This is a genomic window from Achromobacter xylosoxidans (genome assembly GCF_002192695.1).
Classification (GTDB): domain Bacteria; phylum Pseudomonadota; class Gammaproteobacteria; order Burkholderiales; family Burkholderiaceae_B; genus Achromobacter; species Achromobacter xylosoxidans_C.
The window spans coordinates 1-55492 of sequence record NZ_MTLG01000054.1 but is presented as its reverse complement, the minus strand read 5'-3'; the positions used below and the strand labels follow the sequence as shown (position 1 = coordinate 55492).

Annotated in this window: 54 protein-coding genes and 2 tRNA genes; 19 read left to right on the top strand and 37 right to left on the bottom strand. The window is 66.3% G+C overall.

Annotated features, from left to right (window positions below; translation table 11 throughout):
* Positions 1-222 precede the first annotated feature (222 nt).
* From BRO63_RS08225 to BRO63_RS08215, 3 genes are all read right to left on the bottom strand, one after another.
* Positions 223-1128, bottom strand: a complete 906-nt coding sequence (locus BRO63_RS08225; protein WP_088139251.1) for a LysR family transcriptional regulator — start codon at positions 1126-1128, stop codon at positions 223-225.
* A 108-nt stretch (positions 1129-1236) separates the two neighbouring features.
* Positions 1237-2235, bottom strand: a complete 999-nt coding sequence (locus BRO63_RS08220; protein WP_088139250.1) for a CobW family GTP-binding protein — start codon at positions 2233-2235, stop codon at positions 1237-1239.
* A 78-nt stretch (positions 2236-2313) separates the two neighbouring features.
* Positions 2314-2389: transfer RNA gene (locus BRO63_RS08215), tRNA-Asn, on the bottom strand.
* Positions 2390-2588: 199 nt separating this feature from the next.
* Between BRO63_RS08215 and BRO63_RS08210 the strand changes: the two genes are divergently transcribed.
* The 4 genes from BRO63_RS08210 (at position 2589) to BRO63_RS08195 (ending at position 6284) form a co-directional block, all read left to right on the top strand.
* Positions 2589-2664: transfer RNA gene (locus BRO63_RS08210), tRNA-Thr, on the top strand.
* Positions 2665-2792: 128 nt separating this feature from the next.
* Complete coding sequence (locus BRO63_RS08205) at positions 2793-3452, top strand: response regulator (RefSeq protein WP_088139249.1); 660 nt, start codon at positions 2793-2795, stop codon at positions 3450-3452.
* Positions 3449-4777: an ATP-binding protein gene (locus BRO63_RS08200; RefSeq protein WP_088139248.1), complete on the top strand. Its 1329-nt coding sequence runs from the start codon at positions 3449-3451 to the stop codon at positions 4775-4777. The genes BRO63_RS08205 and BRO63_RS08200 overlap by 4 nt, the downstream gene beginning before the upstream one ends.
* 64 nt (positions 4778-4841) lie before the next feature.
* Positions 4842-6284: a DegQ family serine endoprotease gene (locus BRO63_RS08195; RefSeq protein ID WP_088139342.1), complete on the top strand. Its 1443-nt coding sequence runs from the start codon at positions 4842-4844 to the stop codon at positions 6282-6284.
* A 23-nt stretch (positions 6285-6307) separates the two neighbouring features.
* Here BRO63_RS08195 and maiA read toward each other — a convergent pair whose 3' ends face one another.
* The 3 genes from maiA to BRO63_RS08180 are packed head-to-tail and all read right to left on the bottom strand — an operon-like array spanning position 6308 to position 8459.
* Complete coding sequence (gene maiA, locus BRO63_RS08190; protein ID WP_088139247.1) at positions 6308-6952, bottom strand: maleylacetoacetate isomerase; 645 nt, start codon at positions 6950-6952, stop codon at positions 6308-6310.
* Between the two features lie 53 nt (positions 6953-7005).
* Positions 7006-7983 carry a 4-hydroxy-3-methylbut-2-enyl diphosphate reductase gene (gene ispH / locus BRO63_RS08185; RefSeq protein ID WP_088139246.1) on the bottom strand — a complete coding sequence of 326 codons (978 nt, stop codon included), beginning with the start codon at positions 7981-7983 and terminating at the stop codon, positions 7006-7008.
* Positions 7983-8459, bottom strand: a complete 477-nt coding sequence (locus tag BRO63_RS08180; protein ID WP_088139245.1) for an FKBP-type peptidyl-prolyl cis-trans isomerase — start codon at positions 8457-8459, stop codon at positions 7983-7985. The genes ispH and BRO63_RS08180 overlap by 1 nt, the downstream gene beginning before the upstream one ends.
* Positions 8460-8509: 50 nt before the next feature.
* Here BRO63_RS08180 and radC point away from each other — a divergent pair, with 50 nt between their 5' ends.
* The 6 genes from radC (at position 8510) to BRO63_RS08150 (ending at position 14705) form a co-directional block, all read left to right on the top strand.
* Positions 8510-9187: a RadC family protein gene (radC, locus tag BRO63_RS08175; protein WP_088139244.1), complete on the top strand. Its 678-nt coding sequence runs from the start codon at positions 8510-8512 to the stop codon at positions 9185-9187.
* Between the two features lie 85 nt (positions 9188-9272).
* Complete coding sequence (gene kynB, locus BRO63_RS08170; RefSeq protein ID WP_059379291.1) at positions 9273-9899, top strand: arylformamidase; 627 nt, start codon at positions 9273-9275, stop codon at positions 9897-9899.
* Between the two features lie 179 nt (positions 9900-10078).
* Entirely contained in the window at positions 10079-10927 is an 849-nt protein-coding gene (gene kynA, locus BRO63_RS08165; RefSeq protein ID WP_088139243.1) for a tryptophan 2,3-dioxygenase, read from the top strand.
* Between the two features lie 260 nt (positions 10928-11187).
* The gene (locus BRO63_RS08160) at positions 11188-11454 is read left to right on the top strand and encodes a type B 50S ribosomal protein L31 (RefSeq protein WP_025140210.1); all 267 of its coding nucleotides are present in this window, start codon (positions 11188-11190) and stop codon (positions 11452-11454) included.
* Between the two features lie 123 nt (positions 11455-11577).
* Positions 11578-13308 (top strand): ArnT family glycosyltransferase, encoded by a 1731-nt coding sequence (locus BRO63_RS08155; protein WP_088139242.1) that lies wholly within the window; start codon positions 11578-11580, stop codon positions 13306-13308.
* Complete coding sequence (locus BRO63_RS08150; RefSeq protein WP_088139241.1) at positions 13305-14705, top strand: MATE family efflux transporter; 1401 nt, start codon at positions 13305-13307, stop codon at positions 14703-14705. Before BRO63_RS08155 ends, BRO63_RS08150 begins: the two co-directional genes overlap by 4 nt.
* A gap of 98 nt (positions 14706-14803) precedes the next feature.
* Here the strand turns inward: BRO63_RS08150 and paaK are convergent, their stop codons facing one another.
* The 9 genes from paaK to paaA all read right to left on the bottom strand — a co-directional run bounded on the left by paaK (position 14804) and on the right by paaA (position 22960).
* A complete protein-coding gene (paaK, locus tag BRO63_RS08145; protein WP_088139240.1) occupies positions 14804-16117 on the bottom strand; it encodes a phenylacetate--CoA ligase PaaK in 1314 nt (437 codons plus the stop codon).
* Between the two features lie 111 nt (positions 16118-16228).
* A complete protein-coding gene (paaI, locus tag BRO63_RS08140; protein WP_088139239.1) occupies positions 16229-16699 on the bottom strand; it encodes a hydroxyphenylacetyl-CoA thioesterase PaaI in 471 nt (156 codons plus the stop codon).
* Between the two features lie 2 nt (positions 16700-16701).
* The gene (gene paaG, locus BRO63_RS08135) at positions 16702-17490 is read right to left on the bottom strand and encodes a 2-(1,2-epoxy-1,2-dihydrophenyl)acetyl-CoA isomerase PaaG (RefSeq protein WP_088139238.1); all 789 of its coding nucleotides are present in this window, start codon (positions 17488-17490) and stop codon (positions 16702-16704) included.
* A gap of 14 nt (positions 17491-17504) precedes the next feature.
* On the bottom strand, positions 17505-19169 hold the full coding sequence (gene paaN / locus BRO63_RS08130; RefSeq protein WP_059379298.1) for a phenylacetic acid degradation protein PaaN: 1665 nt from the start codon (positions 19167-19169) through the stop codon (positions 17505-17507).
* Positions 19170-19217: 48 nt separating this feature from the next.
* Complete coding sequence (gene paaE / locus BRO63_RS08125) at positions 19218-20306, bottom strand: 1,2-phenylacetyl-CoA epoxidase subunit PaaE (RefSeq protein WP_088139237.1); 1089 nt, start codon at positions 20304-20306, stop codon at positions 19218-19220.
* A 13-nt stretch (positions 20307-20319) separates the two neighbouring features.
* Complete coding sequence (paaD, locus tag BRO63_RS08120) at positions 20320-20826, bottom strand: 1,2-phenylacetyl-CoA epoxidase subunit PaaD (protein ID WP_088139236.1); 507 nt, start codon at positions 20824-20826, stop codon at positions 20320-20322.
* Positions 20823-21587, bottom strand: a complete 765-nt coding sequence (gene paaC / locus BRO63_RS08115) for a 1,2-phenylacetyl-CoA epoxidase subunit PaaC (RefSeq protein WP_088139235.1) — start codon at positions 21585-21587, stop codon at positions 20823-20825. Before paaC ends, paaD begins: the two co-directional genes overlap by 4 nt.
* Before the next feature lie 15 nt (positions 21588-21602).
* Complete coding sequence (gene paaB, locus BRO63_RS08110) at positions 21603-21887, bottom strand: 1,2-phenylacetyl-CoA epoxidase subunit PaaB (RefSeq protein ID WP_088139234.1); 285 nt, start codon at positions 21885-21887, stop codon at positions 21603-21605.
* Between the two features lie 83 nt (positions 21888-21970).
* The gene (paaA, locus tag BRO63_RS08105; protein ID WP_088139341.1) at positions 21971-22960 is read right to left on the bottom strand and encodes a 1,2-phenylacetyl-CoA epoxidase subunit PaaA; all 990 of its coding nucleotides are present in this window, start codon (positions 22958-22960) and stop codon (positions 21971-21973) included.
* Positions 22961-23133: 173 nt separating this feature from the next.
* Between paaA and paaX the strand changes: the two genes are divergently transcribed.
* The gene (paaX, locus tag BRO63_RS08100; protein ID WP_088139233.1) at positions 23134-24063 is read left to right on the top strand and encodes a phenylacetic acid degradation operon negative regulatory protein PaaX; all 930 of its coding nucleotides are present in this window, start codon (positions 23134-23136) and stop codon (positions 24061-24063) included.
* A gap of 28 nt (positions 24064-24091) precedes the next feature.
* Here the strand turns inward: paaX and BRO63_RS08095 are convergent, their stop codons facing one another.
* Positions 24092-24718 carry an NAD(P)H-hydrate epimerase gene (locus tag BRO63_RS08095; RefSeq protein ID WP_088139232.1) on the bottom strand — a complete coding sequence of 209 codons (627 nt, stop codon included), beginning with the start codon at positions 24716-24718 and terminating at the stop codon, positions 24092-24094.
* Between the two features lie 181 nt (positions 24719-24899).
* On the opposite strand from BRO63_RS08095, the gene BRO63_RS08090 reads away from it, so the two are divergent.
* The 3 genes from BRO63_RS08090 (at position 24900) to BRO63_RS08080 (ending at position 27622) form a co-directional block, all read left to right on the top strand.
* On the top strand, positions 24900-26261 hold the full coding sequence (locus tag BRO63_RS08090; RefSeq protein ID WP_088139231.1) for an acyclic terpene utilization AtuA family protein: 1362 nt from the start codon (positions 24900-24902) through the stop codon (positions 26259-26261).
* A gap of 12 nt (positions 26262-26273) precedes the next feature.
* A complete protein-coding gene (locus BRO63_RS08085) occupies positions 26274-26600 on the top strand; it encodes a DUF4387 domain-containing protein (RefSeq protein WP_088139230.1) in 327 nt (108 codons plus the stop codon).
* A gap of 71 nt (positions 26601-26671) precedes the next feature.
* Positions 26672-27622 (top strand): tripartite tricarboxylate transporter substrate-binding protein, encoded by a 951-nt coding sequence (locus BRO63_RS08080; RefSeq protein ID WP_256943260.1) that lies wholly within the window; start codon positions 26672-26674, stop codon positions 27620-27622.
* Between the two features lie 3 nt (positions 27623-27625).
* Here the strand turns inward: BRO63_RS08080 and BRO63_RS08075 are convergent, their stop codons facing one another.
* Positions 27626-28600 (bottom strand): sigma-54 interaction domain-containing protein, encoded by a 975-nt coding sequence (locus BRO63_RS08075; protein WP_088139228.1) that lies wholly within the window; start codon positions 28598-28600, stop codon positions 27626-27628.
* 13 nt (positions 28601-28613) lie between these two features.
* Positions 28614-29159 carry an oligoribonuclease gene (gene orn, locus BRO63_RS08070; protein WP_088139227.1) on the bottom strand — a complete coding sequence of 182 codons (546 nt, stop codon included), beginning with the start codon at positions 29157-29159 and terminating at the stop codon, positions 28614-28616.
* A gap of 137 nt (positions 29160-29296) precedes the next feature.
* Here orn and BRO63_RS08065 point away from each other — a divergent pair, with 137 nt between their 5' ends.
* Both BRO63_RS08065 and rsgA read left to right on the top strand, forming a co-directional pair.
* On the top strand, positions 29297-30547 hold the full coding sequence (locus BRO63_RS08065; protein WP_088139226.1) for a M48 family metallopeptidase: 1251 nt from the start codon (positions 29297-29299) through the stop codon (positions 30545-30547).
* Positions 30544-31458 carry a ribosome small subunit-dependent GTPase A gene (gene rsgA / locus BRO63_RS08060; RefSeq protein ID WP_088139225.1) on the top strand — a complete coding sequence of 305 codons (915 nt, stop codon included), beginning with the start codon at positions 30544-30546 and terminating at the stop codon, positions 31456-31458. Before BRO63_RS08065 ends, rsgA begins: the two co-directional genes overlap by 4 nt.
* Before the next feature lie 107 nt (positions 31459-31565).
* On the opposite strand, the gene BRO63_RS08055 is transcribed toward rsgA, so the two are convergent.
* Positions 31566-32297: a CoA pyrophosphatase gene (locus tag BRO63_RS08055; protein ID WP_088139224.1), complete on the bottom strand. Its 732-nt coding sequence runs from the start codon at positions 32295-32297 to the stop codon at positions 31566-31568.
* 135 nt (positions 32298-32432) lie between these two features.
* A complete protein-coding gene (gene rplS, locus BRO63_RS08050) occupies positions 32433-32813 on the bottom strand; it encodes a 50S ribosomal protein L19 (RefSeq protein ID WP_054423686.1) in 381 nt (126 codons plus the stop codon).
* 298 nt (positions 32814-33111) lie between these two features.
* On the opposite strand from rplS, the gene BRO63_RS08045 reads away from it, so the two are divergent.
* Entirely contained in the window at positions 33112-33984 is an 873-nt protein-coding gene (locus tag BRO63_RS08045) for a DMT family transporter (RefSeq protein WP_088139223.1), read from the top strand.
* 15 nt (positions 33985-33999) lie between these two features.
* Here BRO63_RS08045 and BRO63_RS08040 read toward each other — a convergent pair whose 3' ends face one another.
* Positions 34000-34437, bottom strand: a complete 438-nt coding sequence (locus BRO63_RS08040) for a hypothetical protein (protein WP_088139222.1) — start codon at positions 34435-34437, stop codon at positions 34000-34002.
* Between the two features lie 74 nt (positions 34438-34511).
* Entirely contained in the window at positions 34512-35858 is a 1347-nt protein-coding gene (locus tag BRO63_RS08035) for a PA0069 family radical SAM protein (protein WP_088139221.1), read from the bottom strand.
* Here BRO63_RS08035 and BRO63_RS34155 point away from each other — a divergent pair.
* Complete coding sequence (locus tag BRO63_RS34155) at positions 35857-36006, top strand: hypothetical protein (protein WP_179215055.1); 150 nt, start codon at positions 35857-35859, stop codon at positions 36004-36006. The genes BRO63_RS08035 and BRO63_RS34155 overlap by 2 nt on opposite strands.
* A 63-nt stretch (positions 36007-36069) precedes the next feature.
* Here the strand turns inward: BRO63_RS34155 and BRO63_RS08030 are convergent, their stop codons facing one another.
* From BRO63_RS08030 to BRO63_RS07975, 12 genes are all read right to left on the bottom strand, one after another.
* Positions 36070-37368 (bottom strand): sulfate adenylyltransferase subunit 1, encoded by a 1299-nt coding sequence (locus BRO63_RS08030; protein WP_088139220.1) that lies wholly within the window; start codon positions 37366-37368, stop codon positions 36070-36072.
* A gap of 41 nt (positions 37369-37409) precedes the next feature.
* A complete protein-coding gene (gene cysD / locus BRO63_RS08025; RefSeq protein WP_088139219.1) occupies positions 37410-38318 on the bottom strand; it encodes a sulfate adenylyltransferase subunit CysD in 909 nt (302 codons plus the stop codon).
* A 41-nt stretch (positions 38319-38359) separates the two neighbouring features.
* Positions 38360-39103, bottom strand: a complete 744-nt coding sequence (locus BRO63_RS08020) for a phosphoadenylyl-sulfate reductase (RefSeq protein ID WP_088139218.1) — start codon at positions 39101-39103, stop codon at positions 38360-38362.
* On the bottom strand, positions 39100-40164 hold the full coding sequence (locus BRO63_RS08015; protein WP_088139217.1) for a sulfate/molybdate ABC transporter ATP-binding protein: 1065 nt from the start codon (positions 40162-40164) through the stop codon (positions 39100-39102). The genes BRO63_RS08020 and BRO63_RS08015 overlap by 4 nt, the downstream gene beginning before the upstream one ends.
* Positions 40165-40189: 25 nt before the next feature.
* Positions 40190-41089, bottom strand: a complete 900-nt coding sequence (gene cysW / locus BRO63_RS08010) for a sulfate ABC transporter permease subunit CysW (protein ID WP_088139216.1) — start codon at positions 41087-41089, stop codon at positions 40190-40192.
* Positions 41086-41976 carry a sulfate ABC transporter permease subunit CysT gene (gene cysT, locus BRO63_RS08005; protein WP_088139215.1) on the bottom strand — a complete coding sequence of 297 codons (891 nt, stop codon included), beginning with the start codon at positions 41974-41976 and terminating at the stop codon, positions 41086-41088. The genes cysW and cysT overlap by 4 nt, the downstream gene beginning before the upstream one ends.
* Before the next feature lie 24 nt (positions 41977-42000).
* Entirely contained in the window at positions 42001-42981 is a 981-nt protein-coding gene (locus BRO63_RS08000; protein WP_256943008.1) for a sulfate ABC transporter substrate-binding protein, read from the bottom strand.
* Positions 42982-43253: 272 nt separating this feature from the next.
* A complete protein-coding gene (locus BRO63_RS07995; protein ID WP_042792543.1) occupies positions 43254-43895 on the bottom strand; it encodes a peroxiredoxin in 642 nt (213 codons plus the stop codon).
* A 148-nt stretch (positions 43896-44043) separates the two neighbouring features.
* The gene (locus tag BRO63_RS07990; protein ID WP_088139213.1) at positions 44044-45870 is read right to left on the bottom strand and encodes an acyl-CoA dehydrogenase; all 1827 of its coding nucleotides are present in this window, start codon (positions 45868-45870) and stop codon (positions 44044-44046) included.
* A 10-nt stretch (positions 45871-45880) separates the two neighbouring features.
* Positions 45881-46855: a tripartite tricarboxylate transporter substrate-binding protein gene (locus BRO63_RS07985; RefSeq protein ID WP_088139212.1), complete on the bottom strand. Its 975-nt coding sequence runs from the start codon at positions 46853-46855 to the stop codon at positions 45881-45883.
* 65 nt (positions 46856-46920) lie between these two features.
* Entirely contained in the window at positions 46921-47688 is a 768-nt protein-coding gene (locus BRO63_RS07980; protein WP_088139211.1) for an enoyl-CoA hydratase/isomerase family protein, read from the bottom strand.
* Positions 47685-48890 (bottom strand): CaiB/BaiF CoA transferase family protein, encoded by a 1206-nt coding sequence (locus BRO63_RS07975; protein ID WP_088139210.1) that lies wholly within the window; start codon positions 48888-48890, stop codon positions 47685-47687. Before BRO63_RS07975 ends, BRO63_RS07980 begins: the two co-directional genes overlap by 4 nt.
* A gap of 96 nt (positions 48891-48986) precedes the next feature.
* Here BRO63_RS07975 and BRO63_RS07970 point away from each other — a divergent pair, with 96 nt between their 5' ends.
* Complete coding sequence (locus BRO63_RS07970) at positions 48987-49922, top strand: LysR substrate-binding domain-containing protein (RefSeq protein ID WP_088139209.1); 936 nt, start codon at positions 48987-48989, stop codon at positions 49920-49922.
* Here the strand turns inward: BRO63_RS07970 and aspT (BRO63_RS07965) are convergent.
* The 3 genes from aspT (BRO63_RS07965) to aspT (BRO63_RS07955) form a co-directional block, all read right to left on the bottom strand.
* Positions 49919-51619 (bottom strand): aspartate-alanine antiporter, encoded by a 1701-nt coding sequence (gene aspT / locus BRO63_RS07965; protein ID WP_088139208.1) that lies wholly within the window; start codon positions 51617-51619, stop codon positions 49919-49921. The genes BRO63_RS07970 and aspT (BRO63_RS07965) overlap by 4 nt on opposite strands.
* A 37-nt stretch (positions 51620-51656) precedes the next feature.
* Positions 51657-53477, bottom strand: a complete 1821-nt coding sequence (locus BRO63_RS07960; protein WP_088139207.1) for a bifunctional aspartate transaminase/aspartate 4-decarboxylase — start codon at positions 53475-53477, stop codon at positions 51657-51659.
* 104 nt (positions 53478-53581) lie between these two features.
* Positions 53582-55273, bottom strand: a complete 1692-nt coding sequence (aspT, locus tag BRO63_RS07955; protein ID WP_088139206.1) for an aspartate-alanine antiporter — start codon at positions 55271-55273, stop codon at positions 53582-53584.
* Positions 55274-55492 lie beyond the last annotated feature (219 nt).

Here is a 55492-nt window from a genome sequence, read left to right as displayed (position 1 = left end):
CGCCGCAACCCACAAACCCGATACGTTTCCCCCGGCGCATGCGGAAACCGGTTCCGCGATGCCGCGACTCATTCGAGCCGCAACCACGATTCTTGGATGTTTTCTAAGACTACACGCTGACAGGCATAAGCCTACCGCGCCAAACATATTCAAGCAGTTGTTCAATTATACCGCCATATACCCCACCCTCAAGCCCGCACAACGCCGCAAGCGGCGCGAAAACTACGCAACAGGCCGGTCCCACGGCGTGGATTCCAGGCGGCTCACCAGAAAATCCAGCATGGACCGCAGGATCAGGGGCATCTGGCGGCGCGACACGTAAACACCGTAGATGCCCAGCTCCTGGGGCTTGCTTTGCGTCAGGATGGCCCGCAAGCGGCCCGATGCGATGTGGTCGGCCGCAAAGTAGGTGGGCAGCATGGCAATGCCCGCGCCCTCGAGCGCCGCGCACGACAGCACCGACACCTCGTTGGCGCTGATGTTGCCGCTGACAGGCACGTCCACTGGCTCGCCGTCGCGCTCGAAGCGCCACAGGCTCTTGCCGAAATACGAATGGGTCAGGCAGTTGCGCAAGGACAGGTCCTCGATGCGCGCCGGCACGCCCTCGCGCTGCAGGTACTCGGGCGAGGCGCACACCACCGAGCGGCAGACCGCCAGCTTGCGGGCAATGAGGTTGGGATCCAGGTCGTTGGTGATGCGCACAGCCAGGTCGACGCGCTCTTCCACCAGATTGACGGCGCGGTCCACCAGCATCAGATCCACCGAGGTGCCGGGATGCAGCTTGACGTAGTCGGTGATGGCGCTGGCCAGATGGCGGGAGCCGAATGACATGCTGGTGGTGATGCGCAGCAGGCCACGCGGCGTGTCGTCCGGGGTCGACACGGCATTGCGCAGATCCCCCACCATGTCCAGCATCTGCCGGCAGCGCGGCAGCGTTTCGGCGCCGGCGGGCGTCAGGCTCAGGCGCCGCGTCGTGCGGTGCAGCAGGCGCACCCCCACCCACTGCTCCATTTCCGCGAGATAGCGCGACACCATGGCGCGCGACATGTCCAGATGAATCGCCGCCGCCGACAGGCTCCCCCTGTCAGCGACTTCCACGAACACCTGCATGGCTTTCAAACGATCCATGATTGTCTCGATTCTTGCACCAGACTGCTCCGGTTATACCGTATTTCGGTGCAACACCGGCATCAAAATCAAGACTCGCCGTTTGCAGGGCCGATCTGACAGGGACATTCAAGGGACGGGCTGTCCGAGCGCGGCGCCGACGGCGGCACGAACCTCCGCCACCTCGAGCCCGCGCAGAATGCAGACCAGTTGCGACACCCTGTCGCCGTCCGGCCATTGGTCAAGCGGCATCACCGGATAAAGCTCTCCATGCACGCCATGCACCTCGCACGGCAGCGCCTCGCCCTCGAAGCACACCAGCCCCTTCATCCGCAGCAAGCCGGACCCATAGCGCTCGAGGATCCGCGACACGCCAGCAAGGAACGCCGCGCGCCCGACAGGCGCAACCAAAGCCAGGGAGAAGCTGCCCACATTGCCATGGCCGCCCGCCCGCGGCTGCGCGTACGGCCGCAGCCAGTTCGCCAAGGCGGCGCCATCGCGCCTGGCCCGCATATCGAGACCAACGCGCAGTGCGTCGGCCAGCGGCGCATCGGGCCATTGCACGCAACGCTGCGCACCCGGATTGATGGCGGCGACGGCCTGCCCCATACGCTCCAGGCGCACGGCGTCCGTCAGATCCGGTTTGCTGAACACCACCACGTCCGCCAGGGCCAGCTGGCGGGCCGCCTCGGGTTGCTTTTCCAGCTGGTCCAACCCGTTGCGCGCATCCGCCAGGACGATCGCTCCGTGGTACGCATAGCGCTCGGCCAGGAAGCGGTCGTGCTTGAGGGTGAACAGGATGGGCGCGGGATCGGCCAGCCCACTGGTTTCGATGAGCACGCGGCGAAAGGGCTTGATCTTGCGGCTGAGCGCCAGCATGAACAATTCGCGCAAGGCCTCGACCACCGCGCCGCTGACGACGCAGCACAGGCAGCCGCCCTCGACCAGGACGATGTTGTCACGCGCCTGGCGTACCAGGTGATGGTCCACACCGATCTCACCGTACTCATTGACGATGACGACGGCGTCAGCATATGCCGGATCCCGCAGCAGGCGGTTGAGCAGCGACGTCTTGCCGCTACCCAGGAAACCGGAAATCACCGTCACGCCTATGCGCTTGTCGTCCATACCCGATCTTCCATGCTCGCCATTCCGATGGAGCAAACCAAAAGGGCCACTCACTTGCGTGAATGGCCCCGAATTCTTTGGCTCCCCGAGCTGGGCTCGAACCAGCGACCTGCGGATTAACAGTCCGTCGCTCTACCGACTGAGCTATCGGGGAACTGCTAAGAAACGAGATTATGAACTAAAAATTCGAACTGTGCAAATCGCTGAATTTTTCGCCTGTTTGGCCTGCTTGGTTTCCCAACGCAAAAAAACTCTGATATGATCTCGGTCTTTCCAGATCGGACCCCATAAACAGGGTGACGGACCGGGAAAAACAAAGATGTTTTGCTTGCGGTTCAGAAGCAAATGGTCTTGCCGGCATAGCTCAGTTGGTAGAGCAGCGCATTCGTAATGCGAAGGTCGTAGGTTCGACTCCTATTGCCGGCACCAGATTCCAAAAAGCAGCCCTCTCGGGCTGCTTTTTTCATTTCCGCGCCCGTTCCACGCCGCCCTGCGCCCGGGAACTCCCGCCCGCCGCCGTGCGTCCAACCCGCTGGACCATCCCGGCGGACACGACCATGCGCATCCTTCTTGTCGAAGACGACCTCATGATAGGCGAGAGCGTGCTGGACTGCCTGCGCGCCGAAAACTATGCCGTTGACTGGGTCAAGGACGGCAATGCCGCGGAACTCGCGCTGCGCACCGACACCTACGACCTCATACTGCTGGACCTGGGCCTGCCCAAGCGCGACGGCCTGTCGCTGCTGCGCGACCTGCGCACGCGCAAGGACCGCACGCCGGTGCTGATCGCCACCGCCCGCGACGCGGTGAGCGACCGCATCGCGGGGCTGGACGCCGGCGCCGACGACTACGTGGTCAAACCCTACGACGTGGACGAACTGCTGGCCCGCATGCGCGCCCTGATCCGCCGCAGCGCGGGCCGCGCCGAGCCGGTGTTCGAACACGAAGGCATCACCATCGATCCCCAGTCCCACGCCGCCATGGTGGACGGCGCCCCCGTGACGCTGACCGCGCGCGAATGGGCGGTGCTGGAACCGTTGATCGCGCGCCCGGGAATGATTTTTTCGCGCGCCCAACTGGAAGAAAAACTGTACAGCTGGAAAGACAGCATCAGCAGCAACGCGGTTGAGGTTTATATTCATGGCCTGCGCAAGAAGCTGGGTCCGAACCTGATCCAGAACGTCAGAGGCGTCGGCTATGTCATCCCCAAAACATGAGCATTCCGCTTAGCTACTCACTGAGAGCCAGGCTGCTTTTCTTCCTGTTGGCCGCCATCGTGGTCGGCGCGCTGGTGCAAGGCGCCATCGCTTACCGCAGCACCTTGGCGCAGGCCGACGACATCTTCGATTCGCTGCTGCAGCGCACCGCCCTGTCGCTGGGCACGGGCGACGGGCTGCTCAGCACGGGCCCGGCGCACGCGCGCGGCGCGGGCTCGCCCGTGGCCGATGACCTGATCATCCAGATCTGGACGCCAGACGGCGTGCGCGTCTTCAATTCCCGTTCCCGCCGCCCGCTGCCGGACCAGATCATCCTCGGTTTTTCCGACGCGAAGATGGAGGGCGGCACCTATCGCGTGTATTCGCTGGCCACGCCCTTCCAGGTCATCCAGGTGGCCCAGGACATGACCGTGCGGACCAGCATGGCGCGCGCGCTGGCGCTACGCACCATCGCTCCCATCGCCGCCGCCGCGCCCCTGCTCATGCTGATCGTCTGGTGCGTGGTCAGCTGGTCGCTGCGGCCGGTGAAGCGGGCGCGCGCCCAGGTCGCGGCGCGCCAGCCCGAGGATCTTTCGCCTGTCAGCGTGGACGGCCTGCCCGATGAGATCCGGCCGCTGGTGCTGGAACTGAACCTGCTGCTGGAACGCATGCGCGGCGCTTTCGCGCAGCAGAAGCAATTCGTCGGCGATGCGGCGCATGAACTGCGCTCGCCTCTGACGGCCCTGCGCCTGCAATTGCAGGCCCTGCAACGCGCCAACGACACGGATGCGCGCCGGCAGGCCGAACAGCGTCTGGCCGCAGGCATCGACCGTGCCACGCGCCTGGTCGAACAGCTGCTATCCATGGCGCGCCACGAAAGCGCGGCCGGACAGGCGCCGGCCGTAGCCGTGGACCTGGCCGACGTGCTGCGCCAGGCACTCTCCGAGATGCTGCCCCAGGCCAATGCGAAATCGATCAGCATCGACCTGGACGGCGCGCCGCAAGCATCGGTGCGGGGGCACCGCGACGCGCTGACGCTGCTGGCGCGCAACCTGCTGGACAACGCCATCAAGTACACGCCCGCCGGCAAGCGCATCCACCTCCATCTGGAACAAGCGCCCGGAGAGACGACCCTGCTGATCGACGATGAGGGCCCCGGCATTGCGCCGGACGAGCGCGAACGCGTGTTCGATCGCTTCTACCGCGTCGAAGGCAATGCGCAGCACGGCAGCGGCCTGGGGCTGGCGATCGCACGCAGCATCGCCGACCAGCACGGCGCCACGATAGAACTGCAGGACACGCCGGTGGGCGCGGGCCTGCGCGTAAAGGTGGTTTTCCCGGCTTAAGGCTCGCCTAAGTGTCAGGCCCGAAGATAGCGCCATGTCCTTCAACATGAACGCAGGAGCCGACATGAAGACCACCCAAATGAAACCCTCGCGCCTGGTGCTGGCGCTGCTGGCAGCCGGCGCCATAGGCGGCGCGGGCGCAACCGCCTTCACCGGCGGCGTTTCGATGGCGGCCAACGCGCCGGCCGTCACCTCCCCCCTCCAGTCGCCGGGCACGTCCAGCCCGCCCAACTTCGCGCAGATCACGCGCGACTTCGGCCCGGCCGTGGTGAACATCAGCGTCAGCGGCACGCGCAAGGTGTCCGCCGACGAAGGCGATCCCTTCGCCCAATTCTTCGGGCAGATCCCCGGCGCGCGCGGCCAGCGGCCCGCGCGCGAAGTCCCCATGCGCGGCGAGGGCTCCGGCTTCATCGTCAGCGCCGACGGCATCATCCTGACCAATGCGCACGTGGTGCAGGACGCCAAGGAAGTCACGGTGAAGCTGACCGACCGCCGCGAATACAAGGCCCGCGTGCTGGGCTCGGATCCGCAGACCGACGTGGCCGTCCTCAAGATCGACGCCAAGAACCTGCCGGTGGTGAAGGTAGGCGACGTCAACCAGCTGCAGGTGGGCGAATGGGTGCTGGCCATCGGCTCGCCCTATGGCCTGGAAAACACCGCCACCGCCGGCATCGTCAGCGCCAAGGGCCGCTCGCTGCCCGACGACACCTCGGTGCCTTTCATCCAGACCGACGTGGCGGTCAACCCCGGCAACTCGGGCGGCCCGCTATTCAACGACCGCGGCGAAGTCGTGGGCATCAATTCGCAGATCTACAGCCGCACCGGCGGATTCCAGGGCCTGTCGTTCTCGATCCCGATCGACGTGGCCTACAAGATCAAGGACCAGATCCTCGAACACGGCAAGGTGCAGCACGCCAGACTGGGCGTGACGGTGCAGGAAGTGAACCAGGACCTGGCCAACTCCTTCAAGCTGGATACGCCCTCGGGCGCGCTGGTGTCCAGCGTGGAGAAAGGCAGCGCCGCCGACAAGGTCGGCCTGCAGCCGGGCGACGTGGTGCGCAAGATCGACGGCAAGACCATCGTGTCCTCGGGCGACCTGGCTTCCACCATCACGCTGGCAACGCCGGGCGAGAAGATCAAGCTGGACGTCTGGCGCAACGGTTCGCAGAAGGAACTGGTCGCCACCCTGGGCGGCGTGCCCAAGGACAAGACGCAGGCCGCGGCGGGAGATCAGGAGGTGCAGCGCGGCCAGCTCGGCCTGGCACTGCGGCCGCTGAGCCCGCAGGAGCAGCAGGCGGCCGGCGCCGAGGGCTTGCTGATCGAACGTTCGATCGGACCGGCCGCCAAGGCCGGGATCGAACCCGGAGACGTGCTGCTGTCGCTGAACGGCGTGCCGGTACGCAATGTCGCGCAGGTGAAGGATGCGCTGTCCAAGGCGGGCAAGACGGTCGCCCTGCTGGTACAGCGCGGCGAAGACAAGATCTTCGTGCCGGTGCAGATCGGCTGAGCCGATCCGCACCCGGACTGCCGCTACTCCGCGTCGGGCTGCTTGCCCGGCGCGGCCGCGTCGAACGCCGGCAGCGCGCGGCAGGCGGCATCGATGCGCACGACGTTGGGCATGGCCGACAGGTCGCAGTCGAAGCGCTGGGCATTCGCCACCTGGGGCACCAGGCACAGGTCGGCGATCGTGGGCGTGTCGCCGTGGCAAAAACGGCCGGTGGCGGAAGAGCCCGCCAGTTGCGCCTCCAGCGCCTCCAGGCCCTGATGCACCCAGTGCTTGTACCAGGCGGTCTTGGCCGCTTCGTCCACGCCCAGGGTGTGCTTCAGATACTTCAGCACGCGCAGATTGTTCAAGGGATGCGTGTCGCAGGCGATGCCCAGCGCCAGATCGCGCACCCGGGCGCGGCCGATGGCGTCCGCCGGCAGCAACGGCACTTCAGGATGCGTTTCTTCCAGGTATTCGATGATGGCCAGCGACTGGCCGATGACGGCGTCGCCATCGATCAGCGTGGGCACCAGCGCGGTCGGATTCAGCTTGCGGTAGTCCGCCGACAACTGCTGGCCGCCATCCTTCAGCAGATGCACGGGCAGGTATTCGTAGGGCAAGCCCTTGAGGTTCAGGGCGATGCGCACGCGGTACGCGGCCGAGCTGCGAAAGTAGCTGTACAACTGCATGAAGTCTCCTTGATGTTCTGATGCGGCGCCGCGCTCGCGTGGCGCCCGCCTGCTTATTCCAGCGATTCCGTCTGCGCCGACTTGCGGGACAGGCCCTTGGGCAGCGGGAACGCGACATTTTCTTCCAGGCCCGGCATGGTGCGCACCGACAGCGCGCCCAACTCCTTGACGCGGTCGATCACTTGCTGCACCAGGATCTCGGGCGCGGAAGCGCCCGCGGTCACGCCGATGCGCTTGCGGCCCACCAGCCAGGCCGGATCGATCGATTGCGCGCCGTCGATCAGATAGGACGCGACGCCCTTGCGCTCGGCCACTTCGCGCAGCCGGTTGGAGTTGGAACTATTGGGGCTGCCCACCACCAGCACCAGATCGCATTCCGGCGCCATGACCTTGACCGCGTCCTGGCGGTTCTGGGTGGCGTAGCAGATATCGCTTTTCTTGGGTTCGACGATATTGGGAAAGCGCGCTTTCAGCGCCCGCGACACGGCCGCCGCGTCATCCACCGACAAGGTGGTCTGCGTGACGTAGGCCAGGTTCTCGGGATCGGTCACCTGCAGGCTGGCGACGTCCTCGGCGGTCTCGACCAGGTACATGCCGCCCTGGGCCTGGCCCAGCGTGCCTTCGACCTCGGGATGGCCCTTGTGGCCGATCATGATGATCTCGCGGCCGGCGGCACGCATGCGGGCCACCTCGATATGGACCTTGGTGACCAGCGGGCAGGTGGCGTCGAACACGCGCAGCCCGCGCGATTCGGCCTCGGCCCGCACCGCCTTGGACACGCCGTGCGCCGAGAACACCACGATGGCGCCGGCGGGCGCGTCGTCCAGCTCGTCGATGAAGATGGCGCCCTTGGCGCGCAGGTCTTCCACCACGTAGCGGTTATGGACGATCTCGTGGCGCACGTAGATGGGCGCGCCGTGCAGCTCGAGCGCGCGCTCGACGATGTCGATGGCGCGATCCACGCCGGCACAGAAGCCGCGCGGCTGCGCCAGCAGGACCTCGGCGTCGGCGGCGGTGACAAGCTGGCTCATCAGAGGACTCCCAAGAGCGCCACGTCCACCCGCAAGCTGATGCCCGCGAGCGGGTGGTTGAAATCGAACAGGGCCGATTCGTCGTTGATTTCCTTCAGGACGCCCGAGTAGCGGCCGCCGTTGGGCGCGGCGAATTCCACCAGGTCGCCCGGCTCGAAGGTGGCGTCGGCGTCGGCATGCTCGGCCAGCATGGCGCGCGTGACGCGCTGGATCAGTTCGGGGTTGCGCTCGCCGTAGGCATCGGCGGGCTCCACCGTGACGCTGAAGCGCTCCCCCTCGGCGCGGCCGATCAGCGCGGCTTCCAGGCCGGGCGCCCATTGGCCGCTACCCATCTGCAGCGTGCCGGGACGGCCGTCGAAAGTGTCGGCGAACACGGAATCCTTGCCCGGCCCGGAGGCCAGCGTGATGCGATAGTGCAACGTCAGGTAGGAATCCGGACGGACCAAAACGTTCACTTCATTAGAGGCGATGCTCAAGATCTGCCACCGTATATGCAATTGAATAAACCTTGATTTTAGAGCCTCTTATGAAATTGTCCGACCGGCTGCCCAAACACGAGCGCCCCAGGGAGCGATTGCTGCGCCACGGCGCCGCCACCCTCCAGGACGCGGAGCTGCTCGCCGTCGCCCTGCGCACCGGCATTCCCGGCCTGGACGTGGTGGAACTGGGCAACCAGCTGCTGGCCAGATTCGGCGGCCTGCGGGGGCTCCTGGGAACGACGCCCGAGGAACTCGCCACGGTTCGCGGCCTGGGGGTTGCCAAGGCATGCATGCTGGCCGCCCTGCTGGAACTGGCCCGCCGCGCCATCGAGGAAGATCTGGCCCGCAACAGCAACCTGAACCACCCGCCGCAGGTAAAACAATATTGCAAGATGGCGCTGGGACACCGCCAGGTGGAGCACTGCATCGCGCTCTACCTGGACAACCGGCTGCGCCTGATCGCCACCGGCGAACTGGCGCGCGGCACGCTGTCCCAGGCATCGGTCTACCCCCGCGAAGTCGTGCGCGAAGCCCTGCGCCACCATGCGGCCGCCCTGATCATCGCCCATAATCACCCTTCCGGCCTGGCCGAGCCCAGCGCCGCGGACCGCATATTCACCCAGCACCTGAAACAGGCGCTCGCGCTGGTGGACATCCGGCTGGTGGACCATCTGATCGTGGCCGCCGGCACGGTCGTGTCCATGGCCGAACTGGGCGGCCTGTAGGGGCTGCGGACGGCGCCCGAATTCGTTAGACTAGCGCCCGCAATTGCTTTAGGCTTAACGCATCTCTCGACCCACCCCGCCTGACATGAAACGCTTGTGGGACATTTCCCCGCCCGTCTCCACGGCATCGCCGGTCTTTCCTGGCGACACGCCGTACCGCCAGCAATGGAAATGGTCGCTTGCGCCCGGCTGTCCGGTGAATGTCAGCGAAATCACCATGTCGCCGCACATCGGCGCGCATGCTGACGCTCCCCTGCACTACCAGAACGGCGCCGCCGCCATCGGGGCGGTATCGCTGGAGCCGTTCCTGGGCCCCTGTCGCGTCATCCATGCCGTCGACTGCGGCCCCCTCATCACGGTGGACCACCTGGCCCATGCGGCCTTGAACCTGCCGCCCCGCGTGCTGGTCCGCACCGCCAAGCATGCCGCGCAAGACTGGTGGACCGACGATTTCTCCGCCTACGCGCCCCAGACCATCGAATGGCTGGCCGAACGCGGCGTCATGCTGATCGGCCTGGATACGGCCAGCATCGACCCCGCGTCCAGCAAGACCCTGGACAGCCACCATACGATCTTGCGGCACGACATGCGGGTACTGGAAAACCTGGTGCTCGACGATGTGCCGGAAGGCGATTACGAGTTGATCGCACTGCCGTTGGCGCTGGTCCAGGCCGATGCCAGCCCGGTTCGCGCCGTCTTGCGCGAACTGTAGGCTGGTCCGCTGGCCACAGGCGGCTGACCTGGTTCAGCCGCCGGTTCTGGAAGCATGACCATGAAAGACCATTCCGATTTGCCTGCGGCGCTTGCCTGCGCCCGCCCCCATGCGCCCTCGTGGCGCGCCCTGCCCGCCTCCGCGCGCCGCGCCGCGCCGCCCTGCCACGGAGGCCGCGCATGAGCCACTCCGAACGCCCCGAGGACATCGTCCGCCAGGAAAAAGCGCAGCTGGACTTCACGCGCGACATGACCTACGGCGACTACCTGCATCTGGACGAACTGCTGGGCGCGCAGCATCCGCTGTCGCCCGAGCACAACGAGATGCTCTTCATCATCCAGCACCAGACCAGCGAACTCTGGATGAAGCTGATGCTGCACGAACTGCGCGCCGCCATCGCCAACGTGGCCTCCGACCGGCTGCAGCCCGCCTTCAAGATGCTGGCCCGCGTCAGCAAGATCATGGAACAGCTGGTCCATGCCTGGGACGTGCTGGCGACCATGACGCCGCCCGAATACTCCGCACTGCGTCCCTACCTGGCGCGTTCCAGCGGATTCCAGAGCTACCAGTACCGCCAGGTCGAATTCCTGCTGGGCAACAAGAACGCCGCCATGCTCAAGCCGCATGCGCACCGCGAGGACCTGCTGGCCCAGGTGCGCAGCGCCTATGAAGCGCCGTCGCTTTATGACGAGGCGCTGCGGCTGCTGGCGCGCCACGGCCTGGACGTGCCGGCCGACCACCTCGAGCGCGACTGGACCCAGCCCTACCAATCGTCGGCCGGCGTGGAGGCCGCCTGGCTGACGGTCTACCGCGAGCCCGACCGCTACTGGGACCTGTACCAGCTGGGAGAAAAGCTGACCGACCTGGAGGATGCCTTCCGCCTGTGGCGTTTCCGCCACGTCACCACGGTCGAGCGGGTCATCGGCTTCAAACGCGGCACCGGCGGCACGTCGGGGGTGGATTACCTGCGGCGCATGCTGGAAGTGGTGCTGTTCCCGGAGATCTGGAAGCTGCGCACGGACCTCTGAGCGCAGGCCTTTATCCGACCCTAATTTTTAGAAAGAAGCGGGCCCAGCACGGGCCCTGCTTCCCTCTTGGCCTGGCCAAAATTCCCATGCTAGAATTTGGGGTTACTTTTTGGATACGTGGCTGGAACAGTCGACGAATATCCGGCCGCTGGGCAGCCTGCGATGAATATCGGAGAGATTGCCGGGCAGGCGGGATGAACGCGCGTCCTGCTGGCGACCCTAACAACTTGCAAGGCTCGAAAGAGCCCTAGGAAAGCACCATGAAAGAAGGCATTCACCCCGAATACCGCGAAGTCGTCTTCGCCGACCTGCAAACGGGCAACAAGTTCATCACCCGTTCGACCGTGCACACGCGCGAAAGCATCGAATTGGACGGCAAGACGTACCCGCTCTTCAAGTGCGACGTGACCTCCGAATCGCACCCGTTCTACACGGGCGCCCAGACCCGCATCGTCGAAACCGGCCGCGTGGAAAAGTTCCGCGCCCGCTTCGCCCGCACTGCCGGCACGGTCAAGTCCGCTTCCTGATCTGTCGCTCCCCCGGGAGCCGCAGCAAAAAGGCAGCCTCCGGGCTGCTTTTTTTTCTCCCTGGCCGTCCAGTTTTGACGCTGGGTACTAGCGCAATCAGACCACTCGGTTACATTAACGCCCGTGTCCCCACTTTCACTTTCCACTCCGGCCCGGCTCACGTCCGTGGCCACCGCGAAACTGCCCAGGCTGATCCTGCTGGGCTTGTCGCTGGCCTATATCGTGGCCGGCCTGTTCATGCGCGACCCGTGGAAAACAGATGATGCGGTGGGGCTGGCGACCATGCTCACGGCGATCCGCGAAGGCGGCATCACCTGGCTGCTGCCGCAGGTGGGGCACCTGGCCCATGCCGAGGAAGGTCCGCTGATCACCTGGGTGGGCGCGATCTGCATCTGGCTGTTCGGCCCCATCATCGGCGATATTCCCGCCGGCCGCCTGCCCAATCTGCTGTGGTTCGGCATCACCGCGACCAGCGTCTGGTACGGCACCTATCTGCTGGGCCGCCGCGCCGAAGCGCAGCCGCTGGCCCTGCCCTTCGGCGGCGAGCCTGAACCCCGCGACTACGGCCGCATGCTGGCGGACGCCGCGCTGCTGTTGCTGCTGGCCACGGTCGGCATCCTGCAGCGCACCCACGAGACCACCGTCGTGCCCGCCATCATGGCGTGGCAGGCGCTTGCCTTCTATTCGCTGGCGCGCAGCATCGACCGGCCGCTCACCGGCAGCACCACCCTGGGCATCGCCCTGGCGGCCAGTTTCCTGACCCGCGGCTGGGTCGGCGCCCTCCCCATCATGGTGGGCGCGCTCTTGGCGTTCTATCCCCGCAGCCGGCTGTGGAAATGCCGCCGCTGGCTGCCCTGGACCGCGCTGCTGGCCGCACTCCTGATCCTGGCCTGGTGGATTCCCGCCAGCCACAGCAGCGAATACTGGATCCGCAACTGGAAGACCTGGAACCTGTCGTCCTTCGCCATCCCGACCTGGCATGACACGGGACGCATGCTGCGCGACCTGCCCTGGTACCTGTGGCCGACCTGGCCGCTAGCCCTGCTGGCCATCTGGCGCTGGCGCGCCTGGCTTTACTCGCCCCATATCTGGCTGCCCCTGACCCTGCTGGCGTGCTCCCTGGTCGTGCTGTTCGGCCTGGAAGAAGCGTCTGATTCCGAATACGTGCTGCTGGCCGTGCCCTGCGCGGTGCTGGGCGCATTCTCGCTGCCCACGCTGCGCCGCGGCGTGGTCAACACGCTGGATTGGTTCGCCGTCATGTGCTTTTCGCTGACGGCGGCCACGGTCTGGCTGGGCTGGGTCGCCCTGCACTTCGGCTGGCCGGCGCAGATTTCCCGCAATATCGCCCGCCAGACCACCGGCTACCAGGCCGAGATCTCCTGGGTGGCATTCGCGCTGGCCTTGGGGTTCACCGTGGGCTGGATCGCGCTGGTGGTGTGGCGGCTGCGGGTGCGCCCGCAGGCGCTATGGCGCGGCACCGTGCTGTCGGCCGGCGGCCTGACCGTGACCTGGATCCTGCTGGTGCTGTTGTGGCAACCCGCCGTGGACTACGCCCGCAGCTATCGCACCGTGTCGGGCCAACTGGCCCAGGCGCTGGAGCAGAACGTGCGCCCTGGCGAGTGCGTGCGCGGACTGAGCCTGGGCAGCGGGCAGCGCGCCTCCTTCCTGATCTTCAATAATCTGACGTTCACGTTCGACTCCAAGTGCACGCTGGTGCTGCAGCAGACCAGCAACCAGAGCCTGCGCGACAACACCGCCGCTTACAGCGACGGCGCCGAGGTGCTGTGGCAAGGCGGCCGGCGCGCCGACCGCCAGGAAGTCTTCCGCCTGCTCAGAGTCGGCGCCCCCCGATGACGCCCGCGCCCGCCGCGCCGATGAGTTTCGGCGCCACCCTGCGCGGCATCGCCAGGCAGGCCTGGCCGGTGTTGGTCAGCCAATGGGCCGGCATCTCCTTCGGCGTGCTCGACACCGCGATGACCGGCCACTCCAGCGCCGCCGACCTGGCGGCGATGGCCTTGTCCGCGTCCATCTACATCACCATCTTCGTCGGGCTGATGGGCGTGGTGCACGCCCTGATCCCCATCCTGGCCCAGCACTTCGGCGCCGGCAACAATCTCGAGGTCGGCCGCAGCTGGGGCCAGGGCGTGTGGCTGGCGCTCGGGCTCTCGGTCGTGGGCGCCGTGCTGATGCTGTTCCCGGACATGTGGCTATCCATGTCGGGCGAGGTCGCCCCAGGCGTGCGCGAACGCATCGGCTCCTATCTCCAAGCCCTGGTGCTGGCCCTGCCCGCCGCGCTGGTGTTCCGCACCATCTACGCACTGGGCACTTCGGTCTCGCGCCCCAAGCTGGTCATGGCCATCAACCTGACGGCGATCGGCTTCAAGGCCTTCTTCAACTGGCTGTTCATCTACGGCAAGCTGGGACTGCCGGCCATGGGCGCCACCGGCGCCGGCCTGGCGACGGCCGTGGTGTCATGGATGAGCCTGGGCCTGGGCCTGTGGGTCATCACCCATGACCGCTATTACCGGCGCTTCAAACTGCACGTCGGCAAGCCCGACTGGAAGACGCTCAAGGAACTGTTGCGCCTGGGCATACCCATGGGCGGCTCCTACCTGGTGGAAGTGTCGGCCTTCACCTTCATGGCCCTCTTGGTGGCGCGCGAAGGCACGTTCGTGACCGGCGGCCACCAGATCATGTCCAACCTCGCCGCGCTCTGCTACATGATGCCGATGGCGCTGGGCGTGGCCACGGCGGCCCTGACCGCGCAGGCCATCGGCGCGGGCAATCTCGCGCATGCGCACCGCACCGGCATGGCAGGCCTGACCCTGGGCATCCTGGGCGCGCTGCTCACGGCGGCGGTGCTGCTGGCCGGCCGCCCGCTCATCCTGGCCGCCTACACCGACAATCCCGAGGTGGCCGCGGTCGCGACCACCCTGCTGGCGGTCCTGCCCCTGTTCCATCTGTTCGACTCGATGCAATGCATCAACTCCTACCTGCTGCGCGCCTACAAGGTCGCGGTGGTGCCGTTGCTGCTGCAAGTGGTGGCGCTGGCAGGCGTCGGTCTGGTCGGCGGCTGGTGGTTCGGCTTCGGCCCGGGCCGCGGCGGCCTGGACGGCGTGCGCGCCATCCTGGTGCCGGGCTCGCCGCAGGGCGCGGGCAGCATGTGGCTGATGGCCATGGTCGGCCTGGGACTGTCGGCCGCGCTGTTGCACTATTGGTACCGGCGCATCGTGCGCGGGACGATCAAGTAAAAAAAAAGCAGCCTTGCGGCTGCTTTTTGACTACTGCGTACAAGAATCCGCCCCCCTCGGGGGGCAGCTAGCCCGCGCAGCGGGCACGGCGAGGGGGCCTACTTCGGCCGCTTGTCGATCACGCGGCGCGCCTTGCCCGTGAGCGTGCGTTCCACATGGCCAGAATCCGACACCTGGATGCGGGCGCTGACGCCGATATGCGTCTTGACCGCATGCTGCAACTGCTTGCCAAGGTTCGCGCGTTCCGCATCCGACAGCGTCGAAAACTCGGCGCGCAGTTCGGTCAGGATCTCCAGCTCGTCCATATTGCCGGTGCGCGACAGCACCAACTGGTAGTGCGGCGCCAACTGGGCGATCTTCAGGACCAGTTCCTCGACCTGGGTCGGGAACATGTTCACGCCGCGCACGATCAGCATGTCGTCGCTGCGGCCGGTGATCTTGCCGATGCGCCGCATGCTGCGGGCGGTCGGCGGCAGCAGGCGCGTCAGGTCGCGGGTGCGGTAGCGGATGATGGGCATCGCCTCCTTGGTCAGCGAGGTGAACACCAGTTCGCCCGGTTCGCCATCAGCCACGGGCTCGCCCGTGTCGGGATTGATGATTTCCGCGTAGAAGTGGTCTTCCCAGACCACGGGACCGTCCTTGGTCTCGACGCACTCGCTGGCCACGCCCGGCCCCATCACTTCGGACAGGCCGTAGATGTCCACGGCGTCGATGCCGGCTTCGGCCTCGATGTCGGCGCGCATCTGCCCGGTCCAGGGCTCGGCGCCGAAGATGCCGATGCGCAGCGAACTTTGACGCGGATCAATCCCCTGACGGCGCTGTTCCTCCAGAATATTGCAGAAGTAGGAGGGCGTGACCATGATGATGTCCGGACGGAAATCGTTGATCAGCTGCACCTGCTTTTCGGTCTGTCCGCCCGACATCGGGATGACCGTGCAGCCCAGGCGTTCCGCGCCGTAATGCGCGCCCAGACCGCCCGTGAACAGGCCGTAGCCGTAGGCCACGTGCACCGTGTCGCCGGGCTTGCCGCCCGCCGCGCGGATCGAGCGCGCCACCAGGTTGGCCCAGTTGTCCAGGTCGCCCTTGGTGTAGCCCACGACGGTCGGCTTGCCGGTGGTGCCGCTGGAGGCATGGATGCGCGAGATGCGCTCGCGCGGCACGGCGAACATGCCGAAGGGATAGTTCTCGCGCAGTTCCTTCTTCGTGGTGAAGGGGAACTTCGAGATATCGGACAGCTGCTTCAGGTCGTCCGGGTGCACCCCGGCTTCATCGAAGGCCTTCTTGTAGTGCGGAACGTTTTCGTAGGCATGCTTGAGCGACCACTTCAGGCGCTCGAGCTGCAGCGCGCGCAGCTCATCCTGGCTGGCATGCTCGATGGGGTCCAGCCCCGGCTTGCTCATGGTGTTGGACATGGTTATCTCTCTCCTGAAATTCTTTCTGCGCGGGGCCGGATCGCAGCGGGCGGAAGCCCTGCCCGCTCGCGGCCCGGCCCGCGGCCGTATGGCTTTGCTTGGCTGGCTGCCTCAAGCGTCCGCGGGGACGCCGACGATCTGGCCCTTGATGCGGTAGGAGCGGCCGCGGAACAACGCCACGTTGCGCCCATCCTGGTTGGTCACGGTTACGTCGTAGACGCCGGTGCGGCCGGCCAGCGAGCGCTCCTGCGCCACCGCCGTCAGCAGATCGCCTTCGAAACCCGGCGCCAGGTAATCGATGGTGCAGCCCGAAGCCACGGTGCTGACATTGCGCGAATTGCAGGAAAAGGCGAAGGCGCTGTCGGCCAGGGCGAAGATGAATCCGCCGTGGCAGGTCTTGTGGCCGTTCAGCATGTCGGCGCGCACGCGCATGGTCAGGCGCGCGTAGCCCGGCGCCATTTCCTCGACTTTCATGTCCAGGCCCTGCGACGCGGCATCGCCTGCGAACATGACGGTGCCGACGGCCTGCGCCAGCTCCTGGGGATCGGCCGGCACTTCGACCGCGGGAACGTGTGCGTTCATTCTCATTGCCCTTTGAATTGCGGTTCGCGCTTGCCCAGGAAGGCGGCCACGCCTTCCGCGTAGTCCGCGCTGCGGCCCAGTTCGCGCATCATGTCGCGTTCCAGGTCCAGCTGCGTGGACAGGTCGTTGCCCAGGCTGGCCTGCATGGCCCGCTTGGTGAACGCCAGACCCTTGGTCGGCGCCTCGGCGAAATGCTGGGCCAGGCGTTCCAGCGTGGCGTCGAATTCCTCGTCCGCCACGCATTGCCAGATCAGGCCCCACTCTTCGGCCTGCTTGGCGCTGAGCTTGTCGCCCAGCATGGCCAGGCCCATGGCGCGGGCGCGGCCCACCAGACGCGGCAGCACGAAGGTGCCGCCGGTGTCGGGGATCAGCCCGAGGCGGCAGAACGACTGGATGAACGTGGCCGAAGCCTTGGCGATGACGATGTCGCCGGCAAACGCCAGGTTGGCGCCCGCGCCGGCCGCCACGCCGTTCACGCCCACCACGACAGGCATGGGCAAGGCGTTGACGCGGCGCACCAGCGGCCCGTAGAACTTGTCGACGGTCTCGCCCAGGTCGGGTGGCGTGCCATCGGCGGCGGGCTTGCGCTCGCTCAGGTCCTGGCCGGCGCAGAAGCCGCGGCCGGCTCCCGTCAGCAGCAGCACGCGCGCGCCCTCGGTCTCCACACGCGTCAACGCGTCGGCCACTTCGCCGTGCATGTTGGCCGTGAAGCTATTCAGCTTGTCGGGACGGTTCAGCGTCAGGCGGGCGATGCCGCCCGACAGGTCGAATTGGATATCCTGGTAGCTCATGTCAGCGGCCCCGTTCAGACATGACGGCGGGTTTGCACCACGCGGAAGCGGTTGGATACGAAAGCCGAATCGGACAGCGCGGCGTTGGCGGCCGGGTTGGCGCCGGTGCCGTGGAAGTCGCTGAAGGCGGCCGTCTGGTTGACGAACACGCCGCCCGTCAGGTTCAGCGACAGCGACACGCCCGAGACTTCCGCCGCGTCCTGCACCTGGTCGGCGACGGCGTCGCTGGTGGTGTAGGCCGACAGCGACAGCGCGCCATGCTTGATGACGCTGTCGCGCGCCAGCTGGATGCTGTGGGTGGTGGAATCGGTTGCCACCACGAAGGCGATCGGGCCGAACCATTCCTGGCTGATGGCGGCGTTGCCGGCTTCCGTGCGCAGCAGCAGCGGCGTGCGGACGCGGGCGTTCTCGAACTGCGGGTGCGTCAGCGCCTTGCTGTCGGCCACCACCGGCAGGCCCAGCGCGCGGGCCTTCTCGATGCGCTCGACGATGCCTTCGTTCTGAATCGCGCCGGTCAGCTCGACGGCCTTGGCCGCATCGGCGCCGACCTTCTCGACCGCGGCGCCCAGGGCAGCCGCGACCTCGTCGAAGCTGACGCGGCCTTCCGGCGTCTGGATGCCGTCGCGCGGCACGTAGATGTTCTGCGGCGCGGTGCACATCTGGCCCGAATACAGGGCCAGCGAGAACGCCAGGTTGCGGGCCACGCCCTTCAGGTCGTCGGTGGAATCGATGATGACCTGGTTGACGCCGGCCTTCTCGGTGTAGACCAGCGCCTGGCGGGCGTTGTTCTCCAGCCAGTCGCCGTTGGCGGTGCTGCCGGTGAAGTCGACGATCTTGACCGCCGGGTCCAGCGCCAGCTTCTGCGCGGTGTCATCGCCGGCGGCGTGCGCGGCCAGCAGCACCACGTCCGGGTCGAAGCCCGCTTCCTGCAGCACTTCGCGCGCCACCTTCACGGTGATGGCCAGCGGCAGGATGGCGCCGGGGTGCGGCTTGACGATGACGGTGTTGCCGGTCGCCAGGCTGGCGAACAGGCCGGGGTAGCCGTTCCAGGTCGGGAAGGTGGAGCAGCCGATCACCAGCGCGACGCCGCGCGGCACCACGGTGAACTGCTTTTCCATGCGGATCGGGTCGTTCTTGCCTTGCGGCTTTTCCCAGACGGCCACGCCGGGGATGCGCGACATTTCCTGCCAGGCGTAGGTCACGGCTTCGAAGCCGCGGTCCTGCGCGTGCGGGCCGCCGGCCTGGAAGGCCATCATGAAGCCCTGGCCGGTGGTGTGCTGGACCGCGTAGGCGATCTCGAAGCTGCGCTTGTTCAGGCGCGCCAGGATTTCCAGCGACACGCCCACCCAGGCGCGCGGGCCGGCGCGGCGCCAGTCTTCCAGCGCACGCTTGGAGGCGGCGATCAGCTTGTCGGCGGGCACGTGCGGGTAGGTGATGCCCAGGTCGAAGCCGAAGGGCGATTTTTCGCCGCCCACGGTGCCGTCGGCGTCATGCAGGTTCAGCGGGAAGGGCTTGCCTTGCAGCGCCTCAAAAGCGGCACGGCCCTCGTCGTTGGCGGTCTCGCCATAGTTGCGGGGGCTGGGCGACTCGGCAAAGGGGCTCCAGTAGCCGCGCAGAGAGGCTGCGGCCATGGCTTGTTCCAGCAGGGGCTGGTGGCGTTCGAAGAATTGTTGGGACACTGCGTCTCTCCAAATGGATATGGTTTTATCTGCCTGGCGCGCGCCGGGTCAGGTTTCCTGGTCGAAGTCGATGACCAGGCGGTCGCTGACCGGAAAGCTCTGGCAGCTCAGGATGAAACCGCGCGCCACTTCGTAGTCTTCCAGGGCGAAGTTGGCGTCCATGTCCACCTCGCCCTCGATGACCTTGCAGCGGCAGGTGGAACACACCCCGCCCTTGCACGAATACGGCAGTTCGATGCCCTGCGCCAGCGCCGAATCCAGCACGCTGTCTTTATTCTTTTCAATCACGAACATACGGCTGTGGCCGTCCTGCACCACGGTCACTTCGCACTGGCCCTTGCCGGGCGCCTGGCGGGCGTCCTGGCCGGTGCGCAATGCGCGCGGCCCCTTGGGTGCGCCGAACAGTTCGAACTTGATGTTCGACTTCGGAATACCGCGGGCCTGCAGCCGCTCGACCACGCTTTCGGTCATGGTCTGCGGACCACAGACAAAAGCGTAATCGATATCCTCGGGACTCATCCAGGCCGCCATCAGCTGGTCGACCTTGTCGCCGTCCAGGCGGCCGTTGAAGAGTTCGATGTCCTGGGTCTCGCGGCTCATGATGTAGACCAGCGAGAAACGCTCCATGTAGAGGTTCTTCAGGTCCTCGATCTCTTCGCGGAACAGCACCGCAGACGAAGCGCGGTTGCCGAAGAACAGCGTGAACTTGCTGTTGGGCTCGGTCGACAACGCGGTCTTGACCAGGGAAAACACCGGCGTGATGCCGCTGCCCACGGCAAACGCCACATAGTGGCGCTGGTTCTTGGGCGCGAAGTCGACGGTGAAGTTGCCGGCCGGCGCCATGACTTCCAGGGTCTGGCCCGGCTGCAGCTCATGGTTGGCCCAGCTGGAGAAGACGCCCTCGTCCACCTTCTTAATGGCCACGCGCAGCAGCTTGTCGTCGGGCGCGGAACAGATGGAATAGGAGCGGCGCTGTTCCTGGCCGTCGAGCTCGGTGCGCAGCGTCAGGTACTGGCCCGGCAGGAAGGCGAACTCTTGCGCCAGCGTCTCGGGCAGGTCGAAGGTCACGACCACGGCGTCGCGCGTGTTGCGCGCCACCGAGGCCACCGTCAGGGAATGGAATTGGTTCTGGCTCATTGCGAAACCGCTCTCAGTGAGTCTTGAAATAATCGAAGGGCTCGCGGCAGGACACGCAGCGATACAGCGCCTTGCAGGACGTGGACCCGAAGTTGCTGACCAGGCGCGTGTCTTTGGAGCCGCAGCGCGGGCAGGCGATGGCGGGGCCGGCCATGCGCCGGCTGATGCCTGAGATGTCGACGGCGCGTTCGGCGGGCGCGGCGATGCCGTAGCCCTTGAGCGCCTCGCGTCCCTTTTCGCTCATCCAGTCGGTGGTCCAGGCCGGCGCCAGGCGGGTTTCCACGCGGACCTCGGCGACGCCGTGGCGGGCCAGGGTCTGCTGGATGTCCTGCGTGATCTCGCGCATGGCCGGGCAGCCGGAGTACGTGGGCGTGATGACCACGACACAGGCCTCGCCGTCCCAGGACACGTCCCGCACCACGCCCAGATCCACCACGGACAGCACGGGGATCTCCGGATCGGGGACCTCCTGCAGCCAGGCGTAGACCTGGTCGGCGGAAACGGGCGCCAGCGCGTTCACCAGGTGGCTCCCGGATAGGCGCGCGGCAGGAACTGCATCTCGGCGAGCACGTAGCCCAGTTCCTCGGTGTGCCTGCCCTGGCGTCCGCCACGGTACGCCAGATGATTGGCGGCGGCTTCGTCGGGCGCGGTCAGGGTGGCTTCTTCCAGCACTTCGCGCACATGCGCCAGCCAGGGCTGGCGCAGGGCCGACAGCTCACAGCCGATGCCGCGGGCGGCGACGTCCAGGTCGACGGCGTCGTCGGCGAACAGCTCGCCGGTGAAGCGCCAGGCGTCATCGATGGCCGCCTGCATCTTGGCATGGCTTTCCGCCGTGCCGTCGCCCAGGCGCACCACCATGTCCGAGGAACGGCGCACGTGGTAGGTCACTTCCTTGATGGCCTTGGCCGCGATGGCGGCGACGCGCTCGTCCGTCGACTGCTCCAGGCGCTGCAACAGGAAGTAGTGCCAGACGTCGAACAGGAACTGGCGCGCCATGGTGTCCGCGTAGTTGCCATTGGGGCGTTCGACCAGCAGCAAGTTGTGGAACTGGTGCGCGTCGCGCAGGTAGGCCAGCGCGTCTTCGTCGCGGCTGGCGCCTTCGACCTCGCCCGCCAGCGTCAACCACATGCGGGCCTGGCCCAGCAGGTCGAGCGCGGTGTTGGTCAGCGCCAGGTCTTCTTCCAGGATCGGGCCGTGGCCGGTCCAGGCGCCCAGCCGCTGCGACAGGATGAGCGAGGAATCGCCCAGGCGCAGCAGGTATTCAAACAGAGTCTTGTCCATGTCTCCCCCGCCGTCCTACATGTGCTTGATTTCTTCGGGCATCGGGAAGAACGTCGGATGCCGGTAGACCTTGCTGTTGGCCGGTTCGAACAGCGGATCCTTGTCGCCGGGGCTGCTGGCCGCGATATCGGAGGCACGCACCACCCAGATGCTCAGGCCTTCGTTGCGGCGCGTGTAGACGTCGCGGGCGTGGTTGATCGCCATTTCAGCGTCGGATGCGTGCAGGCTGCCGACGTGCTTGTGCGCCAGGCCGTGCTGGCTGCGGATGAACACTTCCCACAGGGGCCAGTCTTTGCTCATGATGGATGTCCTTGAATGCCGGGCGCGCGCCGCGCGCTCCGGTTTGCAATGGTGGTGAAGAAGAGTCGTGTGCGGACGATGGCTCAGGCAGCTTTGCGCTCGGCCTGCTTGTCGGCGTAGGCGACCAATGCGTCGCGCACCCAGGCGCCGTCCTCGTGCGCCTTGACGCGCGCGGCCAGGCGTTCGCGGTTGCAGGGGCCATTGCCCTTGAGCACCGCGTAGAACTCGGACCAGTCGATCTCGCCGAAGTCGTAGTGGCCGCGTTCGGCGTTCCACTTGAGCTCGGGATCCGGCACCTTCAGGCCCAGGTATTCGGCCTGCGGCACGGTCTGGTCCACCATCTTCTGGCGCAGCTCGTCGTTGGAGAAGAGCTTGATCTTCCAGGCCATGGACTGGGCGCTGTTGGGCGAGTCGGCATCGGACGGGCCGAACATCATCAGCGCGGGCCACCACCAGCGGTTCAGCGAGTCCTGCACCATGGCCTTCTGCTCGGGCGTGCCGTGCAGGCACATCTGCATCAGCAGGTCGTAGCCCTGGCGCTGGTGGAAGGACTCTTCCTTACAGACGCGCACCATGGCCCGCGCATAGGGGCCGTAGGAACAGCGGCACAGCGGGATCTGGTTGATGATGGCCGAGCCGTCGACCAGCCAGCCGATCATGCCGATGTCGGCCCAGCTGAGCGTGGGGTAATTGAAGATGCTGGAGTACTTGGCGCGGCCGGCGTGCAAGTCGTCGATCAGGTCGTCGCGCGACACGCCCAGGGTTTCCGCGGCGCTGTACAGGTAGAGGCCGTGGCCGGCTTCGTCCTGGACCTTGGCCAGCAGGATGGCCTTGCGCTTGAGCGAAGGCGCGCGGGTGATCCAGTTGCCTTCGGGCAGCATGCCGACGATTTCGGAGTGCGCGTGCTGGGAAATCTGGCGCACCAGCGTCTTGCGGTAGGCGTCCGGCATCCAGTCCTTGGCCTCGATGCGGACGCCGTCGTCGATCCGGCGCTGGAACGTCTGTTCCCGGCCTTCGAGCTGGTCCGCGGTCTTGACCTGCTTGACGCCGGTTTCGACGAGTTGAGCGTACATGTTTGTCTCCTTGAAGACGGTTTGCGAAAACGCAAAGCAAACGTTGCGCAGTGCCGTCATGTCATAGGCGGATTATTTAATACAAAAAATTCATTGTCAAACTCAAATCTGTATCACATTGGATTTATGTATCATATTGCGGATCCCGATATCGGCCGCCCCGGCCCCCTCTAATGGCAAACCCTCAGTCGCCCCTGGACCGCTTTCTGTCACGCCTGATCAAGAACGATCCGCCGCGCGCGAAATCGCTTTGCGTCAGCCTGCTTGGGGACGCATTGGCGCCGCACGGCGGCGCCATCTGGCTGGGCGACCTGATCGAACTGCTGGCTCCGCTGGGCATCAACGAACGGCTGCTGCGCACCAGCGTGTTCCGCCTGGTGGCGCAGAACTGGCTGCAGTCGGAACGCCACGGGCGGCGCAGCCTCTACCTGATTTCCGAGCAGGGCCTGCGCCACACCGCGCACGCCTCGCAGCGCATCTATGTCGGCCCGCCCCAGGAATGGAACGGCGAATGGACGCTGGTCGCCCTGCCGCGCACCGGCAACGGGCTGGCCGAACGCGCCGAGCTGCGCCGGGAACTGGTCTGGGAAGGTTTCGGCATGATCGCGCCCGGACTGTTCGCGCATCCGCACACCGAGGCGAGCGCCGCGCACGACATCCTGGAAAAGCTGGGCATCCCCGACCGCGCGCTGGTGCTGTCGGCGCGCGACCTGGCCGGCGCGGGCGGCCTGCCGATAGCCAGCCTGGCCTCGCAATGCTGGAACCTGGACGAACTGGCCGAGCAGTATCGCCAGTTCTCCAAGAATTTCGGTCCGCTGGAAAAGCTGCTGGAAACCCCGCCCGCGCCCGCCGAGGCGTTCATCGTGCGGGTCATGCTGCTGCATAGCTGGCGCCGCATCGTCCTGCATGACCCGCAACTGCCGGGCCCGATGCTGCCCGAGGACTGGCCCGGCCATGCCGCCCGCGAGATCTGCGGCCGCATCTACTGGCAGGTGTTCGACGCGTCGGAAGCGCATCTGGATGCGCTGGCCGGCCGCGACAACGAACGCTACGCGCCGCTGGCGGCCGACATCGCTTCGCGCTTCGGCGGCAAGCCCGCCTAAGTCAAGACGCCAAGACGAGCCCTTCGGATCAGGCCTGCGGGGCGATGGTCACGCCCAGCGTGTCCACTGCCGACACGCTGCAGGCGTCGCGTCCCGGGCCTGGCCGTTCCAGCCCCCTCGCCCGGCCGATGAACGACAGCGTCCAGCGCGCCCGGATGGGCCGCCCCAGCGCCTCGCCGCTATCCGCGTCTATGCCGCTGGGCACGTCCAGCGCCAGCACCGGCACGCTCCAGGCGTTGACCGTGTCCACCAGCGCCTGCCAGTCCGCGCCCAGCGGGCGATTCAAGCCGATGCCGAACAGGCCGTCGATGACAAGTTCCGGCACGAAGCCCGGTTCCAGCTCTGACCAGGTTTCACCGCCCGCGGCCAGCCAGCCGGCATAAGCGCGGGCGGCATCGGCCGGCAGGCGCTGCGGGCCTGACGGCAACAGCACGCGCACGTCATGCCCCATGGCGCGCAGGCCGGCCGCGGCTTCCAGCGCATCGCCGCCATTGTTCCCTGGCCCCGCCAGCGCCAGTACCCTCGCCCCCGGGCCGACCTGCGCCGCCGCGTAACGGGCCGCAGCCGCCCCCGCCAGGGACATCAAGTTTCTGCCGGCGGCCAGGGCCTGGCGTTCGGCGTCGCGGATCCGGGCGACCGAGTATGAAGATGGCATCGCTTTTTATGTGTGAAACTCACGCATTGCGTGAAAATTTACCCGCATATTCAAAGGAACTGCGCCGCCAGCCCAGCAAATTCGCGGGATTTTCGCGTCTTGCCGGCTGGCACGCATCTTGCGTTGTAGTCATGGCCGGTACGAGCGAGACCGGACGACTCAACTGAAAGAGACTACACCCATGCGTTCCATGAGCATCATCTGCCCGAACGGGCACTTAGGATTCGCCCCCTTGCGCACCGAGAGCTTCCAGCTCGGCGTCGCCGCCGGGCCGGACTGCATCGCCGCCGACTCGGGCAGCGACGACGTGGGTCCCGTGCCGCTGGGCTCCGACACGTCCACCAGCCCGCAAGCCTGGCAGCGCCACGACCTGGAACAGATGCTGCTGGCCGCGCGCAAGCTGGGCGTGCCCATGGTCATCGGCTCTGCCGGCGACACCGGCTCCAACAGCCGGGTCGACTTGTACGTGCGCCTGATCAAGGAAATCGCCGCCGAGCACAAGCTGGCGCCGTTCAAGATCGGCTATTTCTATTCCGAAGTCGACAAGGAGCGCGTGCGCCGCGCGCTGCGCGACGGCCAGCAGGTGGCGGGCCTGGACGGCTATGCCGACCTGACCGAGGCCGAGCTCGACGCCAGCGACCGCATCGTGGCGGTGGCCGGCGTGCATCCCTACATCAAGCTGCTGGAAGCGGGCGCGGACGTCATCATCGGCGGCCGCAGCTCGGACGCGGCCGTGTTCGCCGCCCCGGCCCTGCACCAGGGCTACGACGCCGACCGCGCCTATTACCTGGGCAAGGTCCTGGAGTGCGCCTCGTTCTGCGCCGAACCCTATGGCGGCAAGGAAACCGTGATGGGCGAAATCTCGGCCGAGGACGTGCGCGTCACGGCCATGCATCCCGACCAGCGCTGCACCATCGCGTCGGTCGCGGGCCACGCGATGTACGAGCGTTCCAATCCCTACGAAGAATTCTTCGCCGGCGGCCGGCTGGACATGGCCGAATGCCGCTACGAGCAACTGAGCGAGAAAACCACCCGCATCACCGGCTCGCGCTTCGAACCCGCCGCCCAGGTGCGCGTGAAGCTGGAAGGCTCCGGCAAGGTCGGCGAACGCTACATGGGGCTTTGCGGCATACGCGATCCCTACACCATCGCCAACGTCGACCGCGTCATCGCCTGGGCCCGCGACAAGGTGCGCGAACGCTTCGGCGACTCGGGCTATGAGCTGCACTACAAGGTCTACGGGCGCGACGGTGTCATGGGCGAGCTGGAGCCGCTGCGCGACCAGCCCGGCCATGAGCTGTGCGTCATGGTCCAGGGCGTGGCGCCGACCGCCGAAATGGCCGAGGAGCTGACGCTTACGGGCCTGCGCCAGATGTTCTACGCCCGCCTGCCCGACGTGAAGGGCACGGCCGGTTCGGTGTCGTTCCCGCTGGACGAGGTGGTGCGCACCAGCGCCGCCTACCGCTGGACCCTGAACCACACGCTGCCGGTGCAAGACGCCGGCGAACTCTTCCCGACCCACCTCACCGAGGCTGGCGCCTGAGCCGGCAAGACCATGAGCACCCAGAAACTCAGCACCCTGGCCAAGACCATCCGCAGCAAGAACGCGGGCGTGAACAAGATCACCTTCGACATCATCTTCCGCGAGCCGGCGACCTACGAGGCGGTCAAGCGCTCCGGCGCGCTGACGCGCGCCAGCATGGCGGCCCTGTACCGCATCGACGACAACCGCATCTCGGACTTCGTGCATTACGATCCCGGCCTGGCCATCAAGTTCACGATCTACCGGCTGGCTCCCAGCGGATCCGCGGGCGACGGCGACATCTTCGGCGCGCAGCAGTACGCGCCGCTGCTGGACGTCGCTGTCCCCATGCCGGACTGAACGCCGCGGGCGCCGCGTCCGGCGCCCGCCCCAACCCTCGCTCTCCCAGAGAATCGATCATGAAAGCGCTCATGCAAACAATGTTGTTCCTGGCGGCTTCCCTGCTGGCCGGCGCGGCAGCGGCCCAGACGGATGTGCCCAAGCAGGTCAAGATCGTGGTGCCGTTCACCGCCGGCGCCAGCAATGACGCGATCGCCCGCGCGATCGCGCCGCAACTCGCGGCCCGCCTCGGCAATACGGTGATCGTGGAAAACCGCGGCGGCGCGGCCGGCGCCATCGGCTCCGAGTACGTGGCCCGCTCGGCCAAGGACGGCTCGGTGCTGCTGTTGACCTCGTCAACCTTCCTGACCACCGCCGCCACCCAGCCTCACCTGCCCTACGACCCGCTCAAGCAGTTCGCGCCGGTGGCGATGATAGGACAGGGGCCGCTGGTCATCGCCGCCTCGGCGCAGACGCCCTACACCTCCTTGAAGCAGCTGCTGGAAGCGGCGCGCGGCAAGCCGGGCGCCCTGAACTACGGCAGCGCCGGCGTCGGTTCGCTGGCGCATCTGGCCACGGTCATGCTGGACGACGCGGCGGGCACGGAGATGACGCACGTGCCCTACAAGGGCGCGGCCAATGCCGCCTCCGACCTGGCCGGCGGCCTGATCCACGTGATGCTGTCCAACTACAGCACGCTGGCGCCCGTGGTGCAGGGCAAGAAGGTCAAGCTGCTGGCCACCACGGCGCAGGCTCCCTCGCCGGCCTTCCCCGACCTGCCGCCGGCCGCCCAGGCCTTGCCGGGCTACTCGGTGCAGATCTGGGTGGGCGTGTTCGCGCCGGCGGGCACGCCGCAGCCCTACATCGACAAGCTCAACGCCGCGCTGGTCGACATCTCGGCCTCGCCGGAAATGAAGGCATTGCTGGATCTGGACGGCACCGTGCCGTCGCGCATGGACAGCGCCGAATTCGGCGCGCGCGTGCGCGAGGAGCTGGCGCAGTGGCAAGGCATTGCGCGCAAGCACAACATCAGCGCGGAATAGTCTTCAGCCGTCCAGCCCCAGCTTGAGCATCTGGTGGCGCAGGGCGTGCCGCGTGAGCCCCAGGGACTCGGCGGCGCGCCCCAGGTTGCCGTCCTGGGCTTGCAAGGCCGCTCGGATCAGGCCGCGCTGGAACTGCGCGGAGAGTTCGGCATAACTGCCGGCTGCGGCGGGCGAGGCCGCGGGCGCGGACTTGCCCGCTTCGCGCAGGATGCGCTGCGGCAGGTGGCGCGCCAGCACCGTGTCGCCGTCTTCCAGGATGCAGATCCGCTCCAGCAAATTGCTGAGTTCACGCACATTGCCCGGCCAGGCGTAGGCCTTGAAGATACGCTGGACCTCGGGATCGATGACGGTAAAGCGGCTGCCGTGAGTGGCGTTGTAGCGTTCCAGGAAACGCTGCGCCAGCACGATGACGTCGTCGCCGCGCTCGCGCAGCGGCGGCAGGTTGATCGACACCACCTGCAGTCGGTAATAGAGGTCGTCGCGGAAGCGCCCGGCCTGCACTTCCCCCAACAGGATCTTGTTGGTGGCGGCGATGAAGCGCGCATCGACCGAGACTTCCTGGACCGAACCGATGCGGCGGAAGCGCCGGCTGTCCAGCAGGGTCAGGATCTTGGCCTGCATGACCGGATCCAGCTCGCGGATCTCGTCCAGGAATACGCTGCCGCCATTGGCCGCTTCGAGCAGCCCGGTCTTGCGCGCCACCGCCCCGGTGAACGCCCCGCGTTCATGGCCGAACAGTTCGGATTCCAGCAGATTGCCCGGGATGGCGGCGCAATTGATCTCGGTATAGCCCTTGGCCGCGCGCGCCGACTGCGCATGCAGGTTGCGGGCGACCAGCCCCTTGCCGGTGCCGGTTTCGCCGTAGATCAGGACGATGCTGGCCTTGCTGCGCGCGACCCGGCCGACCAGATCGCGCAGGGCCGCCATCGACGGGTGATCCCCGATGAGCGGCTCGCAGGCGGACGGGGCGGCGGGCATGGGCGGGTACCGCTTACACCTTCAGGAAGTGTTCGCGGTAGTACTTGAGTTCATCGATCGACTCGTAGATGTCGGCCAGCGCTTCGTGGCGGCTCTTCTTTTCGAAACCCTTGTACACAGCCGGCGCCCAGCGGCGCGCCAGTTCCTTCAGCGTGCTCACGTCCAGGTTGCGGTAGTGGAAGAACTGCTCCAGGCGCGGCATGTAAGCAAACATGAAGCGGCGGTCCTGGCTGATGGTGTTGCCGCAGAGCGGCGACTTGCCGGCCGGCACGTGCTGCGCCAGGAACGCCAGCAGCGTATCCTCGGCCTTGGCCTCGGAAATGGTGGAGGCCTTGACCTTGTCGATCAGGCCGCTCTTGCCGTGGGTGGACTTGTTCCAGCTGTCCATGGCATCGAGCAGGCTGTCGGGCTGGTGCACCACCAGCACGGGGCCTTCAGCCACGACGGTCAGGTCGGGCTCCGTCACCACCACGGCGACTTCGATGATGCGTTCTTTCTCGGGGTCCAGGCCGGTCATTTCCATGTCCAGCCAGACCAGGCGGTTTTCATTCACAGCCATATAATTTGCCTATAAGGAATACCCCGGCGCCGCGCCTTCGGCTTGCTGCCCCCAACGGAGCGCTTCCTGCCTTGGAACCGCCAGACGGTAAAACACACGATTTTCGCACACACCTACTTGAGCACACCGCATCGCCCATGTTCACACTGCTGTTCGTTGCCTTCCTGCTGACCGATATCGCCGTGCGCCTGTGGCTGGCTACGCGGCAGATCCGCCACGTCGCGCTCCACCGCGACCAGGTGCCGTCCGAATTCTCCCATCGTATCGGCCTGGCCAGCCATCAGCGCGCGGCGGACTACACGGTGGCGCGGGTCAAGCTGGGCATGCTGGAACGCACCTACGACGCCATCCTGCTGGTATGCCTGACGCTGATGGGCGGGCTGCAGCTCATTGACCTGCTGGTGGCCCAGCTTACCGACAACGACTTCCTGCGGCAGATGCTGCTGCTGGTCGTGGTGGCGCTGCTGCTGGGCGTGCTGGGCCTGCCCTTCACCCTGTGGCGGCAGTTCAAACTGGAAGCGCGCTTCGGCTTCAACCGCATGACGCCGGGCCTGTTCGTCGCCGACGCCGTCAAGGGCCTGCTGGTGGCCGCCGTGCTGGGCCTGCCGCTGGCGGCCGCGGTGCTCTGGCTGATGGGCAGCGCGGGCGCCTACTGGTGGGTGTGGGCCTGGGCGCTGTGGACGGCGTTCAACCTGGCGCTCCTGATCATCTACCCGATGTTCATCGCCCCGCTGTTCAATAAATTCACGCCGCTGTCCGACCCGGAGCTGGCCGGACGCATCCAGCGCCTGGCACAGCGCTGCGGCTTTGCGCTCAACGGCCTGTTCGTGATGGACGGTTCGCGCCGCTCGGCCCACGGCAATGCCTATTTCACGGGTTTCGGCCGCTCGCGCCGCATCGTGTTCTTCGACACCCTGCTGGCGCGCCTGAACGGCGACGAGATCGAGGCGGTCCTGGCGCACGAGCTGGGCCATTTCGCCAAGCGCCACATCGTCAAGCGCATCGTCTTCAGCTTCGCAGCCGCGCTGGTTTTCTTCGCCATCCTGGGCTGGATCTCGCAGCAACCCTGGTTCTACGTGGGACTGGGCGTCATGCCGCAGCTGGGCGGACGCAACGACGCCATGGCGCTGCTGCTGTTCTTCCTGGTCATCCCCGTCTTCACTTTCATGCTCACGCCCGTGGCCAGCTGGTACTCGCGCCGCGACGAGTTCGAAGCGGACCGCTACGCGGCCGAACAGAGCTCGCCGGAACGCCTGGTGTCCGCGCTGGTCAAACTCTACGACGACAACGCCGCCACCTTGACTCCCGACCCCGTGCACTCCGCCTTCTACGACAGCCATCCCCCCGCCGCCGTGCGCATCCGCCACCTGACGGCGGCCGCCGCATGACCGCGCCGGCAGCCGGACCCAACGAAGGCCGCATCATCGCCGCCCACGGGCGCCACTACACGGTGGAGCTCGCCGACGGCACGCTGCGCAAGTGCTTCCCGCGCGGCAAGAAGGCAGGCGCCGCCGTGGGCGACCGCGTGCGCATCACGCCCCAGGGCAAGGACGAAGGCGCCATCGACGCCATCCTGCCGCGGCGCAACCTGCTGTACCGCTCGGACGAAATGCGTTCCAAGCAGTTCGCGTCCAACGTCGACCAGCTGCTGATCGTGGTCGCCGTGCAGCCCACGTTTTCGGACGACCTGACCGGACGCGCCCTGGCCGGCGCCTGGAGCGCGGACATCGCGCCCATCATCATCCTCAACAAAACCGACCTTGCCGACGAACTGCCCGCGGCGCGCGCGCGGCTGGCGCCGATCGCCGCGCTGGGCGTGGACGTGATCGAACTCAGCGCGCGGGAGCCCGAAAAGGTGCATACGCTGCTGGCGCCGCGCCTGGCCGGACACACCAGCCTGCTGCTGGGCCAGAGCGGCATGGGCAAGTCCACGCTGCTCAACGCCCTGGTGCCGGACGCCGCCGCCCCTACCCGCGAACACTCCACCGCGCTGGACATGGGCAAGCACACCACCACCAGCACGCGGCTCTATCACCTGCCCGCGCCAGGCGGCGACCTGATTGATTCGCCGGGCTTCCAGGCCTTCGGCCTGCAGCATCTGAGCCGCGAGGACATCATCCGCGGCTTCCCGGAGTTCACCAAACCCATCGAGCAGTGCCGCTTCTACAACTGCACCCACCGGCAGGAGCCCGGCTGCGGCGTGGTGGCGGCCCTGCAAGCCGGCGCGATCGATCCGGCGCGCTACGCCTTGTACCAGCGCATCCTGGAAGAGAACCTGGCCGGGCAGCAGCGCTACTAGGCGCCCCATTGCGCAAGGCCTGAAGCGCCAAACCGAACGCGATTCCGCAATGAATACGGCCCCATCCAGGGGCCGTATTCATTGATGGCGCAAAGCGCCGGAAGGCATCAACGCGGCGTGAAGCCGTGCCGCAGCAGGTGGTAGAGATTGCGCAGCATGCCCGCCGTCGCGCCCCAGATGAAATGCTTGCCATAAGGCATGCCGTAATACTGGCGCACCCGGCCGTCGTCCAGGCGGGCTTCGTACAGCCGGTGGTTGGCGGGATCCATCAGGAAGGACAGCGGCACCTCGAACACTTCCGCCACCTCGAAGGCATCGGGCGCCAGGTCGAAGCCCGGACGCACCAGCGACACCACCGGAATGATGGAAAAGCCCGTCGCCGTCAGATACGGCGGCATGCTGCCCAGCACTTCCACGTGATTGGCGGGCAGCCCGGTTTCTTCCTGCGCTTCGCGCAAGGCCGCGGCCTCCGGCGTGGAGTCGCTGGTTTCGATGCGCCCGCCCGGAAAGCTGATCTGGCCGGCATGGTCATGCAGGTGAGCGGCGCGCTGCGTCAGCATGATGTGCACGCCGTTGTCGCGCGTCACCAGCGGAATCAGCACGGCCGCTGGCACGGGCACGCCTTCGCGGCCCGGATAACGCAGGTCGGTGTCGCGCGACAGCTCCAGCGTCCAGGTGGACGGCTGGCTGAGCGTGCCCCGCAACAAATCCGGGGTCAACAGGCTGGCGGGCACGGCCGGCAAGGACGCGTTGGCCACCACCCAGGGTTGCGTCGCCGGATCGAAGCCGGGACGCGCCAGCGGCCGCCGGGGCCGCGGGGAAAACGAGGAATCAGACATACGTCTCTGCAAAAGACTCTGCAAAAAGAAAAAGGCACCCTCGCAGGTGCCTTTTTAACCCGGAAACCCGTGCCGAACGAAAACGCTGGATGGCGTGAGCGTCCGACACTGGTAGGGCCGTGTGCCGATAAGCGATCAAGCCGCCGGGGCTTGCTTGCTGACCAGCTTTTCCTTGATACGCGCCGACTTGCCCGAGCGGTTGCGCAGGTAGTACAGCTTGGCGCGGCGCACGTCGCCGCGGCGCTTGACTTCGATGCCGGCGATTTGCGGCGAGTACAGCTGGAACGTACGTTCCACGGCTTCACCCGACGAAATCTTGCGCACGGTGAACGCGGAGTTCAGGCCGCGGTTGCGCTTGGCGATCACGACGCCTTCGAAAGCCTGCACGCGCTTGCGGGTGCCTTCAACGACGTTCACGCTCACGATGACGGTGTCACCAGGAGCAAATTCAGGCTTGGCTTGACCGCCGGTCAGACGGGCAATTTCTTCCTGTTCCAGGATAGCGATAAGGTTCATGAGAACTCCTAGATCATCATGTCTTTGCGGACTAAAACTTTTGCCGTTCGATGTTGTTCACGCGGCTTCCGCAGGATTGCGCTGTACGCACAAGCCCGCATCCGTCGCGTGTTGCACGGCCAACTGGCGGTAGGGCCAGCTCCCGTTGCATGTGCCGCAAGCAGAGGATGAGATTTGGCAAACCAATGATTCTACACCAAAAATCGCTCCGGGCATCAGGTAACATGACCCCGGTTCTCGCGGTTTGGAGTACCCTTCCGTCTTCTGTAACAAACACGTCATCTGGCGCTGTTCCTTCATGTCGTATTCGTCCCTGATATTGGTCGTCCTGGCGGCAATGGCCCACGCCACGTGGAATCTGCTCGCCAAGCGCGCGGCCATGGTGGGCGCTCCCTTCGTCTTCGCCTATGGATTGTGCGCCTCGGTGCTGTACGCGCCGTGGGTCATCTGGGTGCTGTTGCACGACGGCATGACCTGGAGCTGGCCAGTGGTCGCCGCCATCCTGACCTCCAGCCTGTTGCATCTGGGCTACAGCCTGTGCCTGCAACGGGGCTATCAGGTGGCCGACCTGTCGGTGGTCTACCCCATCGCCCGCGGCACCGGGCCGCTGCTGTCCACCACCGGCGCCTTTCTGCTGCTGGGCGAACCCGCCACCAGCACCGGCATCATCGGCATGCTTTGCGTGGTGGGCGGCGTGCTGCTGATCGCGACCCAGGGCCGCCTGGCCATCTTCAAGCAGGCCCAGGCCTGGGTGGGCGTGCGCTGGGGCGTGGTGATCGGCCTGTTCATCGCGGCCTACACCGTGGTCGACGCCTATGGCGTGAAGGTGCTGTTGATCAGCCCCGTGTTGTTCGACTGGTTTACGTGCGTCACCCGCACGACCATGATGGCCCCCCACATGCTGCGCCGCCGCCCCCAATCCTGGGAGGCCATGCGTGGACACTGGCATCTAGCCTTGGCCGTGGGCCTGCTGTCGCCGTTGGGATACATTCTGGTGCTGTACGCCCTGCGCAACGGCGCGCCGCTGAGCCTGGTGGCCCCTGCGCGGGAAATGTCCATGATGCTGGGCACCCTGGCCGGCATGTTCCTGCTGCGCGAAAAAGTCGGACCGGGCCGGCTGGCCGGCTGCCTGGCCATCCTGGCGGGCGTCATTCTGCTGGGTTCGAGCTGACGAGCCCTGTTCCGCTCAGAAGCCCGCGGCCGCACCCAGCCACATCAGTCCGGGGATGATCGCGCCCCAGGCCAACACCATCACCACATCGATCACCATGGCCTTCATGGTGACCTGAGCCGTCACAGGCTCCACCGTGGCGTTGCCCAGGCAGCGCTCGCGCGCGGCCGGCGCAACCGGAACTGCAGGCGCAGGCATCGGCACCGGCGCGACGACAGCCTGGCCGGTCACTGCGTCCGCTTCGGCGGGCACCGGCGGAAACGGCCAGCGAGCCGGTGCGGAACCGGGCCGCACGCGACGGCGCGGTTCAACACCGGCCGCTGACGTGTTCCAGGGCAGCGCCATGCCTGCCACCCTGGCGCACCAGGCGCGAGCGCGGTTCGTGCCGCGGCGCAGCGGGTTCAGCGTGACGACGAGCTCGTCCGACAAGACGGAAATATCAGCGGTGTTCATAGGGAACTCCTAGCAAAGATGGTCCAGCTCCAGGGCGTAGCCCCCCGGCAGGCATCCGCGGCGACAGCCGGCGGTCAATCGAACAATGACAACTGGCCTGCGGCCATGGCTTGCAACTGGCGCGCTGCGCGCCCGTGCGCGCCGCCGGCTGCGGGCGATACGGCAGAAAAAGGGACCCCTGAAGACGCTTGCGCGCCAACCGGGGATAGGAAATCGGCAGCCCCCGCCGATGCGGCGGGGGGCAGGAAGCGGTCGCAATCCAAGGCCAGCCGGTGGCGGTTCAGGCCCAGTTTGCGGGTGGCGATGGTGAAGCGCTGGCGCAGCAGATCGGCCCACACGCCGGTGCCGCGCATGCGCGACCCGAAATTGGGGTCGTTGCGGCGGCCATTGCGCAGGTCTTCGATGCGATGCAGGACGCGCTGGGCGCGGTCCGGGAAATGGGCGTTGAGCCAGTCCTCGAACAGGGTCTTGACCTCCCAGGGCAGGCGCAGGACGGTGTAGCTGGCGTAGTGCGCACCGGCCGCCTTGGACTCCTGGAGGATGTGTTCCATGGACTCGTCGTTGATGAACGGAATGATGGGCGCCACCAACACGCCCACCGGCACGCCGGCGTCGGTCAGGCTGCGCACGGTTTCCAGCCGGCGCCATGGGGCGGCTGCGCGCGGTTCCAGCGTGCGGGCCATGCCGGCGTCCAGCGTGGTGATGCTCATGTACACCACCACCAGCTTCTGCTCGGCCAGGGCGGCCAACAGGTCCAGGTCGCGGGCGACCAGCGCGTTCTTGGTGACGATGGTGAGCGGATGGCGGGTTTCCAGCATCAGTTCCAGCAGGCCGCGGGTCAGCCGCCATTCGCGTTCGATGGGCTGGTAGGCGTCCGTGGCGGAACCGATGTTGATGGGAGACGGCTTGTAGCCGGGCCGCGCCAGTTCGGCGCGCAGGGCCTGGACCGCATTGGCCTTGGCCACCAGCCGGGTTTCGAAATCCAGCCCGGGCGACAGGCCCAGGTAGGAATGGGTGGGCCGGGCGTAGCAATAGACGCAGCCATGTTCGCAGCCGCGGTACGGATTGACCGCGACGTCGAAGGGAATGTCCGGCGAATCGTTGCGCGACAGCATCTTGCGCGCTTCTTCGGCGGTGACCGTGGTCTTGGGAGCGGCCGGCGCGATGCGCGCATCCGGCAGGATGGGAATGACGCGGGCAGCCGTTGGCTCGCCGGAGGCTGCTTCGGGGAAATTATCGGGGACGGAATCTACGAAGTCGGCGGGCAGACCGGAGGAAGACCAGCCGTCGTCGACCTGCACGCGGTCATCGCGCTGAAAGCGATGCCGAACATTAGTAACCGCACCCCGACCGCGCAAGGCGGCGGGGGCGGCAGCCGGGGACCCAGAACCGGCGAGAAAAGAATGATCGGTGCGTGCCATGAAAACTACTGTACAAAAACACAGTGGTTTTGACAAGCACCAAAAGCCTTTTCGTAAGACAGCCCCACTTTACCGCAAGACGCCGACGCCGTCCGGACAAATCGATTTCATCAGACGAGATCGCCCGGAAACCCGCGCCAATGCTTGATCTAGCAGAAAAACAACAGGTTCTGCAGGGCTGCAGACCCGTTGTTTTTCGTCCTCTTGCGGATTAGCGCAACATGCCTGCCGCAGCAGTCTGGTGCGTGGCCTCGTCGATCAGGATGAACGCGCCCGTCGCGGGCACATCGGCATAGCGATCGACCGCCAGCGACTCGCGCGTGGTGATCGTCACGCGTCCGATGTCGTTCATGCGCAGCGTGCCTTCGGTGTTCTCCACTTCCTGCAGTTCGTGGATGTCGCGATGCGACAGCACCGCGCGGATCTTCGCCGAGGTCAGGCGCGTGCCTGACTTCAGCAGATACTTGCGCGCCGGATTCAAGGCCTGCGCATCGAGCCAGCACAGCTCGGCTTCGAACTCGCGCGTGACCTGCGCCGGCGCCGACGCATGCACGATCACGTCGCCGCGCGACACGTCCACGTCGCGATCCAGCACCAGCGTGATCGAGTCGCCCGCCACCGCTTCATCCAGCGCGCGGTCGAAGGCCCGCACTTCGCTCACGATCGCCGTCACGCCCGAGGGTTGCACCGTGATCTCGTCGCCCGGCCGCAGCACGCCGCTTGCGACGCGGCCGGCATAGCCGCGGAAGTCATCCTTGCGGCTGCCATCATGGCGCGCCACCCATTGCACCGGAAAGCGCAGCGGCAAGGCGCGACCGTCGCTCGCCAGGTCCAGCGATTCCAGCAGGGCCAACAAGGGCTGTCCTTCGTACCAGGGCGTTTGCGGCGACAGCGTGACGACGTTGTCGCCGTTCAGCGCCGACAGCGGCAAGGCGTCGAAGTGCTCGATGCCCAGCTTGCCCGCCAGGTCCGCATAAGCGTCGCGGATGCGTTCGAAGACGGCGCGGTCCCAGTCCACCAGGTCCATCTTGTTGACCGCCACCACGATGTGGCGGATGCCCAAGAGGCGCGCAATGGTGCTGTGGCGCTTGGTCTGCGGCAGCAGCACGCCGTCGGCCGCGCGGGTGGCGTCGATCAGGATGACGGCCACATCCGCCGTCGACGCGCCGGTAACCATGTTGCGCGTGTACTGCTCGTGCCCCGGCGCATCGGCGATGATGAACTTGCGCGCCGGCGTCGAGAAATAGCGGTAGGCCACGTCGATCGTGATGCCCTGCTCGCGCTCGGCCTCCAGGCCGTCCGTCAGCAGCGAAAAATCGATACCATCGCCCGCCACGCGCTTGTGCTTGGCGCGCGAGATCGCGTCCAGCTGGTCGGCGAACACGCCCTTGCTGTCATACAGCAGGCGGCCGATCAGGGTGGACTTGCCGTCGTCCACCGAGCCCGCGGTGATCAGGCGCAACACGCCCGTGTCGGCGCCGGAAAGAAAAGAATCGTTTAGTGCGTTCATGTGCGTTCCTGGTCGCCGGCGGATGCCGGCGTGTCATGCGATCAGAAATAGCCTTCCTTCTTGCGGCGCTCCATCGAGGCCTCGGAAGTCTGGTCGTCCATGCGCGTGGCGCCGCGCTCGGTAATGTCGGTCACCGCGGTTTCGGCGATGATGGCGCGGGTGTCGGCGGCGTCGGACGCCACCGGGCAGGTGCAGGAGATGTCCCCCACCGTGCGGAACCGCACCTGCAGGCGTTCGACCTGCTCGCCGTCCTGCGGCGGAGTCAGCCGCGTGACCGGCACCAACAGGCCCTTGCGGCGCACGACCTCGCGCTGGTGGCTGTAGTAGATGGACGGCAGCGCCAGCTGCTCGCGCTGGATGTACTGCCAGACGTCCAGTTCGGTCCAGTTCGAGATCGGAAACACGCGCATGTTCTCGCCCCGATGCACGCGGGTATTGAACAGGTTCCAGAGTTCCGGGCGCTGCGCCTTCGGATCCCACTGGCCGAATTCGTCGCGGAACGAGAAGATGCGTTCCTTGGCGCGGGCCTTCTCCTCGTCGCGGCGCGCTCCGCCGATGCAGGCGTCAAAGCCGAATTCCTCGATCGCCTCCAGCAGCGTCACGGCCTGGGCGGCGTTGCGCGAATCGGTCTCGCGGCGCAGCACCACACTGCCGCGCGCAATCGAATCCTCGACGCTGCGCACGATCAGGGTCTCGCCCAGCTCGGCGGCGCGCTCATCGCGGAAGGCGATCACTTCGTCGAAGTTGTGGCCGGTATCGATGTGCATCAGCGGGAACGGAAAGCGTCCCGGCCGGAAGGCCTTCTCGGCCAGGCGCAGCAGCACCACGGAGTCCTTGCCGCCCGAGAACAGCAGCACGGGTTTCTCGCTTTCGGCGGCCACCTCGCGCAGGATGAATATTGCTTCCGATTCCAGCCAATCCAGGTGGCTGCGTTGGATCACAGCAGACATATGCACTTCCCCTAAAACAGATTTCGAATTTGTGGGCCGCATCAATCGGCGCGCGCCGCGATGCTGATGACCCGGTTGCCTGCATGCAGGCCGCATTCCTTGGAGTCCGACGACTCCCACCACCAGCGCCCTGCCCTCAGGTCCTCGCCGGGACGGATGGCGCGGGTACAGGGTTCGCAGCCGATGGACGGGTAGCCCTGGTCGTGCAGCGGGTTGTACGGGATGCCCAGGGCGCGGATGACGGACCAGACTTCCTCTTCGCTCCATTCGGCCAGCGGATTGAACTTGTGGATGCCGAAGGTCTGGTCCTGCTCTTCCAGCGGCAGTTCGCCGCGGGTGGTGGATTGCGCCCGCCGCTGCCCGGTGACCCAGGCGCCGCGTCCGGCCAGCGCGCGCTTGAGCGGCTCGACCTTGCGGATCTGGCAACAGGCCTTGCGCAGTTCCACGCTTTCGTAGAACGCGTAGGCGCCGTGTTCGGCGACGTGCTGTTCGACCGCCGCCGCCACCGGCCGGTACACAGTGACTTCGCGGCCGTAGCGTTTGCGCACGGCGTCCAGCACGCCCAGCGTTTCGGCGTGCAGCCGGCCCGTGTCCAGCGTGAAGACTTCCAGGTCCAGGCCGCCGCCGTAGATGGCGTGCGTCAGCAGCATGTCCTCGGCCGCCAGCGAGGAGGCCAGCGCGGCGTCCGGATAGCGCCGCTGCACGTCGGCCAGTCGCTCGCCCAGCTCGCGCCAGCGCGCGGCCAGGCCCGGTTCGAGTTCAGGCAAAAGATCGGTAGTGCTCATGATTGCGTCGCAAAAATGCGCGCCCGCCGCGGACGCGCCAACAGAATTTCGCCATCGCGCAGACCCAGTTCCCGGTACAGGGACTCGGGCACCTCGGCTTCGATGATAGCGTCGGAATCCTCGCTCGCCAGCTCCAGGTAGGCGCTGGGACCGGCGAGAAAGGCATGCGCCAGGCGCACCGGAATGCCGTCAGCGCCGGCGCGGTAGCGCTCGACCTCGAACTCGTGCGGCCGCACGTAGGCGGTGGCGCGCTGGGCTTCGGCCTGCGCCAGTTCCGGCGCGGGCAGGGACAGGCCCGCGCCGCTCCAGACGCCGCGCGTGGCGAAGCCCTGCAACTGGTTGACGTCGCCCAGAAAGCCGTAGACGAAGGGCGTGGCCGGCTCTTCCCAGACCTCGCGCGGCGTGCCCACCTGCTCGATGCGGCCCGAGTTCATCAGCACCACGCGGTCCGACACCTCCAGCGCTTCTTCCTGGTCATGCGTGACGAACACGCTGGCCACGTGCAGCTCGTCATGCAGGCGGCGCAGCCAGCGCCGCAATTCCTTGCGCACCTTGGCGTCCAGCGCGCCGAACGGCTCGTCCAGCAGCAGCACCCGCGGCTCCACGGCCAGCGCGCGCGCCAGGGCGATACGCTGGCGCTGGCCGCCGGAGAGCTGCGCGGGATAGCGGTCGGCCAGCCAGTCCAGCTGCACCAGTCCCAGCAGGTCATGCACCTTGCGCTGGATCACGTCCTCCGAGGGGCGCTGCGAACGGTGCTTGACGCGCAGGCCGAAGGCCACGTTCTCGAACACCGTCATGTGCTTGAACAGCGCGTAGTGCTGGAACACGAAACCGACCTGGCGCTGGCGCACGTCCACGGCGGTGGCGTCTTCGCCCGCGAACAGCACGCTGCCGGAATCGGCCGACTCCAGCCCCGCGATGATGCGCAGCAGCGTGGTCTTGCCACAGCCCGAGGGCCCCAGCAGCGCGACCAGCTCGCCCGTCTCGATGTGCAGCGAGACGTCGTTCAGCGCGCGGAACTGGCCGAAGCGCTTGGATAGATTGCGGACTTCGATACTCATGCTTGTCTCCTTTCAGGCCGCCGCGTCAGGCCAGCGCCGGCTTGATGGCGGCCGGCTGGCCGGGGTACTCGACCGGCAGGTCGGCGGCCTGCTGGAAGCGCGCGTTGCGCCACTCGACGACGTTCTTGGCCACCAGCGTCACCAGCGCCAGCAAGGCCAGCAACGACGCCACGGCGAACGCCGCGGAATACTGGTACTCGTTGTAGAGAATCTCGACATGCAGGGTCATGGTGTTGGTCAGGCCGCGGATCTGTCCGGACACCACCGACACCGCGCCGAACTCGCCCATGGCCCGCGCGTTGCACAGGATGGCCCCGTACAGCAGGCCCCACTTGATGTTGGGCAGCGTCACGCGCCAGAAGATCTGCCAGCCGCTCGCGCCCAAGGTCAGCGCCGCCTGCTCTTCTTCGCTGCCCTGCGCCTGCATCAGCGGAATCAGCTCGCGCGCCACGAACGGAAAGGTCACGAAGAGCGAGGCCAGCACGATGCCCGGCACGGCGTAGACGATCTTGATGTCGTGCTCCTGCAGCCAGCCGCCGAACCAGCCCTGGGTGCCGAACAGCAGCACGAACACCAGGCCAGCCACCACCGGCGACACCGAGAACGGCAGGTCGATCAGGGTGATCAGGAACTGCTTGCCGCGGAACTGGAACTTGGTGATCGCCCAGGCCGCGGCCACGCCGAACACCAGGTTCAGCGGCAGCGCAATGGCCGCCACCAGCAGCGTCAGGCGGATGGCGGCCAGCGCGTCAGGTTCGACGATGGCGTCCAGGTACAGCTGCCAGCCCTTCTTGAAGGCTTCGGCGAATACCGCCGCCAGCGGCACCAGCAGGAACAGCGCCAGGAATCCCAGCGCGATGAAGAGCAGCACGCCGCGCACCCAGCGCGGTTCGGTCAAGTGGGCGGGACGGTCCGCGGCGCTCATGCGAGCCTCCCGAGATTGCGGCGGGCCTGCCAGCCCTGCAGCAGATTGATGACAAGCAACAGCGCGAAGGACAGCACCAGCATCACCGTGGCGATGGCCGCGGCGCCGGCGTAGTCGAATTCCTCGAGCTTGGCGATGATCAGCAGCGGCGTGATCTCGGACACCATGGGCATGTTGCCGGCGATGAACACCACCGAGCCGTACTCGCCCACCGCGCGCGCAAAGGCCAGCGCGAAGCCGGTCATCAAGGCCGGCATGATGATGGGCAGCAGCACCCGGCGTATGGTCTGCCAGCGGTTGGCGCCCAGGCTGGCCGCGGCCTCCTCGATCTCGCGCTCCACGTCTTCCAGCACCGGCTGCACCGTGCGCACCACGAACGGCACGCCGATGAAGATCAGGGCGATCACGATGCCCAGCGGCGTGAACGCCACCTTCCAGCCGAACCAGTCGGCCAGCGGTCCGCCGAGCCAGCCCTTCTGCGAGTACAGCGAGGTCAGCGCGATGCCGGCGACCGCCGTGGGCAGCGCGAACGGCAGGTCCACCAGCGCGTCCAGGATCTTCTTGCCCGGAAAGCGATAGCGCACCAGCACCCAGGCCACCACCGTGCCGAATACCAGGTTCACCAGCGCCGCGATCAACGACGCGCCGAAGGTCAGCTGGTACGAAGCCAGCACCCGCGGCGCGGTCACCGCGTCCCAGAAGCCCTGCCAGCCCAGCCCCGCGCTCTTGATCGGCAGGGCCGCCAGCGGAATGAGCACGAGGATGCTGAGGTACAGCACCGCGTAACCCATCGAGATGCCGAATCCGGGCAGCACGCCCGGGCTGTTGCGCCGAAAGGCAAAAGGCGCTTGCGCGCCGCTTGCCACCGGGTTCGAGGCTGTCGTCATGGCCGTCGTCCGATCGTCAAGTGCTTATTTCTTTTGCGGCAGGTAGATCTGGTCGAAGGTGCCGCCATCGCTGAAGTGGTCCTTCTGCGCCTTGCGCCAGCCGCCGAAGATCTTGTCGTCGATGGTCACGAGCTTGACCTTGGGGAACTTGCTTTCGTACTTGGCGGCCACGGTCTTGTCGATGGGCCGGTAGTAGTTCTTGGCAATGATTTCCTGCGCGGCGGGCGTGTAGAGGAATTCCAGGTAGGCCTGCGCCGCCGCCCGGGTGCCCTTCTTGTCCACGACCTTGTCGACCACGGCCACCGGCGGCTCGGCCAGGATGGACAGCGACGGCACCACGATGTCGAACTTGTCCGGACCCAGTTCTTCCAGCGCCAGGAAGGCTTCGTTTTCCCAGGCCAGCAGCACGTCGCCCACGCCGCGCTCCACGAAAGTGGTGGTCGAACCGCGCGCGCCAGTGTCCAGCACCGGCACGTGCTTGAGCAGGTCGCCCACGAAGGCGCGGGCCTTTTCCTCGCTGCCGCCGTTCTTCTCCAAGGCATAAGCCCAGGCGGCCAGGTAGTTCCAGCGCGCCCCGCCCGAGGTCTTGGGGTTGGGCGTGATGACCTGCACGCCGTCCTTGACCAGGTCGTCCCAGTCCTTGATCTGCTTGGGGTTGCCCTTGCGCACCAGGAACACGATGGTGGAGGTATAGGGCGAGCTGTTCTGCGGCAGGCGGGCCTGCCAGTCGGCCGGCAGCAGCCCGCGGTCGGCGACCGCGTCGATGTCATAGGCCAGGGCCAGGGTCACCACGTCGGCTTCCAGGCCGTCGATCACGGAGCGCGCCTGGCGGCCCGAACCGCCATGGGATTGGCGGATGGTCAGGTCGACGTTGGCCTTTTCCTTGTATTGCTTGATGAACGCATCGTCGATGGCGCGATACAGCTCGCGGGTCGGGTCGTACGAGACATTCAAGAGTGTCTGTTTCTGCTGCGCCTGAGCGGGCGCGATCGCGGCAAACGACATCGTCACTGCGGCCAAGGCGGCCAACCAACCGGCTTTCCTGAAAGACATCCCATGCTCCCTGTGTTCGGCAATGTGGAAGCAAGTGTGCTGGCTGGGCGTTCTGAACGGAACGAATCATTATTTGGTTGCTCATCGCTCGCAGGCATATAGGACCGGTGTCCCAGCAATGGGAATTTGCCCTGGCCCCATGCGCGCCCCAATGAAAAACCGCCGCCTCCCCAAGGGGCAGGCGGCGGTTGCGAACGGGGTCCAGCCCCCTTCGATTTCCGAATTTACTTATTCGGCTGCGGCGTGATGCGCAGATAGGGACGCACGGCCTTGTAGCCCTTCGGGAATTTCTGCTTGATCACGGCCTCGTCCTGCAAGGACGGGACGATGATCACGTCGTCGCCGTCTTCCCAGTTCACCGGCGTGGCCACGCTGTGGCTGTCGGTCAGCTGCAGGGAGTCGATGACGCGCAGGATCTCGTTGAAGTTGCGGCCGGTGCTGGCCGGATACGTGATGGTCAGGCGCACCTTCTTGTTGGGATCGATGATGAACACCGAACGCACGGTCAGCGTGGCGTTGGCGTTCGGGTGGATCATGTCGTAGAGCTCGGACACCTTGCGGTCCTTGTCGGCCAGGATCGGGAAGTTGACCTTGGTGGACTGCGTGTCGTTGATGTCCTCGATCCACTTGGTGTGCGAATCGGTGCCGTCGACCGACAGCGCCAGCACCTTCACGTTGCGCTTGGCGAATTCATCGGCCAGCTTGGCGGTGTAGCCCAGCTCGGTGGTGCAGACGGGCGTGAAATCGGCCGGGTGCGAGAAAAGTACACCCCAGCTGTTACCCAGATACTCATGGAAGCGGATCGGTCCTGCCGAGGATTCCTGTTCGAAATCAGGGGCGGTGTCGCCCAGGCGTAGATGACTCATGGTGTCTCCTGTGTGCGGAAGCAGGTTGGGGGCTGGCCGCCCGTCGCAGCAGGCGGCGCAGGAACAGCGTTTCTTGGCGCAGGTTAACGCCTGTGAAACGATTCTTCCATCAAACCTTTAGCCGGGGAAATACGCAAGTCATATAACCTTATGCAATATTCAAACTGGCGCCGCAGGCATCCGCCACCACCCCGGCCCGCACCGCGGCGGACAGGGCCAGCGCGCGCGGCAGGATGTGGGCGCCATAGAACAATCCGGTCGCCAGCTTGGCCGCATGGAACGGATCGGTGGACCCGGCCGCCAGGTGCCGGCGGCAGGCCAGCACGGCGCGCGCCATCTGCCAGCCGCCGTGCACCACGCCGGCCAGCATCAAATAGGGCACGCTGCTGGAATAGACCGCCCTGATATTGGTCGGCGATTGTTCCAGGATGAATGCCACCCCGGCCTCGTAGGCCTGGATGGCGCTGTCCAGGTTGTCACGCAGCAGGCGCAGCCCGTCGCGATCGCCGGCCGACGCGCGCGTTGCCTCGGCCTCGACCGCACGCAGCGTTTCCCGCATCGCCGCGATCGCGGCATGGGCGGTCGCGCCGCCGTCGCGCTGCGTCTTGCGGCTGACCAGGTCGTTGGCCTGGATTGCGGTCGTGCCTTCGTAGATGGGCAGGATGCGCGCGTCGCGGTAATACTGCGCCGCGCCGGTTTCCTCGATGTAGCCCATGCCGCCGTGCACCTGCAGGCCCAGGGACGCGACCTCGACCGCGGTCTCGGTGGAGAAACCTTTGACGATGGGCACCATGTATTCGTAAAACGCCCGGTTGCGCGAGCGCTGCTCCGGATCCGGATGATGCATGCCCTTGTCGTGCGCGGCCGCGGTCACATAGGACACGGCGCGCGCCGCCTCGGTCAGCGCCTTCATGGTCATCAGCATGCGCTGCACGTCCGGATGGCGCACGATGGCCACGGGACCGGCCGACCCTTCGACCGCGCGCCCCTGCACGCGGTCGCGCGCATAGGCCAGGGCATGCTGGTAGGCGCGTTCGGACACGCCTATGCCCTGTTGCCCCACCGAATAGCGGGCGGCATTCATCATGATGAACATGTATTCGAGGCCGCGGTTCTGCTCGCCGACCAGATAGCCGATGGCGCCCTCGCCCACTTCGCCCTTGTCCGAACCGTACATGAGCACGGCCGTGGGGCTGCCATGGATGCCCAGCTTGTGTTCCAGGGAGGCGCACCAGACGTCGTTGCGCTTGCCCGGGCTGCCGTCGGCCTGCACCAGGAACTTGGGCACGATGAAGAGCGAAATGCCCTTCACGCCGGCAGGCGCGTCCGGCGTGCGCGCCAGCACCAGATGGATGATGTTCTCGGCCAGGTCGTGGTCGCCGTAGGTGATGAAGATCTTCTGGCCCGTCAGCCGGTAGCTGCCATCGCCCTGCTTCACCGCGCGGGTCGCGACCTGCGCCAGGTCCGAGCCGGCCTGCGGCTCGGTGAGGTTCATGGTGCCGGTCCACTTGCCGCCGATCAGCTGCGGCACATACTGCTTGCGCTGCGCGTCCGACCCGACGGTGAGCAAGGCCTCGATCACGCCGTCCGTCAACATGGGACACAAGGAAAACGCCAGGCTGGCCGCCTGGATGTTTTCGCCCGGCGCCGCCGCGACCAGCTTGGGCAAGCCCTGCCCGCCCCACTGCACGGGATGCTGCAAGCCCTGCCAGCCGCCCGCCGCGTAGTCCTTGAACCCCTGCGCATAGCCCGGCGTGGTGGTGACCTGGCCGTCTTTCCAGACCGGCGGCTGCGTGTCGCCCGGCACGTTAAGCGGCGCCACGGCCTGCTCGACGAAGCGGCCGTTTTCTTCCAGGATGGCGTCCACCAGATCCGGCGTAACCTCTTCGAAGCCGGGCAGTTTCAGGACTTCATCGAGTCCTGCCAGCTCCTTCAAGGCGAAGCGGAAGTCCTGCAGCGGGGTTACGTAAGGCATGGGGTCTCCATCAATTGGCCGTCTCTAGACTTTCTTTGGCCAATCTTAAACCCTTGTTTCCCTCCTTGCGGGCATACTCCCCGAACGCGGCCAGGGACGCGGACGGCGTCACTTCCTCGTATCCGGCCGCCATGCCCTGCTGCACATCGGCCAGCGCCAGGACGTCGCTGCTGGCTTTGAACAGCGTGTCCAGCACCTGCGGCGGCGTACCCTTGGGAGCAAAGATTCCCCACCAGTTGGACACGTCGTAGCCGGGCACGGTCTGCGCGATGGTCGGATAGGGCAACAGGCGCGAGGGCTGGCCGGACGTCACCGCCAGCGCCACCACCTTGCCCGTATCGATCACCGACTTGGCCGAGGGCGCCGTGGCGAACGAGACATCGGTGTCGCCCGCCGCCACGGACTGCGCCGCCGCGGCGCCGCCCTTGAATGGAATGTGCATCAGCTTCACGTCGGCAAGCGTCATGAACTCGACCGCGGCCAGGTGCGTGATGACGCCGTTGCCGGACGAGGCGACATTGATGGACCCCGGCTTGCTCTTGGCGCGGTCTATCAGGTCCTGCACGCTTTTCAGCCCCAGCTTCGCATTCGCGATCAAGACCATGGGGCCGGTGGTGAGCTGCGCCACGGGCACGAAGTTGTCCGGCGTGTAATCCACCTTGTACAAGGCGCTGTCGCTGCCCATGACGCTGGAATTCCCCAAGTACAGCGTGTAGCCGTCGGCGGCGGCGCGCGCGGCAAGGCTGGCGCCGATCGTGGAACCGGCGCCGGGGCGGTTTTCCACGACCACCGGCTGCTTCAGCTGCCTGGCCAGCGCATTCGCATAGACCCGGCCCACTTGATCCGCCCCGCCGCCGGGAGGAAATCCGATCACCAGGGTCAGGGGTTTGGAGGGATAAGGATCGGCGGCATGCGCGGCGCCGGGCGTCGCGGACAAGGCGATGGCAGCAAGCAAAGCGCCATGGATGGCAATAGCAGGTTTCATCAGGGTCTCCTTTGATGGAATAGGAGCCGCTTGTGGCGCGGCTCTCTGGTCATGCGCCGGCCGCTTCAGCAGCCGGTGAAATCCGGCGCGCGCTTCTCCTTCCACGCCCGCGCGCCCTCGGCCAGGTCGCGGGATCGTTCCGAGCGCAACACCGCCTGTTCGATGCCGGCCAGGTCGAGTTCGCCGCGCGCAATGCGGTTCAGGTGCGCTTTCACGCCGAACAGCGGAATCGGGGCCATCGCCGCAATCTGCGCGCTCAAGTCGTCCAGCCGGGCCGATAGCATTTCCTGCGGCACCAGCTCGGTCAGGAATCCGATGCGCAGCATTTCCTCGGCCTGGATTTTTTCCGCCGTCAGGAACAGGCGCTTGGCCTGGTCCAGGCCCAGGCGCGTCACATAACGCGACATGCCGCCCGCGTAGAAGTGCAGGCCCAGGCGCGTGGCCGGCATGAACATGTCCGACTGCGGCGTGCCGATGCGGAAATCGCAGGCCAGGCACAGGTCCGTGCCGCCGCCATAGGCCCCGCCCTGCACCGCCGCGATCGTCACCGGACGCGCCGCCTCGATCAGGTCCATGGTCTGGCCAAAATAAAGAGAGCTGGGCGCGCTGTCTGATGCCAAGGAAGAAATGTCATAGCCGCTGCAAAAATACTTGCCATCGGATTGGAAGCGCAGCACCCGCACTGCGTCGTCCGCGTTCACCCTGTCCAGGTGCTCCCTCAGGACCGCCAGATCCTGCGGCCCGAGCCGGTTGGCATGGCCGGGCCTGCGCAGGTGGATGGTCGCCACGTGGCCGTCGACGGCAAGGCTGGGCGTCTCTGCGGGGCTCGTCATGCCTGTATCTCCGCCTGATGCGCCACGCCCTCGGCCAGCAGCCGGTCGATCTCGGCATCCGCCATCCCGTAGCGGGCGAAGACCTCGCGCGTGTGCTGGCCGAACACGGGCGGAGCGCGGCGGCTCGGCGCCTGCGCCCCGCTCAGGCCCAGGGGCAGGTCCACCTGCCGCAATTCGCCCAGCACTGGATGCGTCAACGAGCGGACCAGCCCGCAAGCCTGCACCTGCGCATCGGCGAACACATCCTCCAGGGTATTGATGGGCCCCGCCGGAATGCCACCCTCGATCATCAGCGCGGTCCACTCCATGCGCGTCTTGCGCTTGAGCCCCGCCTCCAGCTCCTGCTTCAGTGCATAGCGGTGCTGCATGCGCTCGGCGTTCGTGAGGAACCGCTCGTCGGACGCCAGATGGGAGAGCCCGAGAATGCAGCAAAGCCTGACCCACATCGCCTGGGTCGCGGGCGCCAGGTTGAGCGGCCCGTCCGCGGTCTCGAAGGTGCCGTAGGGCGCGATGACCGGATGCACGTTGCCGCAGGGTTCCGGCACCTCTCCCTTGCTGAGATAGCGCTGGCCCTGCACGCTGAGCAGCGCCATGAGGCCCGCCAGCAACGAGGTTTCCACATGCTGCCCGCAGCCAGTCGACGCACGCTGCGCGACCGCCGACAGGATCCCTATCGTCAGCCACATGCCCGCGCTCAGGTCGCCGACGGCCACGCCCACCCGCGTCGGCCCCGACTCCGGCGTGCCGGTCAGGCTCATGAAGCCCGAATAGCCTTGCGCGACCTGATCGAATCCGGCCCAGTCCCGCGCCGGCCCCTTGCTGCCGAAGCCGGAGATCGACGCCATGATCAAGCCCGGATGCTCTAGCGCCAGTGCCTCGTATCCCAGGCCCATCGCCTCCATCGTTCCGACCTTGAAGTTTTCGACCACGATGTCGGAAGCCAGGGCCATCCTGCGCAGCAGCGCGATCCCTTCCGGCTTGCGGAAGTCCACGCCTATGCCTTGCTTGCTGCGATTGGCGCTAAGATAATAAACACTTATGTCATCATCGAAAGGGCCCCATTGCCGTGCCATCTCGCCGGCCGGCATAGGTTCCACCTTGACGACCTCGGCGCCCAGGTCTCCCAGAATCATCGTGCAGAAAGGCCCGGAAAGGGCCCGAGTCAGATCCAGCACCTTCAGCCCTGCCAATGGCAGACTCATGTTCGTTCCTCCCGTGATGCGAAGCCCATTCTAGGCAGCGCGTCGCAGGTCCCGAAAATACTGTTTTCCGATCCATTCATAAGATTTTCTTATTCAATGAATCTGCGTCAGCTCAAGTACTTCGTCCGGGTGGTTGAAATGCGCAACATGACCCGGGCCGCCGAAAGCCTGCATGTGGCGCAACCCGCGCTGAGCCAGCAGATGGCGCTGCTGGAGGAAAATCTGGGCGTCGCCTTGCTGGTGCGCGGGGTCAAGGGCGCCCAGCCCACCGCGGAAGGCCTGTTGCTGTACCGGCACGCGCAAACCATCCTGCGTCAGGTCGACAGCACCCGCAGCCTGCTGTCCAAGACCGGGGACCAGGTCACCGGCACGGTATCGATAGGACTGGCTTCCAGCACCGCGCGCATGCTGGCCTTGCCGCTGATGCGCCGAGCCAAGGCGGAGCTGCCTTCGGTGGTGCTGGAAATCGTCGATGTGCCCAGCGCGGACCTGACCAAGCTGGTGCTGCAGGGACGCATCGATTTTTCCCTGTCGCCGGACCAGCAGCCCATGCAGGGCCTGTTGCGCACGCCGCTGCTGCGGGAGAGCCTGTTCCTGCTGGCTCACGCCAGCGTCGCGCTGCCGCGCCGCACCCTGGCCATCGCGGACTTCGCCGCCTTGCCCCTGGTTCTGCCCAGCCTGCCCAACACGCTGCGCGCGCGCCTGGACCATGCTTTCCTGACCGCCGGCCTGACCTGCAATCTGTTTGCCGAAGCCAGCACCTCGGCCATCCTCGTCCCCGCGGTGCGCAGCGGCATGGCCGCCACGATCCTGCCCTGCTCGGCGGCGCAGCCCGAAATCGCGGAAGGGTCGATCGTGGCGCATGCGCTGGACGGCGCGCTGTCGCGCGAACTGGTGCTATGCGCCAGCGAAAGCCTGCCCCCCACGCCAGCGGTGAGCCAGATCATGGCCTTGTGCAAAGACGAAATAAAACGCCTGATCGACGATCAGGCGTGGCAGGGATGCGCGCTGCTGAAGCAGGGTCCGCGCTAACCCAGGTGGTGGGCCAGCGACACGATGATCGGCCCCAGCACCGGCAGCAGCACGTTGGCGATGGCGTACGTCACCGTGTAGCCCAATAGCGGCACGGAACTGCCGCTGGAGGTCAGGATGGCGCTGATGGCCGGCGTGCTGACATGCTGGCCAGCAATCGCGCCGACCAGCAAGGGACCTTCGATCTTCAGGATCTTGTGCCCCACCCACAGCGACAGGCAGGCCGGCCCCAGCGACACCAGCAGGCCGATGAGCGGCAGCACCGCGCCATGCTCGCGGATCAGCGAGATGGCTTCCGGCCCCGCCGACAAGCCCACGCAGGCCACGAACACCGCCAGCCCCAGGTCCTTCAGCAACTGCACCGCATGGTCCGGCATATGCCCTATCGAGGGCCGCTTGGCGTTGATCCAGCCGCAGACCAGGCCGCTGACCAGCGCGCCGCCGCCGCTGCCCAACGACACGGGGATGCCCCACATCCGCGCGCTCAGGCTGCCGATCAACAAGCCGGCCAGGATGCCGAACGCCAGGAACACCAGGTCGGTCACGCCGCTGCGCCGCAGCTCGTTGCCCAGCGCCGCGCCAGCCTGGGAGAGTTCAGGCTCGGCGCCGACCAGCGTGACCAGGTCGCCGTACTGCACCACGGTGGCCGGCGTGATCGGCAGCGAATGCCCCGAGCGCACGATCGATTGCAGGAAGACGCCGCGCGCGCGCCGGGCGTTCGGCCGCTTCGCCAGTTCGCCGACGGTATGCCCGTTGACGGCCTTCTTGTTGACAATGACGGCCAGTTCGCTCAGCTGCAGGTCATCGGCATGCGCCTCCGGCAGCTGGATCTCCGGCCCGATGACGGAGCCCGCGCGCAGCGCGAAACGCCGCAGGCCCAGCACCACCACGATATCGCCCGTGGCCAGCCTGTCGTCCGGCGTGGCATCCACCGCCTCGCCGTTGCGCAGGATGCGGCTGATGACCGTGCGTCCGCCCAGCGCGGCCTCGACCTCGGCCACGCTCTTGCCGTCCGCATCCTTGACCACATGCGAGCGCCCCACGAGCCGCGGCAAGGTGGGCATGTTCGACTCTTCGCCTTCGCCGGCCGCCACGCCCAGTTTTTCCTCCAGGGCCTTGGAGGCTTCGCGCAAGTTCATGCGCAAGAGCGCCGGCGCAACCTGGCTGGTGAAGAATACGATGCTGATCAGGCCGACCAGATAGGTCAGCGTGTAGGCCGTGGCGATGTTGGCTTCCATGCGCTGGACCTCGGCATCCGCCAGGCCCAGGTGCTTGAGCGCCTCGGCCGCCGTGCCGACCACGGCCGACTCGGTGGCCGCGCCCGCCGCGAGACCCGCCGCCGTTCCGGCATCCAGGCCGAACAGCGGCACCGCGGCCAGCACGATGGTCAGCACCAGCAAGGCTTCGATGATAGGCAGCGCGATGTAGCGCAGGCTGGAGCGGTTCAGGTTGGCGAAGAACTGCGGCCCGCCCGAGTACCCCATCGCGAAAATGAACAGGGCGAAGGCGACCTCCTTCAGGTCGCCGCGCATCTGGCAACCCGTCTGGCCGATCAGCAGGGCGACGATGAGCGTGCCGCACACGCCGCCCAACTGGATCGGCCCGACTTTGAGCTTGCCGATCAGGTATCCCAAGCCCACCGTCACAAACAGCACCGCGATGGGAACGCTATTGAAAAACCCGACCGTGCAAGTCATGTCGTCATGTCGCCCTGGAGGTTGCTGCCTGGCCCGCCTACTTGCGCGCCGCGGCCTTCTTGGCGGACTTCGCCGCCGTGTCGGCCTTCTTCACTGCCTTCTTGACCGCCTTCTTGGCTGCCGCGGTCTTGCCCGCCTTGCGCTTGGCCGCGGGCACCTTCGTGGTCTGGCCCTTGCCGGCCGTCGGACCCGAACGCACCAGCTCGCCGGCCTTCCACGCCTCGACGTACTCGGTCGCGGCTTCGACCATGTGCTTGCCTATCTTGGCGTAATCGCCGTCGTCCAGGTTCGCCAGCGACACGCGGATCGACCACGGCGGGCCGCCGAAGCCGCCGCCGTCCATCAGCACCACGCCGGATTTCTCGGCCAGGCGGAACAGGAAGTCGACGGGTTCGTAGTTGGACATCATGTACTTGCAGAACGCTTCGCCGTACGTGATCTTGGCCCAGACCATGAAGTCCAGCTCGACGTAGTACCAGGCGCGCATCGGATCCTCGGGCGGCATGGGGATGCCCAGGCCGCGCCACAAGGCATCGCGGCGCGCGCGCACGATCTTCATCGTCAGGTGCTTGTAGGAGTCCTTCAGGTCCATCAGGTGCGACAGCGCGAAGAATCCCATCTGCACCTGCTGCGGCAGGGACAGGCCCGCGGTATGGTTCAGCGCGACGTTGCGGCTGTCGGCCACCAGCCGGTCGATGAACTTGAGCTTTTCGGGCTCCATCGTCATGGCGCCGTAGCGCTTGTTCAGGCGCTGCTTCCAGGACGCCGGCAATTCGGCGATGCGGCGGTCCATGGTGTTCTTTTCATGGGTCGCGATCACGCCCAGGCGCCATCCGGTGCAGCCGAAGTTCTTCGAGAACGAGTACACGCATATGGTGTTATGCGGCACTTCGGCCATCAGCGAGCGGAAGTTCGGCACGAAGGTGCCATAGACGTCGTCCGTCACCAGCACCAGGTCCGGGTTCTTGCGGATCAGGCGCACGATCTGCTTCATCTCGACGGGGCTGAACGCCACCGACGGCGGGTTGCTGGGGTTGACCGTGACCGCCAGCTTGATCTTGGGATTTTCCAGCTTGGCGATTTCAGACGCCGGATAGTGCCAATCATGGGTGCCGTCGGCCCGCAGGCTGCTGGCGTTGATCGGCACGATCTTGAACTGGAAGCGCTCCAGATGCGAGATCTCGATATAGGGCGTGAAGGTCGGCAGGAACAGCGCGATGGTATCGCCCTGCTTGAGCAGGCCGTTCTGCATCAGCGAGTCGAAGATGTAGCACATGGCCGCCGTGCCGCCCTCGACCGGGAACAGGTCGAACTTGCCCTTGGGCGGACGGCCGTCGCACATTTCCTTGATCAGGTAATCGTGCACGATCTGTTCAAGATGAACCAGTGCGCGCGGCGGGACGGGATAGTTGTCGCCGATGATGCTGTCGGTCAGTTCATGGACCCACGCGTCGGGGTCGAAGCCCTTGACCTTGACGCCGTACTCCAGCACGCCGACCAGGAAATCGTAGCCGTCCATGCCTTTGTGCTTGGACAGGAACTTGCGCATCCGGTCCGCGCAGCCTTTCTTGGCCGGCATGCCCGCCAGGATGGACTCGTCGCGCACGCGGCGCGCTTCCTTCATCGCGAACTGGCCCATCAGGAAGAAGGCGTCGCGCGGTTCGGTGGCGATCCAGTTCGGGTTGCCGCGGCCGGCGTTCAACATGGTGATGGCGGCGGTGTGCTGGTTGTCCTTGGCCAGCGTGATCAGGTAGTCCTTCAGTTCAAAGGGGGAAAGCTGTTCGAGGTCGCGCTGGCGCGAACGGGTGGTTTTCAAGGCCGAAGCCAGGCTGACGGTAAGAGGCGCGGTGGAAGCCATTGTTCAGTACTCCTGGTTTGCATGGTGACAGGCGCTGAGCGTCGCCGGCCGGGCCGGCGCGCTTGCAAAACGCCCCGCAAGCGCGGGGCTTGCGGGGCGTTCTGCTAGGACATGAGCATGACGATGACAATCCCCCAGATGATGAGCAGGGTATTGCCGATGGCGTAAGGCACCGTGTAGCCCAGGGCGGGCACCTGGCTCTTCGCCGTTTCGGTGATCTGGCCGATGGCCGCGGTGGTGGTCCGGGCGCCGGCGCAGACTCCCAATGCAATGGCGGGATGGAACTTGAAGACGTACCGCGCAATGTACACGCCCACGATCATCGGCACGCTGGTGGCGATGATGCCCGCGATGAAGAGCTTGGCGCCCAATTGCTGGAAGCCCAGCACGAATCCCGGCCCGGACGATATGCCCACGACTGCGACGAAGGTCGTCAGCCCCACGGATGTCAGGAACCAGTGCACCGGTTCCGGCACCCGTCCGAAGGTCGGATGCACCGAGCGCAGATAGCCGAAGATCAGGCCGGAAATCAGCGCGCCGCCGGAGGTCGACAAAGTGACGGGAACGCCGCCCACGGTCAGCACCAGAGAACCGAACAGGCCGCCCAGCAGAATGCCGAAGCCGACGAAGACCATGTCGGTCTGGCTGGTGGCGCGGTCCACATAGCCCAGCCTGCCGACCACGCGTTCGACGTCGCGCTTGGCGCCCAGGACGAACAGGCGGTCGCCGCGGTCCAGCTTCAGGCCCCAGTTGACCGGCATGTCGTGGCCGCCGCGCACGACTTTGCGCAGGAACACGCCGCGTCCCAGTTCGCGGCCCGCTTCGCTGTCCGCAATTTCCTTGATGGTCTTGCCGGCGATGTTCTTATTGGTCAGCACGACCTCGACGACCTCGGCGGGCATGCTGATCAGGTCGCGGTCCTCGACTTCGGTGCCGATGATGCCCGCGGCCTGCGTAACCAGCGCGTCATGCCTGCCGGTCACGCCCAGTATGTCGCCCTGCTGCAGCACCGTCTTGGCATCGCTGTCGATGATCTGGTCGCCGCGCCGGATGCGTTCCACGAACACCCGGGCCTCGACGAAGCGGGATTCCAGTTCTCCCACCGTCTTGCCGGCGAATTCCTCGCGGTCCAGCTTGTAGGCGCGCGCGATGAACTTGCGGTAGCCCGACAATTCCATCGAATCGGCGCCGCCGGACATCTTGGCTTCGTATTCCTGGCACTCCTTGACGATATCCACGCGCATCAGCTTCGGGCCCAGGGAGGCCAGGATCCAGGCGCTTCCGACCGTGCCGAAGATGTAGCAGACCGCGTAGGCGACAGGAATGCTGTCGATCCATTTCTTTTTGGTGGCTGCGTCTATGCCCAAGCCGTTGATGGTGTCCGTCGCCACGCCCATGACCGCGGAAATGGTTTGGGCCCCTGACAACAGGCCTGCGCCGGTGCCGGCATCGAAGCCGAAGCCTACGGCTGTCGCCCATGTCACCAACAGGCAGATCACGCAAATAATGACGGCGAAGATGACCTGCGGAAGGCCATCGCTTTTCATCCCTCGGAAGAACTGCGGTCCGACGCCGTAACCCAGACCGAAGAGGAAGAGCAGGAAGAAGACCTGCTTGAGGACGGGAGCGATCGTGATATTGAGCTGTCCCACCAGCACGCCCACCAGCAGCGTGCCAGTCACGGCTCCCAGATTGAATCCGAAAAGCTTCTTGGCGCCTATCCAGTACCCGAGACCGAGGGTAAGGAATATCGCAAGTTCCGGATATTTTCGCAGAGTGTCAAAGAACCATTCCATCCCGAATCTCCTTCGTTCTGTACAGGTCGAGCACTTGCGCGTATCTAGCTGCGCGCGGAACACATTATCAGAATCTTTCGAGAAATCAAAAGATTTGGAACACTGAAATCACAAGATGTGTAGTCCTGGCGTCAAAAAATAAAAAAGGCCCGCCAGCGCAACGCTGGCGGACCTTCAATACTGCTGCGCGTTGCGGCTTACAGCGCGCCGGTCAGTTCA

Coding starts and splice junctions, on each gene's coding strand:
- BRO63_RS08225 (WP_088139251.1), bottom strand. CDS start 1,128: ATGGATCGTTTGAAAGCCATGCAGGTGTTCGTGGAAGTCGCTGACAGG.
- BRO63_RS08220 (WP_088139250.1), bottom strand. CDS start 2,235: ATGGACGACAAGCGCATAGGCGTGACGGTGATTTCCGGTTTCCTGGGT.
- BRO63_RS08205 (WP_088139249.1), top strand. CDS start 2,793: ATGCGCATCCTTCTTGTCGAAGACGACCTCATGATAGGCGAGAGCGTG.
- BRO63_RS08200 (WP_088139248.1), top strand. CDS start 3,449: ATGAGCATTCCGCTTAGCTACTCACTGAGAGCCAGGCTGCTTTTCTTC.
- BRO63_RS08195 (WP_088139342.1), top strand. CDS start 4,842: ATGAAGACCACCCAAATGAAACCCTCGCGCCTGGTGCTGGCGCTGCTG.
- maiA (WP_088139247.1), bottom strand. CDS start 6,952: ATGCAGTTGTACAGCTACTTTCGCAGCTCGGCCGCGTACCGCGTGCGC.
- ispH (WP_088139246.1), bottom strand. CDS start 7,983: ATGAGCCAGCTTGTCACCGCCGCCGACGCCGAGGTCCTGCTGGCGCAG.
- radC (WP_088139244.1), top strand. CDS start 8,510: ATGAAATTGTCCGACCGGCTGCCCAAACACGAGCGCCCCAGGGAGCGA.
- kynB (WP_059379291.1), top strand. CDS start 9,273: ATGAAACGCTTGTGGGACATTTCCCCGCCCGTCTCCACGGCATCGCCG.
- kynA (WP_088139243.1), top strand. CDS start 10,079: ATGAGCCACTCCGAACGCCCCGAGGACATCGTCCGCCAGGAAAAAGCG.
- BRO63_RS08160 (WP_025140210.1), top strand. CDS start 11,188: ATGAAAGAAGGCATTCACCCCGAATACCGCGAAGTCGTCTTCGCCGAC.
- BRO63_RS08150 (WP_088139241.1), top strand. CDS start 13,305: ATGACGCCCGCGCCCGCCGCGCCGATGAGTTTCGGCGCCACCCTGCGC.
- paaK (WP_088139240.1), bottom strand. CDS start 16,117: ATGTCCAACACCATGAGCAAGCCGGGGCTGGACCCCATCGAGCATGCC.
- paaI (WP_088139239.1), bottom strand. CDS start 16,699: ATGAACGCACACGTTCCCGCGGTCGAAGTGCCGGCCGATCCCCAGGAG.
- paaG (WP_088139238.1), bottom strand. CDS start 17,490: ATGAGCTACCAGGATATCCAATTCGACCTGTCGGGCGGCATCGCCCGC.
- paaE (WP_088139237.1), bottom strand. CDS start 20,306: ATGAGCCAGAACCAATTCCATTCCCTGACGGTGGCCTCGGTGGCGCGC.
- paaC (WP_088139235.1), bottom strand. CDS start 21,587: ATGGACAAGACTCTGTTTGAATACCTGCTGCGCCTGGGCGATTCCTCG.
- paaB (WP_088139234.1), bottom strand. CDS start 21,887: ATGAGCAAAGACTGGCCCCTGTGGGAAGTGTTCATCCGCAGCCAGCAC.
- paaA (WP_088139341.1), bottom strand. CDS start 22,960: ATGTACGCTCAACTCGTCGAAACCGGCGTCAAGCAGGTCAAGACCGCG.
- paaX (WP_088139233.1), top strand. CDS start 23,134: ATGGCAAACCCTCAGTCGCCCCTGGACCGCTTTCTGTCACGCCTGATC.
- BRO63_RS08095 (WP_088139232.1), bottom strand. CDS start 24,718: ATGCCATCTTCATACTCGGTCGCCCGGATCCGCGACGCCGAACGCCAG.
- BRO63_RS08090 (WP_088139231.1), top strand. CDS start 24,900: ATGCGTTCCATGAGCATCATCTGCCCGAACGGGCACTTAGGATTCGCC.
- BRO63_RS08085 (WP_088139230.1), top strand. CDS start 26,274: ATGAGCACCCAGAAACTCAGCACCCTGGCCAAGACCATCCGCAGCAAG.
- BRO63_RS08080 (WP_256943260.1), top strand. CDS start 26,672: ATGCAAACAATGTTGTTCCTGGCGGCTTCCCTGCTGGCCGGCGCGGCA.
- BRO63_RS08075 (WP_088139228.1), bottom strand. CDS start 28,600: ATGCCCGCCGCCCCGTCCGCCTGCGAGCCGCTCATCGGGGATCACCCG.
- orn (WP_088139227.1), bottom strand. CDS start 29,159: ATGGCTGTGAATGAAAACCGCCTGGTCTGGCTGGACATGGAAATGACC.
- BRO63_RS08065 (WP_088139226.1), top strand. CDS start 29,297: ATGTTCACACTGCTGTTCGTTGCCTTCCTGCTGACCGATATCGCCGTG.
- rsgA (WP_088139225.1), top strand. CDS start 30,544: ATGACCGCGCCGGCAGCCGGACCCAACGAAGGCCGCATCATCGCCGCC.
- BRO63_RS08055 (WP_088139224.1), bottom strand. CDS start 32,297: ATGTCTGATTCCTCGTTTTCCCCGCGGCCCCGGCGGCCGCTGGCGCGT.
- rplS (WP_054423686.1), bottom strand. CDS start 32,813: ATGAACCTTATCGCTATCCTGGAACAGGAAGAAATTGCCCGTCTGACC.
- BRO63_RS08045 (WP_088139223.1), top strand. CDS start 33,112: ATGTCGTATTCGTCCCTGATATTGGTCGTCCTGGCGGCAATGGCCCAC.
- BRO63_RS08040 (WP_088139222.1), bottom strand. CDS start 34,437: ATGAACACCGCTGATATTTCCGTCTTGTCGGACGAGCTCGTCGTCACG.
- BRO63_RS34155 (WP_179215055.1), top strand. CDS start 35,857: ATGAAAACTACTGTACAAAAACACAGTGGTTTTGACAAGCACCAAAAG.
- BRO63_RS08035 (WP_088139221.1), bottom strand. CDS start 35,858: ATGGCACGCACCGATCATTCTTTTCTCGCCGGTTCTGGGTCCCCGGCT.
- BRO63_RS08030 (WP_088139220.1), bottom strand. CDS start 37,368: ATGAACGCACTAAACGATTCTTTTCTTTCCGGCGCCGACACGGGCGTG.
- cysD (WP_088139219.1), bottom strand. CDS start 38,318: ATGTCTGCTGTGATCCAACGCAGCCACCTGGATTGGCTGGAATCGGAA.
- BRO63_RS08020 (WP_088139218.1), bottom strand. CDS start 39,103: ATGAGCACTACCGATCTTTTGCCTGAACTCGAACCGGGCCTGGCCGCG.
- BRO63_RS08015 (WP_088139217.1), bottom strand. CDS start 40,164: ATGAGTATCGAAGTCCGCAATCTATCCAAGCGCTTCGGCCAGTTCCGC.
- cysW (WP_088139216.1), bottom strand. CDS start 41,089: ATGAGCGCCGCGGACCGTCCCGCCCACTTGACCGAACCGCGCTGGGTG.
- cysT (WP_088139215.1), bottom strand. CDS start 41,976: ATGACGACAGCCTCGAACCCGGTGGCAAGCGGCGCGCAAGCGCCTTTT.
- BRO63_RS08000 (WP_256943008.1), bottom strand. CDS start 42,981: ATGTCGTTTGCCGCGATCGCGCCCGCTCAGGCGCAGCAGAAACAGACA.
- BRO63_RS07995 (WP_042792543.1), bottom strand. CDS start 43,895: ATGAGTCATCTACGCCTGGGCGACACCGCCCCTGATTTCGAACAGGAA.
- BRO63_RS07990 (WP_088139213.1), bottom strand. CDS start 45,870: ATGCCTTACGTAACCCCGCTGCAGGACTTCCGCTTCGCCTTGAAGGAG.
- BRO63_RS07985 (WP_088139212.1), bottom strand. CDS start 46,855: ATGAAACCTGCTATTGCCATCCATGGCGCTTTGCTTGCTGCCATCGCC.
- BRO63_RS07980 (WP_088139211.1), bottom strand. CDS start 47,688: ATGACGAGCCCCGCAGAGACGCCCAGCCTTGCCGTCGACGGCCACGTG.
- BRO63_RS07975 (WP_088139210.1), bottom strand. CDS start 48,890: ATGAGTCTGCCATTGGCAGGGCTGAAGGTGCTGGATCTGACTCGGGCC.
- BRO63_RS07970 (WP_088139209.1), top strand. CDS start 48,987: ATGAATCTGCGTCAGCTCAAGTACTTCGTCCGGGTGGTTGAAATGCGC.
- aspT (WP_088139208.1), bottom strand. CDS start 51,619: ATGACTTGCACGGTCGGGTTTTTCAATAGCGTTCCCATCGCGGTGCTG.
- BRO63_RS07960 (WP_088139207.1), bottom strand. CDS start 53,477: ATGGCTTCCACCGCGCCTCTTACCGTCAGCCTGGCTTCGGCCTTGAAA.
- aspT (WP_088139206.1), bottom strand. CDS start 55,273: ATGGAATGGTTCTTTGACACTCTGCGAAAATATCCGGAACTTGCGATA.